This window comes from Pseudomonas sp. B6001 (assembly GCF_013386015.1).
GTDB lineage: Bacteria > Pseudomonadota > Gammaproteobacteria > Pseudomonadales > Pseudomonadaceae > Aquipseudomonas.
In genome coordinates this window covers 1-56,585 of sequence record NZ_JACAOX010000024.1, presented here as the reverse complement: position 1 = coordinate 56,585, position 56,585 = coordinate 1, and the positions used below count along the sequence as shown (strand labels likewise).

The window sequence follows — 56,585 nt, the reverse complement described above, 5'->3', positions numbered from 1 at the left end:
GATGTTGCGCGGGCAGTGCCTGGAGCGCGAGAAGCTGTTTGTCGATGCGGCGCAAACCTATCAGTTCATCATCAGCCAGTACCCGGCGAGCGAGTACGCATTCCGTGCCCGTGCCCGTTTGGATACCCTGCAGCAACTGGGGCATTACCCCGGCGCGAGCGTTGCCCAGCCGCGGCCGGCGTCGTTGTGATGATATTTGTCATGCCATAGCTGGCTCGTTGCCAGTCTTGGGCTAATCTTTGAATGTCAGTTTGTATAGGTTTCTATTCAAACGGATGGCGTTCCCGGATTTGGCAGCTGTAAAAGTGGCAACCCGTTTGCGGTTGTCGCACCGATATCCGGGGAGAGCGGGCCTTCAGGCTCGTTTCGAATCACTGGAGCGGCCACATATATGGCCATTGGATGGCGACCTCATCATGTTTACTCACCGACGGATCGAGCGGCATCAGTTACCTTGCTTCCTTCAAGTGTTCAACCGCCTGACGGACAAGCCAATCGGCTATCTGGGCAATGTTTCCGAGCAGGGCCTGATGTTGATCAGCCAGTTACCCATGATGGTCGATGTGGAGTTCGAGCTGCGCTTGAAGATCCCCGGGCCTGAGGGTGAGGTGCAGGCGGTAGACCTCACGGCCACCTGCCTGTGGTGTCATGAGGATATAAACCCCCAGCATTACGATTCCGGGTTCAGCATATCCCAGGCCCCTGCCGAATATGGGGAGGTGATCAGCGCGCTGCTGGATTACTTCAGCTTTGATCCGTTGCAGGCCTCTGCCTAGGTGCTGCATCCGGCGTTCATAGCGCGCCGGCTTTTTTCCAGCCCAGGTAGCGGGTCACCAGGGCGGCACCCAGGTCCGAAGGCAGTGTGTCCAGTACCGACAGCCCGTGGGCGTTCAAGCGGTCGTGGAGTTCGTCCCGGGTATTGAGATAGTTGATCGTGCCGCAGTAGGCCAGGGCTTCGGGCAGGGTTTGCACGGGAGCCTGGCGTAACTGGTCAAGGACCTCCTCCCGCAGGCTTGCGACCATTACCCGGTGCTGGCGGCTGATGCGCTTTACGGCGCTGAGTAACTCTTCATCTTCCTCATCCCGCAAATTGGTCACTACGATCACCAGCGAGCGACGTTTCTGCCGGGCCAGCAGTTGGCTGGCGGCCGCCTGGTAATCGGCCGTACGCCGGGACGTGTCCAGGTCATACACCGCATTCAGCAACAGGTTGAGCTGGCCACCGCCCTTGACCGGCGCCAGGTAGCGCGGCTGGTCGCAGGCAAATGTGCACAGCCCTACGGCATCGCCCTGGCGCAAGGCTACATAACTGAGCAGCAGGCAGGCGTTGAGCGCGTGGTCGAAGTGCGACAGTTCGGCGTCCTGGCTGCGCATACGGCGGCCACAATCGAGCATGAACATGATCTGCTGGTCGCGCTCGTCCTGGTACTCCCTGGCAATGGGCGTGCGTTGCCGGGCGGTGGCTTTCCAGTCGATCTGGCGCAGGCTGTCACCTTCGCGAAACTCACGCAGCTGGTGAAACTCCAGGCCCAGCCCACGCCGTTGCCGCTGGCGTACGCCCAGCTGGTTGAGCCAGTTGTCCACCGCCAGCAACTGCGCGCCATACAGGCGTGCGAAGTCCGGGTAGACCCGGGTGGCGTCGCTGACGTCGATCAGGCGCCGGGCCGACCATAGCCCCAGGGCGCTGGGCAGATGCACTTCACAGCGGGTAAAGCTGAAATGCCCGCGCCTTTGGGGCCTTAGCCGATAACCCAGTTCACTGTGCTCGCCGGGCCGCAGTTCGATGGACTGCGGCAGGTCCTCCACCGCCAGGCCGTCAGGCACATGATCGAATACCTGGACCGCCAACGGCTGGGGATAATCGTGCTCCAGGCTTAGCCGCACTTCCCCCCAGCGCCCCAGTGCCAGGCTGCCGGGCATCTGCCGTCGCACGCGCGGGGACGGCCGGCGGCGCAGGCGGCTGGCATCCAGCAAGGCCAGCAGCAACAGGGCCAGCAGCAGGCCCCACGTCACTGAGTGCAGGGCGTCTGGCACCTTGACCTGTAGCGCCACCAGTGCGCCGAGCAGGATACTCAGGCCCAGCAGTACACCGAGCCAGGTCAACAGCAGGCGGGTTGGTCTCATGGGCGTCTCATTGGCGTGGCGCCGGGACCTGGTCCAGCAATTGCCGGAGCACCTGGTCGACTTCCAACCCGTCGATATCCAGCTCCGGGGCAATACGCACCCGATGGCGCAACACTGCCAGGGCGCAGCCCTTGATGTCGTCCGGGGTCACGAACTCGCCCCCGCGCAGCAAGGCCCGCGCCCGTGCACCGCGAACCAGGGCGATGGAGGCCCGGGGCCCGGCGCCGATGGTCAGGCCCGGCCAACTGCGCGTAGTGCGGGCCAGGCGCACGGCGTAGTCGAGCACCTGCTCATCCAGCGCCAACTCGCTGGCAATCTGTTGCAACAGCAGCACGTCTTCGGCTTGCAGCACCGTGCGCAGCGGCTGTACGTCGAGCATGTCGGCTCGGGACGAGCGGGTGACTTCGCGCACCATGTCCAGTTCCTGCCGTGCCTCGGGATAGTCCATGCGCACCTTGAGCATGAAACGGTCCAGTTCGGCTTCGGGCAACGGGTAAGTACCTTCCTGCTCGATGGGGTTCTGGGTGGCCAGTACCATGAACGGCTGGCCGATGGGCAGCGCCTCGCCTTCAAGGGTTACCTGGCGTTCCTGCATGGCTTCCAGCAACGCTGCCTGGGTTTTCGCCGGGGCACGGTTGATCTCGTCAGCCAACAGCAGGTTGGTGAACAACGGTCCCTTGCGCAGCTTGAACTGTTCGGTATGCAGGTCGTATACGGCATGGCCGGTCACGTCGCTGGGCATCAGGTCCGGGGTGAACTGGATGCGCGCGAACTCGCCTCCAAAACAGCGTGCCAGCGCGCGTACCAGCAAGGTCTTGCCCAGGCCGGGAACCCCTTCAAGCAACACATGGCCGCCCGCGATCAACGCCGTGAGCACGTCATCGATCACCGGGTCCTGACCGATAACCGCCTTGCGCAGTTCGACGCGCAAGGCCTGGGCCAGTTGGCTGGCGCGCTGAATCGGGTCAGTGGCGGGAAATTCGCTCATAGGGCATTCCTGAGGGTTTGCAGGCAGGCCACCTGGCGGCTGAAATCGGCGCTGGAGAGCCGTTTCGTCGCAGGTGGGCCAAGGGCCTGGCTGATAACAAGGGAGGGTTGGCGGGTCAGGCGTTCAAGCACCCGCAATTGTTCGGCTGTATCGAGGTGTTCGAACCCGGGATGACGGCGCCGAGCGGTGCGCTGGATGTCGCGCTGCAAGGCTTGCAGCAAGCTGTCTTGCCCGCTGCGGCGCAACAGGAAGTCGGCACTGGCGTTCAAGTGTTCCTGCAATTGCCGCCGTGCCTTGGGCGCCGGTTGCCGGATCGGACCCTGGCGCAGGCTGGCGTGCCAGAGGCCCAGGGCGATCAGTGCGGCAAGTGCCACCAGTGCCTGGGGGAAGTAGCGCAACAACAGGCTGAACAGGTCCTCGACATCAGTGTTGAACAGCAGTGTGACCTGGGTGCCCTGGCTCAGGTACCAGAGCAGCCACGCGTTATCGTGCAGGCCGATGCCGGGGTTTTTCCACAGGTCGCTGTCGGTGACCACGGTCACACGCCCTTGCCCGAGGTTGACCTGCATCAGGTGCGTCGACCGGGCGCTGTTGGCCGAGAATTGTGCCAGGTGCCTGGGGTCGGTGAGGTTGAAGTCGGTGTCGAAGCTGAAATAGGCCGGCGCTGTTTCGTTGTCCACATAGAGTTTGGTCAGGTCCGGCGTTTTCTTTTTACGCGCGGGTGCCGGAGCGTCGAATTCTTCACTGAAGGATTGGTGTATCTGCACACGATCCAGCAACAGGTCGCCACTTTCACCGGTGTCCTCATCCCACAGCGCTTCGGCTACCAGCAGCAGATGGCCGCCAGCCCGGGTCCACTGCAGCAGTTGATCAACCTGGGGCGGGCTCATGTTGCTGCGCTCGCCCAGCAACAGCAGGCTGTTGCCCTTGGGCGAAAGGCTGGCCAGCCGTTCGAGGCTGTTGGCATGTTCCACCACCAGGCCCTGCTGGCGCAGAAAGTGTTCAGCTGCCAGGTAGGGGTTGACCAGGGCTTCGGGTGAAGGGCCGCGATCGACCACTTCCTGATAAGGAATCGCCTTGTGCCAGGCATAAAAACCGCCTGCTGCCAGCAAGCCCGCGACCAGCAGCCCGACCCACAGCAACGGCCGGTTCATTGCGCCGCTCCCGAACCGAACAGGGTTCGCCAATCGCTGCATAGCTGTTGTTGCACCAAGGCAGGCGGCAGGCGATGGCCATAGGCAAGGTTTTGCCAGTAACGGGTCAGCTCACCGCTGAATGCCAGCAGCTGCGGTTGTTGCAGTTGGCGGATACGTTCCAGGACTTCACCTTCCGTGTCGGCACTTTTCAGCGGCAGGTTGAAGTCGTGCAGCAAGCGGCTGAGCAACCCACGGTAGAGCAGGCCGAGGGCTTCCCGGGGCTGTGTTGCCCACAGCTGTTCGGCGGCGCCTGCGATGTCTTCGGGCAAGGTGTCAGCCCCCAGTTCAAGGCCGAACAACTGCGAAGGCACGGGTTTGGCAGCCTTGGGTTTGCGCGGGCTGCGGCGGCTGACAAAGGCATGCAGCCAGTCGCGGTAGCGCCAGATCACCAGTGCCAGGCCACCTGCCAGCAATCCCCAGAGCAGTACTTCAAGGCCCTTGGCGATGTGCTTGAACGAATCACTGTTGAGGTTTTTCAGCAATGCTTCCAGCCAGGCTGGCAGCTTGGCATCACCTGCCGCTTTGTTTTTGTCGGCTGCTTTATCCTCGCCGAAGCGGTAGCGAGTGAGCGTTTCCGGGTTCTTGAACGGTGGCTGCTCCAACAGCGTCTTGATCGAGTGACTGGCCGATTGTGTAGTCAGCGGCGTTTGGGGAACCGGTTCATCAGCCCATGCCGATGGGATCGGCGGAATCAGCGTCAGCCCGGCCACCAGCAACAGCAGCGACGCCACACCGCTCAGGCGCTGGCGCATTCGGCGGAACACCAGTTCCAGGTCCCAGGCTTCCAGCACCGTGCGGCGGTTCAGGTAAAGGCTGAAGCCACAGGCGACATAGATCGGCTCCCAGAACACCAGGATCAAGGCGTAGAACATGTTGGTCAGGTGCTCCAGCCAACGCCAGTCGTGGCCGGCGGTGAGCACCAGTTGCTGCCAATCCCAGTCGCGTTCGACCTCTTGCGGCAGGAAGAAATAGAACACGGCCATCAACCCGAACCACAGGGCGATTTCCAGGTGCACCCCGATCAGGGTCAGCCAGCGCGCGGCGCCTGCGTTGCGCTGCTGCAACACCCCGAGACGTTGTTGGCGCGCCTGGCCTTGCAGCCCTTCGAGCTGGACCACCGGCATCTCGAAGCTACGGCTGAGGCTGAAGCGCCGCCAGGTCAGGCTGGCCAGCAGTTGGCCCTTGAGCAGCCGCGGCGATTGGCGCAGCGCTTGTTTCAGGCTGGGTGTTTCGCCGAACAGGGCCTTGGACAGGATATACAGTGGCAGGCGGTCGAAGGCGGGTTTCAACCACCAGAACAGCAACAGCGCCGTGGTGGGGTGATTCCACAGCAGCACGCTGAACAGGGCGAAGACCGGCAAGGTCACGATGGCCCAACTGCTCATCAACAGCAGTCGATGTTCCCGGGCCAGCAGGATGCCGAGGTCCATGGCCTCCCAGGAGGTACGCGGGCGGATCACGACGCTGGCATCACTCAGGCGCATGGCGATTCCGTCCGGCAAACAGCAGGTAGGCCGCCATCAGCAACCACAGGGCGGTGCCGACCAGGTACTTGACCCACGGCGCCACGGCATTGGTGGACGACCAGTACGCCTCGATAAACGCGGCGATCAGCAGGAACACCATCACACCACAAATCATTTGCACACTTTTGCGCGCGGCCAGGCGCAGGGATTCGCCTCTGGTGAGGGGCCCCGGTGCAATCAGCGCCCAGCCCAGTTGCAGGCCAGCCGCGCCAGCCAGGGCAATTGCGCTGAGCTCGAAGGCGCCATGGCCGATGACAAATGACCAGAACGTTTGCCCGTAGCCGATTTGCGTCAGGTGCCCGGCAACGGCGCCAATGATCAGGCCATTGAAGAACAGGAAAAATACGCTGCCCAGGCCGAACAGCAGCCCGGCGGCAAAGGTCTGGAAGGCGATACCGATGTTGTGCATCACGTAGTAGCCGAACATCATCCAGTCTTCGCTGGAAGCGCGTTCGGCTGCCCGGCCCAGGCGGCTGGCATCGGGGTTGTACATGGCCTGCATCTCGGCCACCTGCCGAGGGCTGACGATGCTGTAGATCAAGTCCGGAAACAGGTACACCAGCAAAGCAATGCCGAGCAGGCTGCCAAAGAATAGCAGGCCGGCAGCCAGCACAAATGGCCATTGCGCGCGAACCAGCCTGGGGAAATCGGCCAGCAGGAAGCTCAGCACGTTTGCCCCCATCCGGCTGCGATGACGATACAACTGTTGATGGCCGCGCAAGGCAAGCTGCTGCAACGGGTCCACCAGGTAGCTGCTGTAGCCGCGCTCCTGGGCCAGGGCCAGGTGCTGGCACAACTGCCGGTATTGATGAGGGAAGTCGACGAAGTCGGCGCCTTTGGCTTTGCCTTTCTCCAACTGCGTCAACTGCTCGGCAAAGGCTTGCCATTGTGGCTGATGACGGCTTTCGAAAAGACTCTGTTTCATGCTGGCCCCAACAATCCGCGGGCCACACCGTTGAGTTCTGCCACGGCGCGGGCAGGGGAGACCTGCAGGGGCGTGGCCAGGATAGCGGCCAGTTCGTTGACCCGTTCGGCCGACAGTTCGCCCTGGCGTTCGGCGAAGCTGAGAATCGCCCGTTGTTCGTTCAGCTCAAGGGCGAACGGCAGGCGCAGCGCCGGGGCCTGGGGCACTTGCGGGCGGGAAAGCGGTTGTTCGCGGTAGATCACCAGGGTCCCGGCCGCCAGGTCGCCCAGGCGCTTGAAGTTGGGGTGTTGCAGGCAACTGATGGCGCCGAGGAAATAGCCGAAGGGCAGCATGTCGACAAAACGCAGCAGGTTACGGATCAGCGAGGCGGACCAGCCGATGGGCGTGCCGTCGTCCTGTACCACCCGCAGGCCCATGACCTGCTTGCCGGGCGAGCAGCCCTGGTTGAGCACTTCGAAAAGCACCATGTACCACCAACTGACGAGGAACAGCAGCAGCGAACCCAGGCCAATGCCCAGGTTGCCGAGAAAGGCCAATGCGATAAACAGGATGCCGAGAATCAGGCCGCGCAAACCCAGGTCGAAGGCAAAGGCCAGTGAGCGTACCAGCAGGCCGGCCGGGCGCAGGGGCAGGTCGATACCCTCCGGGGTCTCGATCTGGTAGCGGGTATCCAGTGGCGCAGGTGGCATCGCGGTCCTTGGCAGTGCGGCGCTGGCGCCTGGGCGGCAGCGGCGGGGTTGGAAAGACCGATGCTAGCAGTGTCGACGGTGGAAGCAACCACTCAACGATTTACTGAATATTTGTACAGGGAACACAGCGCTGGCCCCCGATGCCTGCAAGCGCCTAGACTTTGCCGGTCTTCAGCACAGGAATAGCCCGTGACCACCATTTTCTGGTACGACTATGAAACCACCGGCATCAATCCGCGTACCGACCGCCCGCTGCAGGTAGCCGGTATTCGCACCGACCTCGAGCTTAACGAGGTCGGGCCGCCGGTCAATCTCTACTGCCACCCCAGCGACGATATCCTGCCGCATCCGGCAGCGTGCGCGATCACTGGCATCACTCCCGGCGTGCTGGCGGAAAAAGGCCTGGCCGAAGCCGACTTCATGACCCGGGTGCACGCCGAGCTGGCCACCCCGGGCACCTGCGGGGCCGGCTACAACACCTTGCGTTTTGACGATGAGATGACGCGCTACAGCTTGTACCGCAATTTCTTCGATCCCTATGCCCGGGAATGGCAAGGCGGCAACAGCCGCTGGGACCTGATCGACGTGGTGCGCACTGCCTACGCGCTGCGCCCTGACGGGATCGTCTGGCCGGAACAGGACGGGCGCGTCACCCTCAAGCTTGAGCGGTTGACGGCCGCCAACGGCATCGACCACGGCCAGGCCCACGACGCCTTGTCCGATGTGCGCGCCACCATCGCCCTGGCCCGGTTGATCCGCGAGAAGCAACCCAAGCTCTATGACTGGCTGTTTCAACTGCGTAGCAAACAACGGGTCATGGACCAGGTGCGGTTGTTGCAGCCGATGGTGCATATTTCCGGTCGTTTTTCTGCCGAGCGTCATTACCTGGGGGTGGTGCTGCCGCTGGCGTGGCACCCGCGCAATCGCAATGCATTGATCGTCTGCGACCTGGGGCTCGATCCGCAAGGGCTGTTGGACGAGGACGCCGATACCTTGCGCCGGCGCTTATATACCCGCCGCGACGAACTGGCCGAAGGTGAATTGCCGGTACCGCTCAAGTTGCTGCACATCAATCGTTGCCCGGTGGTCGCACCGTTGAGCGTGCTTCGGCCGCAAGACCGCGAGCGTTTGCAGCTGGATATGGATGAGTGTGATGCGCGGGCCCTGCGGCTAAGCGACGCACAGGAACTATGGCGCGATAAACTGGCGGCGATTTACGCCGAGGAAGATTTTGCGCCAAGCGCCGATCCCGAGCAGCAGCTATACGATGGTTTTATCGGGGATCGTGATCGACGTTTATGTGAGCAAGTGAGAGTCGCCGAGCCTGCGCAACTAGCGCGCCAGCAATGGCCTTTCGATGATGAACGTTTGCCTGAATTATTATTTCGCTATCGTGCACGCAACTTTCCAGACACCTTGAATAGTGAAGAGCAACAACGCTGGAGAGTTTTCTGTCAGCAACGTTTGTCAGACCCTCAATGGGGCGCGCCAAACACCCTTGAGGGTTTTAAGCAGGCGTGTCTTGAGTTGGCTGTTAGTGCCACACCGTTTCAGCGCCAGGTGCTTGATGAATGGCAGGAGTATGTTGATGCCTTAGCGACTCGAATGAGTCTGTAATCAGCTTCCCGGTAAAATACGGACAATAAAAAACGCCAGCAAGCTGGCGTTTTTTATTGCGTTGCGTATCACGCAGCGTCCTGGCGAGGCTTAGCCCAGCAGGGTAGCCCAGCCTTCAACCACGTCGCCGCCCCACTTGGCTTTCCACTCTTTCAGAGTCTTGTGGTTGCCACCTTTGGTTTCAATCACTTCGCCGTTGTGCGGGTTTTTGTATTGTTTAACCTTGCGTGCACGCTTGGTGCCGGTAGCTTTTACGGCGCCACGTGGAGCCTTAACTTTCGAATCCGGATCCAGCAGCGCGATGATGTCACGCAGGGATTTGGAGTATTCGCCCATCAGGGTGCGCAATTTGCCTTCGAATTCCAGCTCGGTTTGCAGTTTGTCGTCTTGGGACAGGTTCTTCAAACGGGCTTGCAGCTCTTTGATAGCTTCTTCGGTGGCGCGATATTCGTTGATCAGGGACATGGGGACTACCTTATGCAGGGCGCTGGGTGAAAGGGGATAGTGGCTCAATAATAGTCAGACAGTTTGCCCAAGTAAACATTTAAGGCCGCATTTATGTAATTTACTTTGGTTGTTTGTGGCAAAAGCGTGGAATTGAGTTAATTAGTAAGGGGGATGGCCTAAAGATACTCTGGTTAAGTCTTGGCTTACTGCCGGAGTCCACGCGTTTGCACACATAGTGGGGAAAAACCTTACGCTATTAAGGGGCAGGGTTGACGCAGCCGATCAGAATAAGCGTTGAGGAATACTGCAGTTTTTCTGCGCAATCGCTAGAATGGCGGCCTTTGCGAAGTTCTGGAGTTTCCCCCTAATGCGCACTTTTCGGCTGGTGATTGCTTGCCCGGACCGGGTTGGCATCGTTGCCAAGGTCAGTAACTTTCTGGCTTCCCACAACGGTTGGATCACCGAAGCGAGCCATCACTCGGACAATCTCAGCGGCTGGTTTTTCATGCGTCACGAAATTCGTGCCGATACGCTGCCCTTTGGTCTAGAGGCATTTCGCGAGGCATTTGCGCCGATCGCTGAAGAGTTCTCGATGACCTGGCGCATCACCGACACGGAACAGAAAAAACGCGTGGTCCTGATGGCCAGTCGTGAGTCCCACTGCCTGGCAGACCTGCTGCACCGCTGGCACAGCGATGAACTGGACTGCGAAATCTCCTGCGTGATTTCCAACCATGACGACCTGCGCAGCATGGTCGAGTGGCATGGCATTCCGTACTACCACGTCCCGGTCAACCCGCAGGACAAGGAGCCGGCCTTTGCCGAGGTCTCGCGCCTGGTCAAGCAGCACGATGCGGACGTCGTGGTACTGGCGCGCTACATGCAGATTCTGCCGCCGGAGTTGTGCAGTGAATACGCTGGCAAGGTGATCAATATTCACCACAGTTTCCTGCCATCGTTTGTGGGTGCCAAGCCGTATCACCAGGCATCCCTGCGTGGCGTGAAGCTGATCGGTGCAACGTGCCACTACGTCACCGAAGAGTTGGACGCCGGTCCCATCATCGAGCAGGACGTGGTGCGTGTCAGCCATAGCGACAGCATCGAAGACATGGTCCGTTTTGGCCGTGACGTCGAGAAGATGGTGCTGGCTCGCGGCCTGCGCTATCACCTGGAAGACCGGGTGCTGGTGCACGGCAACAAGACTGTCGTGTTCTGATTGAAGTGTTTTGATTGAAGAATGAAGGGCCTGGGCGTTAAATCGCTACAGGCCCTTTTTTTGAGCGCGGGTGAGGACTGGAGCATGAGCGATCCACTGGACAAGGCGACGTCCAAAGCCCCCGCGACGCTGGGAGAGGGTTGTTTGAGTCGATATGACCCGGATGACCTGAGCAGTGAGGACGGCACCGAGTTTCCAGGCGCCGCCGAGTTGTGGGAACAATTGCAGGACACATCCGAATTGCCTGAAGAAAAGGCGTCAGCGGCTGTGCAAGGCAGCCGCTGACCCGGCGGGATCAAATCCGGAAACTACCCACCAGTTGTTTCAAGCGCGCCGCTTGCTGTTCCAGGTCGGAACAGGCCCGCAAGGTTGATTGCAGGTTTTCCACACCTTCCTGATTGAGGGTGTTGATCTCGGTGATGTCCATGTTGATTGACTCCACCACCGAGGTCTGTTCCTCGGTAGCGGTGGCTACCGACTGGTTCATCCCGTCAATTTCGCCGATACGCTGGGTCACGCTGTTCAGACGCTCGCCCGCCAGGTTGGCGATTTCCACACTGTCCTGGCTGTGCCGCTGGCTTTCGCTCATGGTGCTGACCGAATCTCGGGCGCCGACTTGCAGCTCCTCGATCATCATCTGCACCTGCTGCGCTGACTCCTGGGTGCGGTGCGCCAGGTTGCGCACTTCATCGGCCACCACCGCAAAGCCGCGCCCGGCTTCCCCGGCCCGTGCGGCTTCAATCGCCGCGTTGAGGGCCAGCAGGTTGGTTTGCTGGGAAATGCTGGTGATCACTTCCAGAATCTGCCCGATGTTCACTGTCTTGCTGTTAAGCGCTTCGATATTGGTGCTGGAGGCGCTGATCATCTGCGACAACTGGTTCATCGCCTTGATATTGCGTTCCACCACTTGCTGACCGTCTTCGGCCAAGTGCCGGGCATCGCTGGCCTGGTTGGAGGCCTGTGCGGCGTTGCGGGCGATTTCCTGGGCGGCGGCCCCCAGCTCGTTGATCGCGGCCGCGACGCTGTTGGTCCGGTTGGCCTGCTCGTCGGAATTGACCATCGAGGAATTGGAGGCGCTGACCACCCGCAGGGCCACTTCATTGACCTGCTCGGTGGCCGAGGAAACTTCGCGAATCGAGGTGTGAATCCGCTCCACGAAACGATTGAAAGCGCTGCCAAGCACGCCGAATTCGTCGTGGTTCTGGATGGTCAGGCGGCGGGTCAGGTCGCCTTCACCGTCGGCGATGTCTTCCATGGCGCGGGTCATGACGTGCAGTGGCTGCAGGAGGATGCGAATCAGCATGCCCAGCAGGGCGATGATGATGACCACGGCGATGATCGTGGCGATGATCGCCGAGGTGCGGAATTCGCTGAGCATGGCGAAGGATTTATCTTTATCCACCGACAGGCCGAGGTACCAGTTCACCGAGGGCAGGCCCTTGATCGGGGTAAAGGTGACGATACGTGTCTTGCCGTTTACCTCGACTTCACTGAAGTCGCTGCTGATCCTGGGGGTGTTGTTCGGATAGACGTCGGCCAGGGTTTTTATCACTAGGCCCTTGTCCGGGTGTACCAGCACTTTGCCGTCGGCACTGACCAGGAAGGCATAACCCATGCCGCCGAAGTTCAGGGCACCGATGTTGTCTACCAGGGTTTGCAGGCTCAGGTCGCCGCCCACCACGCCGACACTCTGGCCGGCCTTGGTGCTGGGGGTGGCGATGGAGATGATCAACTGGCCGGTGGCCGCGTCAATGTAGGGTTCGGTCAGGGTTGAGCCGTTGCTGCCCTGCGCGCCCTTGTACCAGGGGCGTACCCGTGGGTCGAAGCCGTCGGGCATCTTGGTATCGGGGCGGATGACGAAGCCGCCCTTGCTGTCGCCAAGGTACGTGGCCATGAACGAGGACGTCAGGGCCTTCTGTTCCAGGAGGCTGGCGACGCTGGTTGAATCCGGGTTGATGGCGATGTTCTGTGCGGCGCTTTCTATCAGCACAATGCGCCCGGTAAGCCAGGTCTGGATGTTGCTGGCAGTGACATCGCCCATTTCATGCAGGTAGTTGTTCAGGTCGTCGCGAATCGCATTACGCTGCAAGTAGTCGTTGTAGAGGGTAAACAACGCAAAGGCGGCAATGACGACAAGAGCGGCGGCAAGCAGGATTTTATGGCTGAAACGCAGATTTTTATTCATGGCTTGTGGGGTCCGCTATGGTCTTAATATCCGATGCACGTCCTTCTGGGGCGCGCGGAATGGCTGCGTCAAAAAAAGTGTGATATTTCCATCTGCTCCTGCAGGAATTATCCGGCCTGTTTTTCCAAGACTTTTTGGGTCTCTCGCTTTATCTGTATCGACCATTCAGCGCCAAAGATTAACCATGGGTGACAAAATGCCTGACTCCTCGCAACTCATTATTGGTGCAGATCTTCAGGGCCAGCCGATTGCCCAGTCGATGCGCCTGGCCAACCGCCACGGCCTGATCGCAGGCGCCACCGGCACCGGCAAGACCGTGACCTTGCAGCGCCTGGCGGAAGCTTTCAGCGACGCCGGGGTCGCGGTATTTGCCGCCGATATCAAGGGTGACCTGTGTGGCCTGGGCGCTGCGGCCAACCCTCAGGGCAAGGTCGCCGAGCGCATAGCCGGCATGCCTTTCCTTAATTACACGCCCAAGGCGTATCCGGTGACGTTGTGGGATATCCACGGCCAGTCCGGTCATCCGTTGCGCACCACCATGAGTGAAATGGGCCCGCTGTTGCTCGGCAGCCTGTTGGAGCTCACCGACAGCCAGCAATCGGCCCTCTACGCAGCCTTCAAGGTGGCCGATCGTGAAGGCCTGTTGTTGCTGGACCTCAAGGACCTCAAGGCGCTGCTGAACCATTTGCGCTATCACCCGGAGTTGCTCGGGGAAGACGCGGCCTTGATGACCACCGGTTCCAGCCAGGCGCTGTTGCGGCGCCTGGCGGTGCTGGAGCAGCAGGGTGCCGAAGCGTTGTTCGGCGAGCCGGCGCTGCAACTCGAAGACATCCTGCAACCGGCCAGTGACGGCCGCGGGCGTATTCATCTATTGGACGCCAGCCGGCTGGTGCATGAGGCGCCGAAGGTCTACGCGACCTTCCTGCTTTGGCTGTTGGCCGAACTGTTCGAGCAACTGCCGGAACGTGGCGATGCCGACAAGCCGCTGCTGGCGCTGTTTTTCGATGAGGCGCATCTGTTGTTTGCCGACACCCCCAAGGCCCTGCAGGATCGCCTGGAGCAAGTGGTGCGGCTGATTCGCTCGAAAGGCGTCGGTGTGTATTTCGTCACCCAGTCTCCCGGGGACTTGCCGGACACCGTGCTGGCGCAACTCGGCTTGCGCATCCAGCACGGGCTGCGGGCGTTCACCACCAAGGAGCAGAAGTCCCTGCGGGCGGTGGCCGATGGTTTCCGGCCCAATCCGGCATTTGATGCGCTGGCGGTGCTGACCGAGTTGGGTACAGGTGAGGCATTGGTGGGAACCTTGCAGGAAAAGGGGACGCCTGAAGTAGTCCAACGCGTACTGGTAGCACCGCCGCAATCGCGGATCGGGCCACTGAGCGAAGCTGAGCGGGCAGCACTGATTGCCAGTTCGCCATTGCAGGGGCGTTATGACAAGCCGATTGACCGTGAGTCGGCGTACGAAGTGCTGATGGCGCGCAAGGACTTGGGCCCGCAAGAGGATTCGACGCCCGCCGCTGAAGAGCCAAGCTTTACCGACAAGGCCGGTGCGTTCCTCGGTACTACGGCAGGCAAGGCACTGAAATCGGCGATGCAACAGGCGGCCAATCAGATGGGCCGGCAGTTGGTGCGCGGGTTACTGGGGTCTTTGTTAGGCGGCAGCAAACGTAAATAACGATGGGATCAAATGTGGGAGCGGGCTTGCTCGCGAAAGCGGTGGATCAGTCAATATATCCAGTGACTGACACGCCACCTTCGCGAGCAAGCCCGCTCCCACACTTGGTTCTACGCCGGTCTCAGGTTTTGGGTTTGGCGTGAGCGGCCAGCCGCTCCAGCGCAGCGCGTAAGTTCGGATCGGTAATCCCGTCTGCCGTGGCCTGAATGGTTTCGGCGGCGATTTCCGACAAATCCATCGTGTGCCCCACCGCACCTTGCGGCACGGTCGGCGGTTGTACTTTGAATTGGATGCGCGTCAGGCTGGTGAACTCATCGAAGGCCATCAATTGGCGCTGCAAACGTTTCTGCTGGTAGCGCAGGCGCGTCGCCCAATGGCCGTCGGTGACGATCAGCAGCAGATTGCCTTCGCGCCACGAGGCCACATGGCAGTGTTCGCGAGCGGCGGGCTGCAGTTGGCTTTCTACCAGGCGTTGCAGATGACCAAGGCGTTGCGCATGGCCGAAGATGGCTTTTAAAGGCTTGGCTTCGCGAAGCAACACGGCGGGAGCTCGGGCCGTAAGAGGGCGAAATGCCATGACTAGACACCTTAAGTAACAGAGAGGCCATGGTAGCAGAAAGCGTCTGCGACACCGCCGCCATTGCATTAGCGGCAGTTTATCCATTAAATCAACGAGTAACTTATTACCCGAATGGGTTGAAGTTCAGCAAAAAGCCCTTATTTTAAACAAGCCCTCCAAGAGCGCCGTGCCAGCATCGTGGAATAACGCCACTTTCCTCACCCACGTTTCCGGGTAGAATGCTCGTTCGCATGCGGCCGTGAGGGCTGCTCGGGCGACTCACGGGGCGCCCTCCATCCCTATGTGTGGAAGAACCTGCCGATATGTTTGCGCCTTTGTTAAAGAAACTTTTTGGAAGCAAGAATGAGCGCGAAGTCAAACGCATGCTCAAGACGGTGCAGCTGGTCAATGCCTTCGAAGAGCAGATGGTTGCCCTTTCGGACGAGCAATTGCGCGCCAAGACCGAAGAGTTCAAGGCCCGCATAGCCAAAGGTGAAACCCTCGACAAGCTGCTTCCCGAAGCCTTTGCGGTCGCCCGCGAAGCCGGTAAGCGTGTCATGGGCATGCGCCACTTCGACGTCCAGTTGATCGGCGGCATGACCTTGCATGAAGGCATGATTGCCGAAATGCGTACCGGTGAAGGCAAGACCCTGGTAGCTACCCTGGGCGTTTACCTCAACGCATTGTCCGGCAAGGGCGTGCACGTTGTGACGGTGAACGACTACCTCGCCCGCCGGGATGCCAACTGGATGCGTCCGCTGTACGAATTCCTCGGCCTGACGGTCGGCGTTGTCACGCCGTTCCAGCCGCCGGAAGAGAAGCGCGCCGCCTACGCTGCCGACATCACCTACGGTACCAACAACGAATTCGGTTTCGACTACCTGCGCGACAACATGGCGTTCAGCATGGAAGAAAAATTCCAGCGCGAACTCAATTTTGCCGTGATCGACGAAGTCGACTCCATCCTGATCGACGAAGCCCGTACCCCGCTGATCATCTCCGGTCAGGCCGAGGACAGCTCGCGCCTGTACACCGAGATCAACAAGCTGATCCCGCGCCTTGAGCAACACATCGAGGAAGTGGAAGGCGTGGTGACCAAAGAAGGTCACTTCACCATCGACGAGAAGACCCGCCAGGTCGAACTCAACGAAGCCGGTCACCAGTTCGTCGAAGACATGCTGACCCAGATCGGCCTGCTGGCCGAAGGCGAGAGCCTGTACTCGGCGCACAACCTGGGCCTGTTGACCCACGTGTATGCCGGTCTGCGTGCCCACAAGCTGTTCCATCGCAACGTTGAATACATCGTGCAGGACGGCCAGGTCGTACTGGTCGACGAACACACCGGTCGTACCATGCCGGGTCGCCGTTTGTCGGAAGGCCTGCACCAGGCGATCGAAGCCAAGGAAGCCCTGAACATCCAGGCTGAAAGCCAGACCCTGGCGTCGACCACCTTCCAGAACTACTTCCGTCTGTACAACAAACTGTCCGGCATGACCGGTACAGCCGACACCGAAGCGTTCGAATTCCACCAGATCTACGGTCTGTCGGTGATGGTTATCCCGCCGAACAAGCCGCTGGCGCGTAAAGACTTCAACGACCTGGTGTTCCTGACCGCCGACGAGAAATACGCTGCAATCGTCGCCGACATCAAGGAATGTATGGCCCAGGGCCGTCCAGTGCTGGTGGGTACTGCCACCATCGAAACTTCCGAGCACATGTCCAGCTTGCTGGCCAAGGAAGGCATCGAGCACAAGGTCCTCAACGCCAAGTTCCACGAAAAAGAAGCCGAGATCATTGCCCAGGCCGGTCGCCCGGGCGCACTGACCATCGCCACCAACATGGCCGGTCGTGGTACCGACATCCTGTTGGGCGGTAACTGGGAAGTGGAAGTTGCGTCCCTGGACAACCCGACCCCTGAGCAGATCGCGCAGATCAAGGCCGACTGGCAGAAGCGCCACCAGCAAGTGCTGGAGTCCGGCGGCTTGCAGGTGATCGCGTCCGAGCGTCACGAATCGCGCCGTATCGACAACCAGCTGCGTGGTCGTGCCGGTCGTCAGGGTGACGCCGGTTCCAGCCGTTTCTACCTGTCCCTGGAAGACAGCCTGATGCGCATCTTCGCCTCGGATCGGGTGAAGAACTTCATGAAAGCCCTGGGCATGCAGTCCGGTGAAGCGATTGAACACCGCATGGTGACCAACGCCATCGAGAAGGCCCAGCGCAAGGTAGAAGGCCGTAACTTCGACATTCGTAAGCAACTGCTCGAGTTCGATGACGTCAACAACGAACAGCGTAAAGTGATTTATCACATGCGTAACAGTTTGTTGGCTGCCACCAACATCGGCGAGACCATTGCCGATTTCCGCCAGGACGTGCTCAACGCCACCGTCAGCGCCCATATCCCGCCACAGTCCCTGCCTGAGCAGTGGGATGTTGCCGGCCTGGAAGCTGCGTTGAAGAGCGACTTCGGTGTCGACTTGCCGGTCCAGCAATGGCTCGACGAAGACGACCACCTGTACGAAGAAACCCTGCGCGAGAAGCTCATGACCGAGCTGCTGGCCGCGTACAACGAGAAAGAAGAGCAGGCGAGTGCCGAAGCACTGCGCACCTTCGAGAAGCAAATCGTACTGCGCGTGCTGGACGACCTGTGGAAAGACCACCTGTCGACCATGGACCACCTGCGTCACGGCATCCACTTGCGTGGCTACGCCCAGAAGAACCCGAAGCAGGAGTACAAGCGCGAGTCGTTCACGCTGTTCTCCGAACTGCTGGATTCGATCAAGCGCGATTCGATTCGTGTGCTGTCCCACGTTCAGGTGCGTCGCGAAGACCCGATCGAGGAAGAAGCCCGCCTGCGTCAGGAAGCCGAGGCACTGGCTGCGCGTATGCAGTTCCAGCACGACGAAGCGCCTGGTCTTGAGGCTCCGGAAGTATTGGGCGAAGAGGTCGATGTGGCCCTGGCCCAGGCCCCGGTGCGCAACGAACAGAAGCTGGGCCGCAACGAACTGTGCTGGTGCGGTTCGGGCAAGAAGTTCAAACACTGCCACGGCGAAATCAACTAAGATTTTCGCCTGACGCTGCAACACCCCCGCGCCGCGACCGGCATCAGCCGTCGCGGCGTTTTGCCATTTCGTCACCGTCGATAGCGACGGGGTACACACCCAATATTTTTAGGAGCGCATTCATGGCTGTTGGTCTTGGTCCTTTGCCCACGTTGCACCCGGTTGCCGGTTTTGAACTCGGTATCGCTTCGGCGGGCATCAAGCGCCCGGGGCGCAAGGATGTGGTGGTGATGCGCTGTGCCGAAGGCTCGACCGTCGCGGGTGTGTTCACCCTGAACGCGTTTTGCGCCGCGCCCGTGATTCTGGCCAAGCAGCGTGTCGAAGGCCCGGTGCGTTACCTGTTGACCAACACCGGCAATGCCAACGCCGGGACCGGCGAGCCTGGCCTGGCCGCCGCTGCCCGCACCTGCGCCAAGCTGGCGGAGCTGACCGGCGTAGACGCCAGCCAGGTGCTGCCGTACTCCACCGGTGTGATCGGTGAGCCGCTGCCGGTAGAGAAAATCGAAGGCGCGTTGCAAGCAGCGCTGGATGACCTGTCGGTGGATAACTGGGCGGCTGCGGCTACCGGGATCATGACCACCGATACTCTGCCAAAAGGCGCCAGCCGTCAGTTTGTGCACGAAGGCGTGACCGTTACCGTCACGGGCATCAGCAAAGGCGCCGGCATGATTCGCCCGAACATGGCGACCATGCTGGGCTATATCGCCACCGACGCCAAAGTCTCCCGTGACGTGCTGCAAAACCTGATGCTCGACGGCGCCAACAAGTCCTTCAACCGCATCACCATCGACGGCGACACCTCGACCAACGATTGCTGCATGTTGATCGCCACCGGCCAGGCTGACCTGCCGGAAATCACCTCGTCCAACGGCGCGTATTTCGCCGCGTTGAAGCAGGCGGTGTTCGAAGTGTGCATGGACGTGGCCCAGGCCATCGTGCGCGACGGCGAAGGCGCCACCAAGTTTGTGACGGTTGAAGTCAACGGCGGCGGTAACCACCAGGAATGCCTGGATGTCGGTTACACCGTGGCTCACTCGCCGCTGATCAAGACCGCGCTGTTTGCCTCCGACCCGAACTGGGGCCGTATCCTGGCCGCTGTGGGCCGTGCCGGCGTGCCGAACCTGGACGTGAGCAAGATCGACGTGTTCCTCGGCGAAGTGTGCATCGCCAGCCGTGGCGCCCGGGCCGAGACGTACACCGAAGCCCAGGGTTCGGCGGTGATGCAGCAGGAAGAAATCACCATCCGGATCGAATTGGGTCGCGGTGAGTGCAGCGAAACCATCTGGACCACTGACCTGTCCCACGAGTACGTGAAGATCAATGCGGAATACCGCACCTGATACCAGGCAGGTCTTCAAACCGATTCAGAGGAAATAGTGCGGTGAAACGAGTTCATGTAGCAGCAGCGGTCATCCGGGGTGTCGACGGCAGGATTCTGCTGGCGCGCCGCGCCGATACCCAGCATCAGGGCGGCCTCTGGGAGTTTCCCGGTGGCAAGGTGGAGGCCGATGAGTCGGTCGCTACCGCGCTGTCCCGTGAATTGCAGGAGGAGCTGGGCATCCAGGTCACGGCGGCTCGCCCGTTGATCAAGGTGCAGCATGATTACCCGGACAAGCAGGTGTTGCTGGATGTCTGGGAAGTCTCGGCCTTTACCGGCGAGCCCCACGGTGCCGAAGGCCAACCCCTTGAGTGGGTGGCCCAGCGGGACCTGCCGAACTATGAGTTTCCGGCAGCCAATGCGCCGATCGTTGCGGCGGCGCGTTTGCCGGCTGACTACTTGATCACTCCGGGCGAGCTGGAGACACCCGTCCTGCTGCGCGGTATTCAAAAAGCCATCGCTGGTGGCATCAAGCTGGTTCAGCTGCGTGCCCCCAATGGTTACGACCCCAAGTACCGTGACCTGGCGGTGGACGCCGTGGGCCTGTGTGCGGGCAAGGCTCAGCTTATGCTCAAGGGGCCGTTTGAATGGCTGGGGGATTTTCCCGCGGCCGGCTGGCATATGACCTCGGCGCAACTGCGCAAGTACGCCAGCAAGGGACGTCCTTTGCCGAAGGATCGCTGGTTGGCGGCGTCTTGCCACAATGCTGAGGAATTAGCCTTGGCGGAGTTGATGGACGTGGATTTCGTCACCTTGTCGCCGGTGCAGCCGACCCAGACTCATCCTGATGCCGAGCCGTTGGGCTGGGAGCAGGCACAGCAGTTGATCAGTGGGTTCAGCAAACCGGTGTTCTTGCTCGGTGGGGTGGGTCCTGCTGAGCGGGAAAAGGCCTGGGAGGCTGGTGCTCAAGGTGTGGCGGGGATTCGGGCGTTCTGGCCTGAGGTTTAGGCATAACCCTGGCGAGTGGCCAAGGGAGCTGTTGTGGCGAGGGAGCTTGCTCCCGTTGGGCTGCGTAGCAGACCCAAAATATTGGGAGCGCTGCGCACTCCAGCGGGAGCAAGCTCCCTCGCCACAGGTTGCAATCGGTCAGTAAGCGTCAGTGCGGCTTTGCCGCCGCCTGCCACAAGATCTCTGCAACGCCCTGGCGCTTGGCAATCACCCTGGCTGCCACAAAGAGCAAGTCCGACAGCCGGTTGATGTACGCCAACCCGACGCCTTCCAGCGGTTCCTCTGCATTCAGGTGCTGACACCGGCGCTCCGCACTGCGAGCCAGGCTTCGGCATACATGGGCCTGGGCAATCAACGCCGAACCACCCGGCAGAATGAAGTTCTCCAGCGGCCCGACCTCTTCATTCCAGCGATCGATCGCCGCCTCAAGGCGGTCGACTTCCGCCGCGTTCAGCGCCTTGTACACCGGCATCGCCAATTCGCCGCCCAGGTCAAACAGACGATGCTGGCAAGGTGTCAGCACCTCGATCACATCCTTCAACGCTGGATGCTGCCCGCTTTGTTCCTCCAATCCCGCCAGCAACAAACCCAACTGGCTGTTCAGCGCATCCACCTCGCCAATCGCCTCCACCCGTGGATGGTCCTTGGGCACGCGGCGGCCGTCGCCCAGGCCGGTTTCGCCCTTGTCGCCGGTACGGGTGTAAATTTTCGACAGGCGAAAGCCCATGGTTAGCGCTCCAGTTGAGTGAGTTCGTTGGGTGGCAATTGGCTGCCCGCCAGGGGCAGGCGCAAGGTGAAGCAGGTACCCTGGCCAAGGGTCGAATGCACTTCCATCTGCCCCTTGTGATTGTTGGTGATGATGAAATACGAAACCGACAACCCAAGCCCGGTGCCCTGGCCGATTTCCTTGGTGGTGAAGAATGGCTCAAACGTGCGTTTGCGCACGTTCTCGCTCATGCCGATGCCGTTGTCTTCCACCTGGATTTCTGCCCACGGCGGGTTGAGCCGGGTGCGCAGGATGATCCGGCCGGGCTCGCTGCCGTCTTCGCGCTGATGAATGGCCTGGGCGGCGTTTTTCAGCAGGTTGAGCAGTACTTGCTCCAGTTCGTTGGCGGTGCCGGGGACCGGGCCCAGTTGCGGGTCGAACTGGCGGATGATCGCCTGGCCCTTGAAGTCGAAGCCGACGGTGAGGTCGAAGTCGTTGCCGGCAATTTCCACCGCCTGGTCGATCAAGGCCGGCAAGTCGCACGGCGCCATCTGCCGGTTGCTGCGGCGGCTGAAACTGAGCATGTGGGTGACGATTTTCGCCGCCCGGGCGCCAGCCTGCTGGATGCCGTCGAGCAACTGTGGCACTTCGCGGCTTTGCAGGTAGCGGTTGACCGAGTCCAGGTCGATGCCCGCCTGTTCGGCGTGCTCGAGGTTTTTCGGCAGTTCGTTGGACAACCGGCGGCGAATGTTCTGCACGTTATGCAGGATCGCTCCCAGCGGGTTGTTGATTTCGTGCGCCATGCCGGCGGCCAGGCCGCCGACCGAGAGCATTTTCTCTGACTGCACCATCATTTCTTCCAGGGACAGGCGCTGGGTGATGTCGTCGATCCGGATCACCACGCCGCGCCCGGCACCGCCCATCAACGGGTAGAAGGTCAGGGCGTAGTGCTTGGGTTCGTCATCCTTGACCCAGGTAACGCGCTCGATCCGCTCCACGGTGTGTTGCTCTACCGTGGCCTTGATCTGCGGCAGGAACGGCTTGAGCGGCTGGAAGGCGAGGAAAATCGGCTGGTTCAGTGCCTCGTCCAGGCGGGTCCCGGAAAGTGCGCTGGCTTCCTGGTTCCATTGGGTGACGTAGAGCTGTTCGTCGAGGGCGATCAGCGCCGAGGGCATCGAGTCGATGATGCTGTTGAGGTAGTTCTGGAAGCCGGTGAGCTTTTTCTCGATCTTGCTGCGCACCTGCACTTCCAGTTCCAGCTTGCGGTTGGTGTGGCGGGTTTCTTCCGCCAGGCCCTGGGCTTGATCGTAGGCGGCCTGGGAATCGTCCCGCGCGCGCTTGAGTTGCTGCTCACGGGCTTCAATGCGCGAAAGCATGGTGTTGAAAGCTTCGGCGAGGCTGCCGATTTCATCATGGTTGCCGCGACCGGCGCGCAGGGCGTAGTTCTCTTCCCGGGTGACCTGGCGCGACAATTCTTCCAGTTCATGGATCGGCCGGGTAATCAGGCGCTTGATCTGCCGGGCGATCACCAGCCACAACAGCACGCTGAAGATCAGGATACCCAGGCTGGCGGTGAAGGTCCCGGTATAGAAAGCCACCGGCAGTTCGCTGCTGGCCACCAGCAGCAAGTGCCCGGACGGTTTGCCGGCACGGGGCAGGGTGATCACCTGGTTGCTGCGAAATTCGGTGGTACGCCAGGTTTCAATGTCCCGGAAATTATCTGGCAGGTGCAGGCGATTGGCATGTTGCAGCTGGGCCAGGCGCGTGCCGTCTCCGTCGTATAAGGCCGCGGCCCGCAATGGCGAGTAGCTGGTCAGTTCATCCAGCAGGGTTTGCGCCTTGAGCGGTGAGTCCAGTGACTCGGCGGCGAGCGACGGGTTGGACACCAGCCGACCGATGGCCTGCAAGGCCTGGGGCGCCATGCTTTCCTGGGAGATCCAGTAGGCGGCGCTGATAAAGGTCAGGTTGGCCACCAGCAAGACGGTGGTCAACAAAACCAGCAGGGCCGCCAGCAGTTTCTGCCCAACCGGTAGATTTTCGAGACGCTGGCGCAGTGGCATCAAGGTTTTCGCTGCAAAGGAACAAGCAGGCAGGGTAGCGCGTGCTTCAGTCGCTGGGCAATCCGCGTGCAGACAGTTGCCGTACCAGGCGCGCCTGGAGTTGTTGCAGGTGCGGCAAGCTCAGTTGGTGGCGGGCGGCCGCCTGGCAGGCATAGCCCAGCAAATAGCTGATTTCGGTGCGTCGGGCACTGGCCACGTCCTGGTACATCGAGGAGTAATTGGCCGCCGTGGCCTGGATTACCCGTTCCACTTCGCTGTGCAAATCCTCTGCGGCAGCGGGTTGGCCGCAGCATTCCAGCAGGTCGGCGAGTTCGGCGCACAGGGTGGCCACTTCGCACTGATGGGCTTGCAGCTCGCCATTGCGACACTGGTAAAGCACGGTCAGCGGGTTGATGGCGCAGTTCAGGGCCAGTTTGCGCCACAGGCGGGTGAGGATGTCGGTGCTCCACTCATGGGGAATGCCGGCGGCTTGCAGGTCATCCAGCCACAGCGGCGGAGTAGGGTGCCGAGCATCCCCCAGCCAGGTGTAGCCATGGCCGGCAAACACTACTCGCCAGTCACTCTCGCGAAACGCGCCTTCGGTGCTGGAGGCGAAGATGCAGCGTGCCTGGGGCAGTTGGGCGGCGACTGCGTCCTGGCTGCCCAGCCCGTTTTGCAACAGGATCAGTTCGGCGTCCGGCACCAGTCGATGTTCCAGCTGTGCGACGGCTTCCTGGGCGTCGTAGGCCTTGCACGCCACCAGCAGGCGATGAATTGGCCCAGGGCTGTCGGAGGTTTCGCCGACGACCGGGTAGGTGTGAGCCACGCCTTGCTCGACCAGGGTCAGGCCATTGGCCGTCTGATAACTCGCCAACCGCCCGGGATCCCGCAGGATCAGGCGCACGGGCAGACCGGCGCGGGCCAGGCGGGCGGCCCACAGTGTTCCGAGGCTGCCGGCGCCGAGGACGTGCCAGGTGGTCGACATCAGTTTTTACTCCGTAAGGCTGCCCGCAGTGAACGAGGCGAAAGAACCGCTATAATGCCCGGGCATTTTAGCCCGGGCGTGCTCCATCTCTACTGAGCCGCGCCCCTTTTTTATTGGAGAAATTACATGCCGTCGTTCGACGTGGTATCCGAACTGGACAAACATGAAGTCACCAACGCCGTCGAGAACGCCGTCAAGGAGCTGGATCGCCGCTATGACTTGAAGGGCAAGGGCAGCTTCGAGTTCAAGGAAAAAGAGCTGACCGTCAACCTGACCGCGGAAGCCGACTTCCAGCTGGAAGCGATGATTGAGATCCTCAAGCTGTCTCTGGTCAAGCGCAAGATCGACGCGCAATGCCTCGAAATCAAGGATGCCTATGCGTCCGGCAAGCTGATGAAGCAGGAAGCCGTGCTCAAGGAAGGCATCGACAAGGAGCTGGCGAAGAAAATCGTTGCTCACGTCAAGGACGCCAAGCTCAAGGTCCAGGCCGCCATCCAGGGCGAGCAGGTGCGTATCACCGGCAAGAAGCGTGACGATTTGCAGGAGGCCATTGCTGCCCTGCGCGCCAAGACCTTCGACATGCCGCTGCAGTTCAATAACTTCCGCGACTGAGTGGACCCCTCGGGAACCTGTGGACGTTTTTGACGTCCCACGCCCAGAACCTGCAGAAACGATTGAGCCCTTCGGGGCTCATTTGTTATGTGGGGATTGATAAGGCCGCACATCCGGCAAACAGGAGAATGTAGATGGATTTGAACGCTGAAGTGGATCACTTGATCAAGACCTCGGAGTCGTGGTTACCGATGATCATGGAATACGGCAGCCGATTTTTGCTGGCAGTGGTCACCCTGGCCATCGGTTGGTGGCTGATCAACGTCTTGACCCACCGGGTAGGGCGTTTGCTGGCATTGCGTAATGCTGACCTGGCGCTGCAACACTTCATTACCAGCCTTGCGAACATTGCGCTCAAGGTCATGCTGGTGGTCAACGTGGCCTCGATGATCGGCGTCGCAACCACCTCGTTCGTTGCCGCGATCGGCGCCGCCACCCTGGCCATCGGCCTGGCATTGCAAGGCAGCCTGGCGAACTTCGCCGGCGGCGTGCTGATTCTGTTGTTCCGTCCGTTCCGCATTGGTGACTGGATCGAAGCCCAGGGCACTTCCGGTACCGTCGACAGCATCCAGATCTTTCACACCGTGTTGCGCACCGGCGACAACAAGACGGTGATCATCCCGAACGGCAGCCTGTCCAACGGCCTCATCACCAACACCAACCGTCAGCCGACCCGCAAGGTGGTGTTTGACGTGGGGGTCGACTATGAAGCCGACCTGCAGAAAGCACGTGAAGTGCTGCTGGAACTGGCCAAGGATCCACGTGTATTGGCTGATCCTGCGCCGGCAGCGGTAGTTTCGACCTTGGGCGACAGTTCGATCACGGTATCCCTGCGAGTCTGGACCAAGACTTCGGATTACTGGGATGTGATGTTCATGTTCAATGAACTGGCACGTGACCGTTTGAAAGCGGCGGGGATTGATATTCCGTTTCCACAACGGGTTATTCGCGTCATGCAGGAAAGTGCTGGGAAGTAATAGTGTGACTGGATGATTAAACCTGGCCGATGTGTCAGGTTTGTTACGCAGGATTAAACTAGATAGTTAGCTTGCTAGTTATCCGGTTGTTGAGATTAAGTTGCAATAAAAAAGCCGCTCACTTGCGAACAAGTGAGCGGCTTTTTAGTTAGGGCCGAAACCCTAAGTCATCGTTGTAATCAAACTGCCAATTACAAGATGTTCAGCGGGTATTGCGCGATCAGACGCAGTTCGTCGATGGACGCCGAACCGTAGTACACACCATCGCTGGAGCGATAAGTGGCTTGACGCACGCGCAGGCTCAGGTCTTTTGCCGGGCCGCTCTGGATCACGTACTTGGCTTCGATGTCACGTTCCCACTCTTTGCCGTTCGAGGTGTCGGCGGTGTTGGCGCCGGTACCTTTGACGTAGCGAGTCATGAAGCTCAGGCCTGGTACGCCGAAAGTCGCCATGTTCAGGTCGTAGCGAGCCTGGAACGACTTCTCGTCTTCAGCGTTGAAGTCGGAACGAGCGATGGAGTTGGCAAGGAAGATCGTGCCGCCGCCGTCTACGCCGTAGCCGTAGTCACCGTCACCGCTGACCTTCTGGTAGGCCAGGGTAAAGGTGTGAGCCTGGATGGTGTACGCGCCTTGCAAGCTGTAGGCACGGTTGTCCAGTTTGGTGGTGCCGTCTTTCTCAGCCCGTTGCAGGCCAGCGCCATCACTTTTGGTGCTGTAGATGTTGAAGTCGACCGCCAGGGACTGCTCATTGCTGAGCGCATGGGTCCAGTTCAGGTTGGCGTAGGTTTTCTTCCAGTAGTCTTCGGTCTTCGCGTAGTAGAGGCTGGCGCTGACTTCTGGAGTCAGGGCGTAGACACCACCGATGAAGTCGGTTTTTGTCAGGCCCAGGCTGTCGCGGTAGGTCTGGGCTTGTGCCACGCTCGAAGTGAAGTGACCGCCTTCAAGTTTCAGGCCTTTGATCTCGTTGCTGGTCAGCGAGATACCCTGTGGCAATTCAGGCAGCAGACGGCTGTCATCGGAAGCGAATACAGGCGCGGTGGTGTACTGGTCGCCGATTTTCAGGACCGTATCGGAGATACGGAACTTAACTGCGCCGCCGCCCTTGGAGTAATCATCCTGAGCGCGACCGTCGGAGCCAGTTGGAAACAGGCCAGTGCCGGAACGACCCTTGCCGCTGTCCAGTTTGACGCCCAACAGACCGATGACGTCGACACCCACACCGATGGTGCCTTGGGTGAAGCCCGACTGGTACAGGCCGTTGAAGCCCAGACCGGTTTCGTCGACGCGGCTCTTGCCGGTGTCATTGTTACGGAAGTCGCGGCTAAAGTTCAGGAGGCGAGTGTTGATGCTGAAAGTGCTGTCTTCAACAAAGCCCTTGGAATCGTCCTGGGAGGACGCCATTGCGAACTGCGAGGTGCCTGCTGAAACAGCCAGGGCGATCATGCTCCACTTCATCACGCGCATCGTGATTTGCTCCTTTGGTTTTAGGAAGAGTACTGCCGTCCCACCTATATTTTTGTCTGGGCGGCTCTTTCTTTTTTGTGTCGGCGCAAAGTTATATCACGCAGACATTATTGACGATACTTGCACATCTATCCTTTCAGCTTCTTTACGGGCCTGTCGTAAATTGCTAGCTCCATGTCGCAAATTCACAGTCCACTTGTAACCGGACTGACAACTTCAATGCTGTTTTAAAACCTTGGAAGCGGGGTGGAAAAGTCACCCCTGAAAGTTTCAACTCATCCCTGTCAGGCATTGAACCGCTGTTATTTTCCGTCGCGAAACACCTGCTTCCCGCCGGTGCCGTTGTCGACGATATGGGTGTGAATGCAACAAGCGTGCACAAACCCGTAACCGAATGTGATTTTTTCGTGAAAAGTGTCAACGGCCTGTAAAAACCGCATAAGCACGGGCTTTTTACGCCGTTTGGTTTGGCCTTGACGCGCGTGCCGTACTCCGGTTTGGTGGCGCATAAAACCTGTACCAGAGCAAAACGTTACCGGTTCACCCCGTTCGGTGGGTAGTTGGCGGATCCCTTTGAAGCACAAATGGGTCATTTTGGTGCAGTGCTTCACTGACTGCGTTTCTGCTCCCGTTCACCCTTGGCCTTTTGAAAGCCGTCTGGCTCAAGGTCTTGAAGCATGTTCTGCGTCCCGACTTTGACCAGAGTTGGATACATTGGTCATTTAGCGTAGCTGAAATATTGGCCTGTCTCGAAATGGTGCGCTTTTTTTCGTGGCGTCCTGTTTGGGCGCGTATTCGGCCACGCGCATTCGCCGTGAAGCGACCGGCATTCGCAGGTATGCTGGGCGCCTGAAACCTGACCCGCCGAACGGGAGTGACTGCTGTGTTCGCCTTAGATCCACGCCTTCAACAAGACACCTTGCCTATCGGGGATTTCCCCCTGTGTCGGCTGCTGCTTTCCAATGACTCGAATTACCCCTGGTTCATCCTGGTGCCGCGCATCGACGGTATCAGCGAAGTGTTTCAACTGGATGTCGCCGACCAGCAGCGGGTGTGGCAGGAAAGCACGGCACTGGCACAGTGGCTGAACGAAGGGTTCGGCGCCGACAAAATGAATATCGGTGCCTTGGGTAATGTGGTCAGCCAACTGCACGTGCATGTGATCGTACGCAAGCGCGACGACGCGGCCTGGCCTGCGCCGGTCTGGGGCAAGCACCCGGCGAAGCCCTACAGTGACGAGCAAGTGGTGGCAATTCGTGCGCGCCTGCGCGAGATCCTGCCGGCCGACTTCACGTTCCTGGAGGCTTGAGCCATGGATCTTCAAGCCCGCGTGACCGACCTGGAAAGCCGCCTGGCCTTTCAGGACGACACCATCGAGACCCTGAATGACATCCTGGTCACCCAGCAGCGTGCCGTGGAACGCCTGCAGTTGCAGATGACTGCGTTGCTCAAGCGCCAGGAAGAAATGGGCGGCCAGTTCGAGTCGTCCGAGGAAGAGGCGCCGCCGCCTCATTATTAATAAGGCAGGGGTTGAACCCCCGGGCATAAAAAAACCGCGATGCAGCCAGGCTGCATCGCGGTTTCTTTTTTTCGGGGTGCTGGAATCAGCGACGCGGCAATGCGGCGATCACATCTTCAGCTTGCAGCCCCTTGTCACGGTTCATGACGGAGAACTCCACGCGCTGGCCTTCCACCAGTACGCGATGGCCTTCGCCGCGAATCGCCCGGAAGTGGACGAAGATATCGTCGCCCGAATCCCGGGAAATAAAGCCGAAGCCCTTGGAGGTGTTGAACCACTTGACGGTCCCGGTATCCCGGTTGGTCATGTCGTAGCTTTGCGACGCAGCGGCCGGGGAGGAGCGGTAAAAACTGATAGCCAGATGAAGAACGATGGCGACCAGTGCTATTGCCAGGCTGAGCAGGACGGCCGGGTGGCCACCCACTTCAGGCATAGGCGCCAGCAGGGTGAGGGTTTGCACGACAACAGCCAGGACCAGCAGGGCGCTGACCAGGTTTTGCAGTTGATGACGCGGGCCTTTGTTCCAGTATGGAATGACTGGAGCCAGTGTCAGGTTAAGAAGACCAAAGAAGGTCAGGTAGAGAGCGTCAGGTTGCTGCAGGTAAGGCAGGGTCTCTGATCGCAGGCTGGGGATAAAGGACAGCAGCAAAGCTGCAGCGCCCGTTAGCAGGTGGACGATTTTCAACATTTTGATTAACTCACGTTAAGACGGATCACAAGGAAGAGCTGACGGGCACGGTTCGCTTCTGAACAATGGGAGGCGTTGGGCACGTGCACGGGTATCAGCCTATGCCGCTTGCCGCGAAAAATATCGGCGGCGACACGCTGCCTATTTAACAGCAAAGCCTGTGCCTACTCAAATCAAGCATTTCAGGCTGTTACAAGGGGCACGGCATTTCTGCGTCAAACACTTGTCCTAGACAGGTGCAGGCTTTTTCGCAGGCGCTGGGTAATTTTTCCGGTAGCTGTTGAAGCCTTGCCTGTCGGGCAAGCCCGCTCTGCAAGGGGCGATTTGCCGCACCTCGAAAGGGTCAGCCAGGCTGCGCACGGCCGGCACTCTTGCTAGAGTGGTCCTGCACCTGATCAATGAATTTTTATCAATTGAAGGGGAAACACATGGCAATCGATATTGGTATCAGTGAAGAAGACCGTAAATCAATCGTTGATGGACTTTCGCGACTGCTTTCCGATACCTATGTACTTTACCTGAAGACCCACAACTTCCATTGGAACGTAACGGGGCCCATGTTTCGTACACTGCACTTGATGTTTGAAGAACAGTACAACGAACTGGCGCTGGCGGTGGATTCAATCGCAGAGCGTATTCGTGCCCTGGGCTTTCCCGCACCGGGTGCCTACTCGGTGTATGCGCGACTTTCTTCGATCAAGGAAGAAGAGGGTGTGCCGAGCGCTGAAGACATGATCAAGCAACTGGTCGAAGGCCAGGAAGCGGTGACTCGCACAGCCCGGGGGATCTTCCCGTTGTTGGATAAAGTCAGTGATGAACCGACGGCGGACTTGCTGACCCAGCGTATGCAAGTGCATGAAAAGACCGCATGGATGTTGCGTTCCCTGCTCGAAAACAAATAACACCGGTGGCGGGAGGGCGTCGAGCTGACGCCCCTCGCATGCCTGCTTTCCGGCGATTTCCGCGATTCCGCGAGCTTCCTGATACGCGCGTTGGCTTGTCCTACGGTGATCGGCTCCCTGTCTTCTGGCTGCACTTGTCGTCTTGATGTTTTATAGCTCAACGGCCAACGAGAACATGAGTGGCCGTCAGGCAATGGAGTGTCAAGTGTATGTCACGCGGAGCAGGTAATGGAGTTATGGAAACGTGCGGATTGCACAAGATAAAGGTAGATCCCTTTGCCAAGGGGTTCGATATGAACTTGGCCAGGCCATTGTCCCGATCGGTTCGGCTTAATGGTTTTTCGACGTGTTTGCGGCTCGAAGAGGTGTATTGGAATATCCTCGCGGAGATCGCCAGGATCAATACGTGTTCGGTCAGTGCGCTGCTGTCTTACGTGGACCGGGAAGTGCACTTGCGTTATGGCGGTGTAAAGAACTTCAGCGGTCTGGTCAGGGTGGTTTGCGTGGTGCATGTATTGAAAGGGCGGCTTGTCGCGCCCAGTGTCCAGCCGGACCCTGCATGAACCTTGTGCCGGGCGCCCGTCCCGGGATTGCCCCGGGTCGGGCGCCCGGCAGAAGCCTGCTGCAGTCATCTATATAAAGAGCAGCGCGCCGCTACGGCTGCACAGCCTCGATTTACCAGATATAATCCCGGGCTTTGCTGCGCATGCCGGGACTTTCCCACAGGATAGAGCCAGGGCAGGGCGTGGCGCAGTAATGATCTGATCGCCGAGACATCTCCATGCCCATGTACGACTATCAATGCGCTTCCTGTGGTCATCAGTTGGAAGCCATTCAAAAGATCAGCGCAGCGCCGCTGGTCGATTGCCCTGCCTGCCAGGCACCGGAGCTCAAGAAGATGTTGTCCATGCCGGGCTTTCGCCTGAGTGGCAACGGTTGGTACGAGACCGACTTCAAGACCGGTTCGAAGAAGAATCTGGCCGGCGGCGACAAAGCAGACTGAGTTGAACTCTACGCGCAGGCTCCTGCATTATCCGTCACCTGACTTAGCTGTACGGTGATGAGGCGGGCCTCCACCGAATTTCGAATTACGAGAAGCGAAACCACTATCATGATGCGCAGCCACTATTGCGGCCAACTGAACGAGACCCTGGAAGGTCAGGAAATCACCCTTTGCGGATGGGTTCACCGTCGCCGCGACCACGGCGGGGTGATCTTCCTCGATATCCGTGATCGTGATGGTCTGGCCCAGGTGGTGTTCGATCCGGACCGCGCCGAGAGCTTCGCCGCCGCCGATCGCGTGCGCAGCGAGTACGTCGTGAAGATCACCGGCAAGGTTCGCCTGCGTCCGGCCGGTGCCACCAACGCCAACATGGCGTCGGGCATGATCGAAGTGCTGGGTTACGAACTGGAAGTGCTGAACGAGTCGGAAACTCCGCCGTTCCCGCTGAACGAGTTCTCTGACGTTGGCGAAGAAACCCGCCTGCGTTATCGCTTCCTGGACCTGCGTCGCCCGGAAATGGCCGAGAAGCTGCGCCTGCGTTCGCGCATGACCACCAGCATCCGTCGCTTCCTCGACGAGAACGGCTTCCTCGACGTCGAGACGCCGATCCTGACCCGTGCTACCCCGGAAGGCGCCCGCGACTACCTGGTGCCGAGCCGTACCCACGCCGGTTCCTTCTTCGCCCTGCCGCAATCGCCACAGCTGTTCAAGCAACTGCTGATGGTCGCCGGCTTCGACCGTTACTACCAGATCGCCAAGTGCTTCCGTGACGAAGACCTGCGGGCCGACCGCCAGCCGGAATTCACTCAGATCGACATCGAGACCAGTTTCCTCGATGAAAAAGAGATCATGGGCATCACCGAGCAGATGATCCGCAACCTGTTCAAGGAAGTGCTGAACCTGGAGTTCGGCGAATTCCCGCACATGACCTTCGAAGAAGCCATGCGCCGCTACGGTTCCGACAAGCCAGACCTGCGTAACCCGCTGGAACTGGTTGACGTTGAAGATCAACTGAAAGATGTCGACTTCAAGGTGTTCAGCGGCCCGGCCAACGACCCGAAATGCCGTATCGCCGCACTGCGCGTGCCTGGCGCTGCGAGCATGCCGCGCAAGCAGATCGACGACTACACCAAGTTCGTCGGCATCTACGGTGCCAAGGGCCTGGCGTACATCAAGGTCAACGAGCGCGCCAAGGGCGTCGAAGGCCTGCAGTCGCCAATCGTCAAGAACATCCCTGAAGCCAACCTCAATGTGATCCTGGATCGTGTTGGCGCAGTTGACGGCGACATCGTGTTCTTCGGTGCCGACAAGTCGAAGATCGTCAGCGAAGCGCTGGGTGCACTGCGGATCAAGGTCGGCAACGACCTGAACCTGCTGACCTGCCAGTGGGCGCCGATGTGGGTTGTCGACTTCCCGATGTTCGAAGAAAACGACGACGGCAGCTTCAGCGCACTGCACCACCCGTTCACCGCGCCGAAGTGCACGCCGCAAGAGCTGGAAGCCAACCCGGCTGGCGCTCTGTCCCGTGCCTACGACATGGTGCTCAACGGCACCGAGCTGGGTGGCGGTTCGATCCGTATCCACCGCAAGGAAATGCAGCAATCGGTCTTCCGCCTGCTGGGCATCAACGAAGATGAGCAGCAAGAGAAGTTCGGCTTCCTGCTCGACGCCCTGAAATACGGCGCGCCACCCCATGGCGGCCTGGCCTTCGGCCTGGACCGTCTGGTGATGCTGATGACCGGTGCCCAGTCGATCCGTGAAGTGATTGCCTTCCCGAAAACCCAAAGTGCTGCCGACGTCATGACGCAAGCGCCGGGTGTGGTGGATGCCAAGGCACTGCGCGAGCTGCATATCCGTCTGCGCGAGACACCAAAGGCTGAGTAAGGCCGCAGCGTGAAAGCGCGATAAGGTTTTACATTGTCAGCTAAGGGCGCATCTTCGGATGCGCCTTTGCGTTACAAGGGCTGCACGTTAAAGAGGGAAGTCCCGCCTGGGGCGGGATCGACAGGTTTCTACAGAATTTCGGAGTTGTGTTATGGCTGGCCATTCCAAGTGGGCGAACATCAAGCACCGCAAAGAGCGTCAGGATGCCAAGAAAGGTAAGATCTTCACCAAGTGGATTCGCGAGCTGACCGTTGCCGCGCGCCAGGGTGGCGGTGACCCGGGTTCCAACCCGCGCCTGCGCCTGGCCCTGGACAAAGCCCTCGGCGCCAACATGAGCCGCGACATCATCGACCGCGCCGTGGCCCGTGGTGCCGGTGCGGCCGATACCGACGACATGGTCGAGTTGAGCTACGAAGGCTACGGCCCGGGTGGCGTGGCGGTGATGGTCGAGTGCATGACCGACAACCGCAACCGTACCGCGGCTGCCGTGCGCCATGCGTTCAGCAAATGTGGCGGCAACCTCGGCACTGACGGTTCGGTGGCCTACCTGTTTGAGCGCAAGGGGCAGATTTCCTTCGCGCCTGGCGTGGATGAAGATGCGCTGATTGAGGCGGCAATGGAGGCCGATGCCGACGACGTGGTGACCAACGAAGACGGTTCCATCGACGTGTTCACCTCGTTCGCGGGCTTCTATTCGGTGCGTAACGCCCTGGAAGCGGCTGGTTTCAAAGGCACCGACGCGGAAATCGTGATGCTGCCGACCACCAGCGCCGAGCTGGACCTGGACGGGGCGCAGAAGGTACTCAAGATGCTCGACATGCTTGAAGACCTGGATGACGTGCAGAACGTCTATTCCAATGCCGATATTCCGGAATCGGTGGCTGAACAGCTAGGCTGAAGGATGATGCAGATCTAATGTGGGAGCGAGCAAGCCCGCTCCCACATTTTGATCTTGGCTATATCAAGAATTTTTTATCCAACTGCAGGCGTTATGACTCTAATCCTAGGTATCGACCCCGGTTCGCGAATCACCGGCTTTGGCGTGGTCCAACAGACCCCGCGAGGCTGCGTGTATGTGGCGTCGGGCTGTATCCGTACCGGCGCCGGCGAGTTGGCCGAGCGCTTGCAGATCGTGTATCGCGGCGTGCGTGAAGTGATCCAGACCTATGGGCCAGTGACCATGGGCATCGAAAAAGTGTTCATGGCGAAAAACGCCGACTCCGCCCTGAAGCTCGGCCAGGCCCGCGGTGCGGCCATCGTGGCCGGAGCCGAGGAGGGCATGGAGATCGCTGAATACACCGCGACCCAGGTCAAGCAAGCCGTGGTCGGTACCGGTGCTGCCAATAAAGAGCAGGTGATGATGATGGTCATGCACATGCTCAAACTCACCGCCAAACCGCAAATCGATGCCTCCGACGCCCTGGCCATTGCCATTTGCCATGCCCATACCCGTTCCAGCCTGATGCCCCATGGCTTGGGGACCGCACGCAGTCGTGGCGGCCGGCTGCGTCTCTGATAGCATCAGCGCATTCATTCTGCGTGGGGTGCATGAACGGCCTGTGCTGTCGGCCGGCATGCCCGCGTTATTACCGGCCAGGCCTTGATTTGAGCCGATTCTTAAGGATTCGAACGTGATTGGACGCTTGCGCGGCACCCTGGCTGAGAAACAGCCACCGCACCTGATTCTGGATGTAAACGGGCTGGGTTATGAGCTTGAAGTGCCCATGACCACCCTCTACCGCTTACCGTCGGTCGGTGAACCGCTGACCCTGCACACTCACCTGGTGGTGCGCGAAGACGCGCAATTGCTCTATGGGTTCGTTGGCAAGCGTGACCGGGATTTTTTCCGTGAGCTGATCCGCCTCAACGGCGTGGGGCCGAAGCTGGCGCTGGCGCTGATGTCGAGCCTGGAAGTGGATGAATTGGTGCGCTGTGTGTCGGCCCAGGACACGTCCGCGCTGACCAAGGTACCGGGCGTTGGCAAGAAAACCGCCGAGCGCCTGCTGGTGGAGCTCAAAGACCGCTTCAAGGCCTGGGAGGTTGTGCCGAGCATGTTTGCCCTGGTGCCCAACCAGCCTGATGCGCCGGGTGTGCCGGTGGCCAGCGCTGAAAGCGATGCGGTCAGCGCGCTGATCTCCCTGGGCTACAAGCCGCAAGAGGCGAGCAAGGCCGTGTCAGCCATCAAGGACAAGAACCTGAGCAGCGAAGACATGATCCGCCGCGCCCTGAAGGGAATGATTTAAGTGATTGAAGCTGATCGTCTGATCGCGGCCACCGGGCCTCGTGATCGTGAAGAAATCCAGGACCGGGCGATTCGCCCCCTGAGCCTTGCCGAATACATCGGCCAGCCCGCCGTGCGCGAGCAGATGGAGCTGTTCATCCAGGCCGCGCGCGGGCGCAGCGAGTCCCTGGACCATACGTTGATCTTCGGCCCGCCCGGGCTCGGCAAGACCACCCTGGCCAACATCATCGCCCAGGAAATGGGCGTGTCGATCAAGTCCACCTCCGGCCCCGTGCTGGAGCGCCCGGGCGACCTGGCGGCGCTGCTGACCAACCTGGAGCCCCACGACGTACTGTTTATCGACGAGATCCACCGGCTTTCGCCCATCGTCGAGGAAGTACTGTACCCGGCCATGGAAGACTTCCAGCTGGACATCATGATCGGTGAAGGCCCGGCGGCGCGCTCGATCAAGCTCGACCTGCCACCGTTCACGCTGGTGGGTGCGACCACCCGTGCGGGCATGCTGACCAACCCGCTGCGAGACCGTTTCGGGATTGTTCAACGTCTAGAGTTCTATAGCACGGCGGATCTGGCCACCATCGTCAGCCGTTCGGCGAGCATCCTTGGCTTGCCCCTGGACCCGGAAGGCGCCTTTGAAATCGCCCGCCGCGCCCGTGGTACCCCGCGGATTGCCAACCGTCTGCTGCGCCGGGTGCGCGACTTTGCCGAAGTGCGGGCCAAGGGGCATATCACCAAGCCCGTGGCAGACCTGGCGCTGAACCTGCTGGATGTGGATGAGCATGGCTTTGATCACCAGGACCGGCGCCTGCTGTTGACCATGATCGAGAAGTTCGACGGCGGCCCGGTGGGCGTGGACAGCCTCGCCGCCGCCATCAGCGAAGAGCGGCATACGATTGAGGATGTACTGGAGCCGTATCTGATTCAGCAGGGCTACATCATGCGCACGCCAAGGGGGCGTGTGGTCACCCGGCATGCGTATCTGCACTTTGGGTTAAACATTCCGTCACGATTGGGCGAGATGCCCGTAGTAGACGAATTCCTCGATGCAGTAGACGATTAAAAACGCTTGGCGATTCGATTTATTCGGAGTTTGTGCTGTCCTAGTGGCTGGCGTCGTCATTCTTTCGTTAGAAATGTGCCACAGAATGAAAAACAGTTGCCTGGCCGGATTGGCAACCTGAGGAGTAAGCACTAGAGTATGCGCGCGCAAAACGGGGATCAGTCGTTCGCACATCGCTGTCGCGTTTATTACGAGGACACCGATGCTGGCGGCATCGTTTATTACGTCAATTACCTAAAGTTCATGGAGCGGGCTCGAACCGAGCGGCTACGGGAGCTGGGCTTTGCCCAATCCCAGCTGGCAGGGGAGGACCTGTTGTTTGTCGTGCATTCCAGCGAGGCGCGTTACCACGCGCCGGCGCGACTGGACGACGAGCTGCTGGTCAGCGCAGAAATAACCGAATTGAACCGTGCCAGCCTGCGCTTTAAACAGCAGGTCAGGCGGGCTACGGATGCAACGCTGCTCTGTGAGGGGCAGTTCCTGGTGGCCTGTGTTCGCACCAATAGTTTGAAACCCCGGGCCATTCCCGAAACTCTACGCGCGGCCTTTGCCGGCGTGAGCGGCGCGGGTAAACATTCAGAGCAGGAGATTTAGCGTGGAACCTACCGTCGTCGACCATTCCTCCATGTGGAGCCTGGTCAGCAATGCCAGTGTCGTGGTTCAACTGGTGATGCTGGTCCTGGTAGCCGCATCGGTTACCTCTTGGGTCATGATTTTTCAGCGCAGCAACCTGCTGCGTGCTGGTCGACGTGCCCTGGAGAGCTTCGAAGAGCGCTTCTGGTCGGGTATCGACCTGTCCAAGCTGTACCGCCAGGCGGGCAGCAACCCGGACCCGGATTCGGGCGTCGAGCAGATCTTCCGCGCCGGCTTCAAGGAATTCTCCCGTCTGCGTCAGCAGCCAGGCGTTGACCCGGAAGCGGTCATGGAAGGCGTGGCCCGTGCCATGCGCGTCGCCATCTCCCGGGAAGAAGAAAAGCTTGAGCAAAGCCTGCCGTTCCTCGCCACCGTAGGTTCCGTCAGCCCGTATATCGGCCTGTTCGGTACCGTATGGGGGATCATGAACTCCTTCCGCGGCCTGGCCCAGGCCCAGCAAGCGACCCTGGCCACCGTGGCCCCGGGTATCGCCGAAGCGCTGATCGCCACCGCCATCGGCCTGTTCGCAGCTATTCCCGCAGTAATCGCCTACAACCGTTTTGCCGCTCGTGGCGAAACCTTGATCAGCCGTTACTACACCTTCGCCGATGAATTCCAGGCGATCCTGCACCGTAAAGTGCACACCAGCGAAGAATAAGCAGGTAATTCCCAATGGCTTTAATCGCTCGAGCTCGCAAAAAGCGCAAGCCGGTCGCCGAGATGAACGTAGTGCCTTACATCGACGTGATGCTGGTGCTGCTGGTTATCTTCATGGTGACTGCGCCGATGCTCAATCAGGGCGTGAAGGTTGATCTGCCCAAGGTTTCCAGCGAAGCCTTGCCGCAGGACAACAACACCCAGGTCCTGACCATTTCGATCAAGGCTGACAAGACCTATTACTGGAACCTTGGCAGCGAAGTTGACACTCAGAAACAGCAGGACAAGGCCATGACCTTGCCGCAGATGACTGATGCCGTGACCAAGATCATTCGCGCCGGCAACGAAGGTGGCAAGCACACCCAGGTGTTCATTCGCGGCGACAAGGTCGTCGACTACGGCTCCGTCATGGGCGCCATGGGCGGGCTGCAGAAGGCCGGGGTCGGTAATGTTGGCTTGATTACCGAGGCGCCCTGATGCACCAACAGCGAGAGCCGTCCGCCTCGGAAAGCTACTTCTGGCCTAGCGTCTGGGCAATTGCCCTGCACGTCCTGGTGTTTGGCATGCTGTTCGTCAGCTTTGCCATGACCCCGGACCTGCCGCCAGCCAAGCCGATCGTGCAGGCGACCCTGTATCAGCTGAAATCGAAAAGCCAGGCCACCACCCAGACCAATCAGAAGATTGCGGGTGAGGCCCAGAAGTCGGCTGCGCGCCAGACTGAAGTCGAGCAGATGGAACAGAAGAAGGTCGAGCAGGAAGCGGTGAAGGCTGCTGCGGAACAAAAGAAAGAAGAGGCGGCTCAAAAGGCCGAGGAATCGAAAAAGGCTGACGAGGCGAAGAAAGCTGCAGAGGCGCAAAAGGCTGATGAAGCCAAGAAAGCCGATAAAGCTGCCGAAGCCAAGAAGGCTGAAGAGAAACAATTGGCTGATATAGCCAAGAAGAAATCTGAAGAAGAAGCCAAGAAGGCTGCCGAAGAAGAGGCCAAGAAAAAGGCCGCTGAAGACGCGAAGAAAAAGATAGTCGAAGACGCGAAGAAGAAAGCCGCGGACGACGCCAAGAAGAAAGCTGAAGCTGACGAGGCGAAGAAGAAGATCGCCGACGATGCGAAGAAGAAAGCTGCCGCCGATGCCTCCAAGAAAAAGGCCCAGGAAGCAGCGCGTAAATCGACCGAAGACAAAAAGGCCCAGGCCTTGGCCGATTTGCTTTCCGACACGCCGCAGCGCCAGCAAGCCTTGGCCGATGAACGTGGTGATGAAGTCGCGGGCAGTTTCGACGACCTGATTCGTTCACGGGCAGCGGAAGGGTGGACCCGTCCTCCTTCGGCACGTAAAGGCATGACAGTAGTGCTGCAGATCGGCATGTTGCCGGACGGTACGGTGACTTCGGTCAGCGTGGCCAAGTCCAGTGGCGACGGTTCGTTCGACAGTTCGGCGGTAGCAGCGGTCAAGAACATTGGCCGGTTGACCGAGATGCAGGGAATGAAACCAAGCGACTTCGCTCCCTACCGTTCATTCAAGATGACATTCACACCTGAGGATCTAGCCTTGTGAGAAACCTTCTTCGAGGAATGCTTGTCGTTATTTGCTGCATGGCAGGGATAGCGGCGGCGGATGAAAAGAACATCCTGGTCACCAGCGGTAGCGATCGGGCCACCCCGATCGCCGTTGTGCCGTTTGGCTGGCAGGGCGGCAGCGTGCTGCCGGACGACATGTCGCAGATCATCAGCGATGACCTGCGCAACTCCGGCTACTACGCACCGATCGACAAAGGCAACATGATCAGCCAGCCAACCCAGGCCAGCGAAGTCATCTTCCGTGACTGGAAAGCGCTGAACGCCCAGTACCTGATGGTGGGCAGCATCACGCCCGCCGGCGGTCGCCTGCAGATCCAGTACACCCTGTTCAACGTCGCGACCGAGCAGCAAGTGCTGACCGGCAGCGTGTCGGGCACCACGGATCAGCTGCGGGACATGGCGCACTACATCTCCGACCAGTCGTTTGAAAAACTGACCGGGATCAAGGGTGCCTTCTCCACGCGCTTGCTCTATGTAACGGCCGAGCGTTTTTCGGTAGACAACACTCGTTACACTTTGCAGCGTTCCGACTATGACGGCGCGCGTGCAGTGACGTTGCTGCAATCCCGTGAGCCGATCCTGTCGCCGCGTTTCGCGCCAGATGGCAAGCGTATCGCCTACGTGTCCTTTGAACAGAAGCGTCCACGGATCTTCGTCCAGCACATCGATACCGGTCGCCGTGAGCAGATCACCAACTTCGAAGGCCTGAATGGCGCGCCAGCCTGGTCGCCGGATGGTTCACGCCTGGCATTCGTATTGTCCAAGGATGGCAACCCGGACATCTACGTGATGAACATGGCTTCGCGCCAACTGAGCCGTGTTACCAGCGGCCCGGGCATCAACACCGAACCGTTCTGGGGCAAGGATGGCTCGACCATCTACTTCACCTCCGACCGTGGCGGCAAGCCGCAAGTCTACAAAACCAGCGTCAACGGCGGCGGCGCGGAACGAGTGACCTTTATTGGTAACTACAACGCTGCACCTAAGCTTTCGGCTGATGAAAAGACGTTGGTGATGATTCACCGTCAGGATGGTTTCACTAATTTCCGGGTTGCGGCCCAGGATTTGCAGCGTGGAACCGTAAAAATCCTTACAGATACCAACCTTGATGAGTCAGCTACTGTTGCGCCCAACGGCACCATGGTAATCTACGCCACCCGCCAGCAGGGCCGGGGAGTCTTGATGCTCGTGTCCATTAATGGACGCGTAAGGCTCCCGCTTCCTACCGCTCAAGGCGAAGTCAGAGAACCGTCCTGGTCCCCTTACCTGAACTGACGCGGCGCTACAAAAAGAAGTACTTAACACACTGGGGTTCATTAGGAGTTTCACGATGGAAATGCTGAAGTTTGGTAAGTTTGCTGCTCTGGCTCTGGCTCTGTCCGTAGCCGTTGGTTGCTCGTCTAAAGGCGGCGACAATGCCGGTGAAGGCGCAGCTGTTGATCCAAACGCTGGTTACGGCGCTAACACTGGTGCAGTTGACGGCTCCCTGAGCGAAGAAGCTGCTCTGCGCGCTATCACCACTTTCTACTTCGAATACGACAGTTCGGACCTGAAACCAGAAGCCATGCGCGCTCTGGACGTTCACGCGAAGGACCTGAAAGCTAACGGCGCTCGCGTTGTTCTGGAAGGTAACACCGACGAACGTGGTACTCGTGAGTACAACATGGCACTGGGCGAGCGTCGTGCGAAAGCCGTTCAGCGCTACCTGGTTCTGCAAGGTGTTGCTCCAGGCCAACTGGAACTGGTTTCCTACGGTAAAGAGCGTCCAGTTGCTACTGGCCACGACGAGCAGTCCTGGGCTCAAAACCGTCGCGTCGAACTGCGTAAGTAATTCGTCATGCGAACGTGCCGTCGTGCTCTAACTGTATTGGCTCTCAGCCTGGCACCGCTTGCGGTGTGGGCTGCGGTTCCTGTGGAAGATAGCAACTCTGGCTATAACAATAGCGGGAGCAGTTATCCGCCAGCGGGTTATGGCACGAACGGCGCCTATGCCGGGGGCGCGGCAACTGCCGCGCCTTCGGCACAGGGCGAACTGTTCAACCAGCTGCAACGCATGCAGGATCAATTGTCGCAGCAACAAGGCACGATTGAGGTTCTGCAGAATCAAGTGAACCAGCTGAAGCAAGAAGGCCTGGAGCGTTACCAGGATCTTGATCGACGCATTGGAGCCGGCGTTACACCAGCCGCCACTCCTGATAATTCTTCTGCCGGTGGCGCCGCAAGCGCCGCCGGTGGTGCAGCGGCAGGGGCCGCGGCTGCGAGCCAAGCCCCTGCCGCCAGCAGCGAACCGGGTGATCCGGCGAAGGAAAAGCTGTATTACGATGCAGCCTTCGACCTGATCAAAGCCAAGGATTTCGATAAGGCCAGCCAGGCTTTTACCGCATTCCTGCGCAAATACCCGAACAGCCAGTACGCGGGCAACGCCCAGTACTGGTTGGGTGAGGTGAACCTGGCCAAGGGTGATCTGCAGGGCGCAGGCCAGGCATTTGCCAAGGTCAGCCAGCTGTACCCCAAGCACGCCAAGGTGCCGGATTCGCTGTACAAACTGGCTGACGTAGAACGCCGCCTGGGTCATACCGACAAGGTCAAAGGCATTCTGCAGCAGGTGGTGGCCCAGTATCCGGGTACCTCTGCGGCCCAGTTGGCTCAGCGGGATCTGCAACGCATGTAAGCGTCGCAACCCGTTCAGAAGAAACCCGCGCCCTGCGCGGGTTTTTTCGTTAGAATCCACGCCCTTTTATGAAACACGCTTCCTGGGGTTTACGCGTTGGCGGAATTCCTCGAAGTGCCTGACGGAGGCGGACAGCCTGTTTAGCTGTTACGCCCGTGGCGACTATGCAAGACACATTACGTATCACCGAAGTTTTTTACTCGTTGCAGGGTGAAACGCGCACTGCCGGGCTGCCCACTGTATTTGTGCGCCTCACCGGTTGCCCGCTGCGTTGCCAGTACTGCGACAGCGCCTACGCCTTCAGCGGCGGCACCGTGCGCACCCTTGAAGACATCCTTGAGCAGGTGGCCGGTTACCGGCCGCGTTATGTCTGCGTCACGGGTGGCGAGCCCCTGGCACAGCCCAATGCCATTCCCTTGCTCAAGCAGTTGTGCGATGCCGGTTACGAGGTGTCCCTGGAAACCAGCGGCGCCCTCGATATCTCTGCAGTCGACCCTCGGGTCAGCCGAGTCGTCGACCTCAAGACCCCAGGCTCCAAGGAAGTGCACCGCAACCGCTACGAGAACATCGAGCTGCTGACGGCCAACGACCAGGTCAAGTTCGTCATCTGTTCCCGTGAAGACTACGACTGGGCGACCTCCAAGCTGATCCAGTATGGCCTGGACCGCCGCGCCGGCGAAGTGCTGTTTTCCCCCAGCCATCATGACCTGAATGCTCGCGACCTGGCCGACTGGGTCGTTGCAGACAACCTTCCGGTGCGTCTGCAACTGCAACTGCACAAGTACCTGTGGAACGACGAGCCGGGGCGCTGAGATGACTGATCAAAAACGTGCGGTGATCCTGCTGTCCGGCGGCCTCGACTCCGCGACCGTGGTCGCCATGGCCCGTGCAGAAGGCTACAGCTGCTACACCATGAGCTTCGACTACGGCCAGCGTCACCGTGCCGAACTGAACGCTGCCGCCCGTGTCGCCCGAGACCTGGGCGCGGTTGAGCACAAGGTGATCGGCCTGAATCTCGACGGCATGGGTGGCTCGGCGCTGACCGACAGCTCCATAGACGTGCCGCAAGGCCCCAGCGAAGGCATTCCGGTGACCTACGTGCCGGCACGCAACACGGTCTTCCTGTCCCTGGCCCTCGGCTGGGCCGAGGTGCTCAATGCCCGCGACATCTTCATCGGCGTCAACGCCCTGGACTACGCCGGATACCCGGACTGCCGCCCCGAGTACATCGAGTCGTTCGAGCGCATGGCCAATCTGGCGACCAAGGCCGGTGTAGAAGGGCAGGGCTTTCGCATCCTGGCGCCGCTGCAGAACCGCAGCAAGGCCGATATCGTGAAGGCAGGCGTAGGACTTGGCGTCGATTACTCGCTGACTGTTTCCTGCTATCAGGCAGACACTGATGGTCGCGCTTGTGGGAAATGCGACAGCTGCAGACTGCGTGCAGAGGGCTTCCAAGCGGCCGGAATTACTGACCCAACGCGTTATTTCTGATTTATTTTAAATAAGGTGTTGAATAATCCTTAGAAATCAGTATTATACGCGCCACCACACAGCGGGTCGTTAGCTCAGTTGGTAGAGCAGTTGGCTTTTAACCAATTGGTCGTAGGTTCGAATCCCACACGACCCACCATTTTTGGCGGTTTAGAAAATCCGGAAGGCCCACGCAAGTGAGGATTTCCGGGTTTTTTTTTGCCCAGTAAAAAGCCGATCACTCTCGCGACAGAGAGTGATCGGCTTTTTTGTTAAAGCTAGCCAAACCGCCCGGTGATGTAGTCCTCGGTCTGTTTCATCTTCGGCTTGGTGAAGATCTCATCCGTATTGCCATGCTCAATCAGTTCGCCCATGAACATGAACGCCGTGCTGTCCGACACCCGGGCGGCCTGCTGCATGTTGTGGGTCACGATGATCACCGTGTATTGCTCTTTCAGCTCGGTGATCAACTGCTCGATGCGCCCGGTGGAAATCGGGTCGAGCGCCGAGGTCGGTTCATCCAGCAACAATACTTGCGGGCGCAGCGCAATGGTGCGGGCGATGCACAGCCGTTGCTGTTGTCCGCCTGAGAGACTCTGGGCGCTCTGCTTGAGTTTGTCCTTCACCTCATCCCACAGCGCGCCGCCGCGCAAGGCTTGCTCGACTCGATCATCCATTTCCCGGCGCGACAGCTTTTCGTGGTGACGCACGGCATAGGCGATGTTGTCGTAGATCGACATCGGGAACGGCACCGGCTTCTGGAAGACCATCCCGACGTGGCTGCGCAGGCGGTTCATCGAGTAGCCGGGGGCGAGGATGTTTTCGCCATTGAGCAGCACTTCACCGCGGGCTTCCTGCTTCGGGTACATCGAGTAGATACGGTTGAACACCCGCAGCAAGGTCGACTTGCCGCAGCCCGATGGGCCGATGATCGCGGTGATGCGTTTTTCCGGAATGTCGATGTCGATGGATTTCAGCGAACGTTGGTTGTTGTAGAAAAACTCCAACCCACGGACACGGATTTTGGTTTTTTCAGGATCAAGGCGGGTCGATTGCATCAGTGGGACCTATTGCGCAAAAGAATCAGGCGAGACAGCAAGCTCAGCACCAGCACGAACATCGTCAGTACCAAGGCGCCTGCCCATGCGAGGGAGTGCCAGTCATCGAAGGGGCTCATGGCGTACTGGAAAATAACCACCGGCACGCTGGCAATCGGCTTGAGCAGGTTGCTGCTCCAGAACTGGTTGCCGAAGGCGGTGAACAGCAGCGGCGCGGTTTCCCCGGTAATCCGCGCCAGCGCCAACAGGATGCCGGTCACCACGCCGGCCTTGGCCGCTCTCAACACGATCTGCAACGTCAGTTTCCACTGGGGTACGCCCAGGGCCAGGGCCGCCTCGCGCATGGTGGAAGGTTGCAGTTGGAGCATCTCGTCGGTCGTGCGCACCACCACCGGAATCACCAGCAAGGCCAGCGCCAGGGCACCGGCAATGGCGGAGAAACCTACCTGGTGATTGGTCAGCAGGTTCAGCGGCAGGATCACCCCGGTGTAGATGAACAGGCCCAGCACGATCGACGGCGCGGACAGCAGGATGTCGTTGATGAAACGCACCGTGGTACCCAGGCGCGAGTGCCGTGCGAATTCCGCCAGCCAGATACCGGCCATCAGCCCGATGGGCGTGCCAATCAGCAGCGCAATCCCGGACATCAGGGCGCTGCCATAAAACGCGTTGGCCAGGCCGCCGTCTGTTCCGGGTGGCGGCGTCATCTCGGTAAACAGGCGCAGGTTGAGCGCCTGAAAGCCGTTGATGATGGTGGTCAGCAGAATCCACGCCAGCCACAGCAGGCCAAAGACTGTCGCGCCACAACTGAGCAGCATGGCCACCCGGTTCTTCAAGGCACGCTTGCGGTACAGGCGTTCGTTGCTGCTCATAGGCCCTCCTTGCGGGACAGGCGCATGAGCATCAGCCGCGCCAGTGCCAGCACCACGAATGTCACGATAAACAGCAGGAAGCCCAGGGCGATCAGCGCCGAACGATGCAGGTCGGTGTACGCCTCGCTGAACTCGTTGGCGATGACGGACGCGATGGAACTGCTGGGCATCAGCAACGAGGCGGAGAACTGTGGCGCGTTGCCCAGCACGAAGGTCACGGCCATGGTTTCACCCAGGGCGCGGCCGAGGCCGAGAAAGATCCCGCCGACCACGGCCGAACGGGTGTAGGGCAGGACGATGTCCCACACCACTTCCCAGGTAGTACTGCCCAGCGCGTAGGCCGACTCCTTCAATTGAGTCGGCACACTGCGGAAAACCTCATGCATCACCGACGTGATGAACGGCGTGATCATGATCGCCAGCACGATGCCGGCGGTCAGCATCCCGATGCCCAGCGGTGGCCCCTGGAACAGCGAGCCAATAAACGGAAGCGCACCCAGGTAGTCATTGATCCAGGGTGACAAGTGTTCAGCCATAAAGGGCCCGAAAACAAACAGGCCCCACATGCCATAGATAATCGAGGGAATGCCCGCGAGCAATTCAACGGCGGAGGCGACCGGCATTCTGAGCCAGGGCGGCGCCACTTCGGTGAGGAAAATCGCGATGCCGAAACTCACCGGCACCGCAATCAGCAACGCCAGCAACGAGGTGACCAAGGTGCCGTAGATCGGTACCAGGGCGCCAAAGTGGTTGTTGACCGCATCCCACTCGGTGCTGGTGATGAAACCGAAACCGAAGGTCTTGAAGGCCAGGCCACCGCCCCACAGGGTGGAGGCGGCGATGCTTGCCAAGAGCAGCAGCACCAGCATCGCGGCCCCGAACATCGAGCGTTTGAACCACAGATCGTGGCGCTGATCGCGAGCGGCGCGGCTATCACCCGACACGTCGCTTGCGTGAGTAGTCATAACCAGGGGTTGCACGGTGTCGTTCATATCAGAAGTGCTCACCCGCCTCCATCAAGCATGCAGATGCTTGAGGAAGGGGGCTATAGAGGCGGATCAGTGGGCGAAGTCAGACTTCCAGTAACCTTCGATCCGGGTCACGAGGGAATCGGGCAACGCTACGTAGTCCAATGCCGCAGCCTGCTGCTGACCTTTCTCCAACGACCATTTGAAGAAGTTGAAAGCGGCCTGGCTTTGCTCGGCGTTTTTTGCCTGCTTGTACATGATGATCCAGGTGGTCGCCGTGATCGGCCACGCGTTCTCGCCCGGTGCGTTGGTCATGATCAGGTTGAAGTCATGGGCGTTGGCCCAATCGGCAGTATCAGCCGCTGCCTGGAAGGCCTTGGCGTTGGGCTCGACGAATTTGCCGGACGCGTTCTTCAGTGAGGCGTAGGTCATCTTGTTTTGCAGGGCGTAGGCGTATTCAACAAAGCCGATGGAGTTCTTGATCTGCTTCACGTAGGCCGAAACACCTTCGTTACCCTTGCCGCCCACACCGACCGGCCACGGCACGGTGGTGCCGAAACCGATTTTGGTTTTCCAGCCATCACTGACCTTGGAGAGGTAGTTGGTGAAGTTGTACGAGGTGCCCGAGCCGTCCGAGCGGTGGACCACGGTGATATTCGCGCCCGGCAGTTTCAAGCCGGGGTTGAGGGCGGCAATCGCCGGGTCGTTCCAGGCCTTGATGTCACCGAGGAAGATCTTCGCCAGCACATCACCATCGAGTTTCAGCTGGCCAGCTGCAACGCCCTCGACGTTCATCACCGGCACGATGCCGCCAATCACGCTTGGGAATTGGCCGAGGCCGCCGGCCTTCAGTTCATCCGCCGACAGCGGCGCGTCGGACGCACCGAAGTCCACCGTAGCCGCCTTGATCTGGGCGATACCACCACCGGAGCCGATGGACTGGTAGTTGATCCGGTCACTGGAGCTTTTGCTGTATTCCTGGGACCACTTGGACAGCACCGGGTAGACGAAACTGGAGCCTGCGCCCGTGACGTCAGTGGCGTGAGCGACACCACTCAGGCACAGGGCAGTGAACAACACTGACAGACTCTTTTTGGTCAGCAACATCACGACGACACCTCAAAGGAAGGGGGCAGGTGGAGGACTCCACCTGCCTGGGACGTGACGATTTAATTCCTGAAATGTGTCTGTTTAATGACGGTTTGGCTTTATGAAGAAACATTTAGAAATATCTGTGGGCGACCCCGGAAGGGATGCTCCGAGGTCGCTGCACTGATCAACCCTGGCTGCGCACCAGGATCGACTCATCGATCTGGGCGATCGACGTGACTCCGGTCAACGTCATGGCCACGCGCATTTCCTTGGCGAAGATATCCAGCAGGTTCTCCACGCCACGCTGCCCGTCGGCGGCCAGTGCGTAAGCCTGTGCACGGCCCAGCAGAACGCCCTTGGCGCCCAGCGCGAGCATGCGCACCACGTCCAGCCCCGAGCGTACGCCGGAGTCCACCAGCACCGTCAGATCGCTGCCCACGGCTTGTACGATAGGCGCCAGTGCCTTGGCTGTGGACAGCACGCCATCCAACTGGCGCCCGCCGTGGTTGGAGACGACGATGCCGTCGGCACCAAAGCTCACCGCGTCCTTGGCATCCTGTGGATCGAGGATGCCTTTGATGATCATCGGGCCTTTCCAGAATTCGCGGATCCACTCCAGGTCTTTCCAACTGATGGAAGGGTCGAAGTTGTTGGCCAGCCAGCCGATGTAGTCCTTCAGTTGGGTGGGCTTGCCCAGGTACTTGGAGATGTTGCCCAGGTCGTGGGGGCGACCCAGCAGGCCCACATCGAAGGCCCAGGCTGGTTTGGTCATGGCCTGCAGGATTTGGCGTTGCGGCCCGTAGGCACCGGACATACCCGAATGGGCATCGCGATAACGCGCGCCGGGGGTGGGCATGTCGACCGTGAACACGAGGTTTTTCACCCCGGCGGCCTGGGCGCGCTCCAGGGCGTTTTTCATGAAGCCGCGGTCTTTCAGCACATACAGCTGAAACCAGATCGATTGCGGGCTCTGGGACGCCACTTCCTCGATCGGGCACACGGAAACGGTCGACAGGCAAAACGGAATGCCCTTGTTCGCTGCCGCCTTCGCCGCCTGGACTTCACCACGCCGGGCAAACATGCCGGTCAGGCCCACCGGGCTGAGGACCACCGGCATCGCCAATGGCTGGTCGAACAACGTGGTTTCAAGGCTCAGGCTTTCGACGTTGCGCAGGATGCGCTGGCGCAGGCTGATATCCGACAGGTCGGAGCTGTTGGCCCTGAGGGTGTGTTCGGCGTAGGCGCCGCCGTCGATGTAGTCGAACAGGAAACGCGGCAGTTTGCGGCGGGCGGCTTCGCGGTAATCCGATGCAGACGAAATGATCATGAACAGTGATGCCCCGAGTGAAGAAAACGGTGGGGTGAGGATAGACAAAGGCCTTTCATGGTAAAAACAACTTTTCCAACTTGAATCAAGTCGCAAACGGAATACTCATGAACCTTCGTACGTTGCTGGCCTTTGTCGAAGTAGTTCGCCAGGGCAGCTTCTCACAAGCAGCCGAGGTGGTTTCGCTCACCCAGTCTACCGTCAGCAAGGCGGTCAAGACTCTGGAAGATGAATTGGGCACGCCGCTGTTCAATCGCATCGGCCACAAGAGCGAGCTCACGGCCGCCGGCGAAATTGCCTACCGCCGAGCGCTGGTGTTGCTGGCGGAGCGCAGTGACCTGGTGGCCGAGATCAACGACTTGCTGGGGCTCAAGCGCGGTGTATTGCGCATCGGCTTGCCGCCGGTGGGCAGTGGGGTGCTGTTTGCGGCGATGTTTGCCTTGTATCGACAGCGTTATCCGGAAATCGAGATCGAGCTGATCGAGCATGGCAGCAAGAAGTTGGGCGAATGCCTGGAGGCCGGGGAGGTGGACCTGGCCGCGTTGCTGGTACCGGTGGCGGGAGAATTTGAATATCAGGATGTGCGCGTCGAGCCACTGATGGTGGTGATGCCGATCGACCATCCTTTGGCCGGGCGTAAAAGCGTCGATTTTTCCGACCTGGCTGACTCGCCCTTTATTCTGTTCGAGGCCGGGTTTGCGCTTAACCGGATCATTCTCACAGCCTGCGAGCGCAGAGGCGTAGTCCCGCGTATCACCGCCCGCAGTGCCCAGATCGACTTTATCGTCGACCTGGTTGCCGCAGGCCTGGGTGTCGCGTTTCTACCGAGCATGCTGGCTTACAAACACCTGCACGCCGGCATCGCCCTGATCCAGCTGGACGAGCCCCAGACTGATTGGCACATCGCCCTGGCTTGGCGGCGACAGGCGCACTTGCCACCGGCGGCGCGGGCCTGGCTGGATCTGGCCCTGGAGATGGGCAATGTTCCGGACACGACCCGGCCTGCGGTCTAGCCTTGTGCGACCAGGGGCAGGCGGCTCTTGACGACTTTTTGCAGCAGCAGGGCCAGCACCTCGGTGGAATACGGCTTTTGCAGCAAGACAAAACGGCTGGCTTCTTCCTGGGCGATACGCGCGTATTCGTCGTTGTAGCCGGTGGTGAGCACCACCGGCAGCCATGGGTACAAGGCTTCGATTGCGTCCAGCAACTCCAGGCCACTCATGCCGGGCATGGAGATATCGGAGAACACCACCTGGAAGCTTTCCGGGTTGGGGGCCAGGGCTTCCAGCGCGCTGTTCGCATCCGGCACCCACAGCACGTGAAAGCCCATCTGTTCCAGGGTTTGCGAGGTGTACAGGCCCACATCGGCGTTGTCCTCGACCATCAGCACGCACAAGCCTGAGATGATGGGCGAAGCGCTGGTGTCTTGAGGTACCGGCATGGCACTTGGCTCGACCTTGGGCAGGTACAGCGTAAATTGGCTACCCCTGCCGCACTCGCTCTGTACCAGGATTTCCCCGCCTGATTGCTTGGCGAAGCCGTACACCTGGGACAAGCCCAGGCCGGTGCCCTGGCCGATACCCTTGGTGGTGTAGAAGGGCTCAAAGATCGCGTCGAGTTTTTCCGGCGGGATACCCGAGCCGGTGTCCGCCAGTTCGATGGTCACGTAATCGGCGACACGTACCGGGTGAGCGCGAACCGAGGGTAGCCAGCTTGCCGTCGAAACGGTGATGGTCAAATGCCCGTTGCCGGCCATGGCATCCCTGGCGTTCACCACCATGTTGACCAGCGCGGTATCGAACTGGCTTTCGTCGGCGTTGATAAAGCAGGCGTCGTCAGGCACCTGGATGCTTACCTTGACCCGCGAACCGGTCAGGCTGTCCATCATCTCGCCCACCCGCTTTACACTTTCGCCGACGTTGAACACCTCGGGTCGCAAAGCCTGGCGGCGGGCGAATGTGAGCAACTGGGCCGTGAGGCGGGCCGCGCGGTCGACCGTGCTGGCGATGGCTTCCACGTATTTCACGCGGCGTGCTTCGCTCAGGGCAGGTGGCTTGAGCAAGTCGGCACAGGACTTGATCACCGTCAGCAGGTTATTGAAATCATGTGCGACACCGCCAGTGAGCTGGCCGATGGCTTCCAGTTTCTGTGACTGACGCAGGGCGTCTTCCGACAGTCGCAGGGCTTCCTTGGCTTCTTCCTCAGCCTGGATGTCGCGGCCCACGGCGTGGATGTAGTCGCTGTCGGGCACGGCCGTCCAGGCGATCATGCGGTAGCTGCCGTCCTGGTGGCGGTAACGGTTCTTGAAATTGGGGAAGTTCTTGCCATCGCCCAAACGGCTGACCGCCGAGGATGAGACGGCCAGGTCGTCGGGGTGAACCAGGGCCAGCAACTGGCTGCCCACCAGGTCGTTTTCGGCGTGGCCGAGCATGCGTGTCCAGGCCGGGTTCACGGCGGAGATCACACCGTCGAGTTGTGCCACCAGCATCAGGTCCGGCGACAGGCGCCAGATACGGTCGCGATCGCGAGTGCGTTCGACCACCCGCTGTTCCAGGGACTCGTTGAGTTTGCGCAGGGACTCTTCGGCTTCGCGCAGGGGCGTGATGTCCCGGGACACGCAGAGGATTTTCTCCGGCAGGCCGTCACTGCCCATGATCGGGCTGACGTTCACGTGCCACCATTTAAGGTTGCCGGCCAGGGTGTGGGCAGCGCCGACAAAGCTGGCATTGCGACCGGCCTTGGCGGCCTCAACGGCAGCCTTGGCATCGAGATTGCCCTGGTCGTGCCAGAAGTCGGGCCAGGGGCAGCCGCGGATCGCATTGAAGTCGCTGACTTCCATGATCTGCTTGCCGCCTTCGCTCATGAAGGTCAGGCGGGCGTCGAGGTCCAGCACCTTGATGCAATCGTTGATGCTGGCAAGCACGCGTTCGGTGAAGGCTTCGCTGTGGTTGAGGCCCGCGGCGGACAAATCACTCTCGCCAGATTCAGGTGGGCTGTTTGTCTCAGGACCCGTCCCGATAGTGCTATTCATTTGAGTGCTGCCACACGTGTTAAATGGCCGTCATCATGTCATTGCGACACTTATATCACCAGCGCCTTCACGCATATTCGATGGCAGGCAATCCGGCCTGCTGCAAGCGTGACGGCGAGATTAAAACCCGTCAGTCATATTCAGGTTCCGGGGTCTGAATAAGTGCTGGAAAAACCGTCGAAGTCTTTGAAAGAAATAGGATTGTCGGACAATTTTGCGCATGAAAAACTCTTCATAATTTGCCCGCTCGAAGATTGGTAGCTTCCTATCGCTGCCCAATAATTCGAGTTCTAATAATGAATAAAAAACTCTTCAAGAGCGCTTTGGCGCTGTCGATTTCCCTTGCCTCCACTTCCTTGTTTGCCGGTGGTTTTGCCCTCAACGAACAAAGCATCAGTTCAATGGGGACCGGTTACGCCGGGCGTTCCTCCTCCGCGGATGACGCCAGCACGGTGTTCGGCAACCCGGCGGGCATGTCTCGCCTCAAGCAGAATGAAGTGAGCATCGGGGCGACCTACCTGGATGCCAAGTCGAACATCAAGGACGCCAGCTCCAGCCAAGGTGGCGTGGACAACCCCGGCACCAACAAAGGCGATATGGTCCCCGGCATCGCCGTACCGATGGGCTACCTGGTGACGCCGATTGATGAACACTGGGCGTTTGGCCTGGGAATCTACGCGCCGTTCGGCCTCGTGACCGACTATGAACACAGCTTCCAGGGCAATGGCTTTGGCAACAAAAGCAAGGTTCAAGTCATCACGGTGCAGCCAACCGTCAGCTATGCCTTCAACGACAAGGTTTCGGTGGGCTTCGGTCCGACCTTCAACCGTATCAGTGGCGAACTGGACTCCAAGGTCCCGGCATTTGGCCTCGGCACGGAAAGCGTAAAGGTCAAGGGCGACGACACTGCCACCGGTTTCAACGCCGGTATCCTGGTGCAGCCGATTGAAAGCACGCGCATTGGTGTGACCTACCACTCGCAGGTTGTGTATCACCTGTCGGGCAAAACCAACGCCTCGGGGGTGCTCACCGACCTGGTGGATGGCGGCCCGCAGCGGTATGACGCCAAGCTGGATGTCACCACGCCGTCGTCCGTGGACTTCTCGGTCACCCATAAACTCAACGATGACTGGACCCTGTACGTCGGCAGCACCTACACCCGCTGGAGCCAGTTGAAGAAGATTACGATCAACAACAGTGGCGTCTCTGACCTCGCCACCGAACTGGCCGGCCTGAACTCCATCACCGAAGAACAGCACTGGCATGACACCTGGTCTCACGCCATCGGCCTGTCGTACCAGTTGAACAAGCAACTGGTGCTGCGTACCGGCTTTTCGGTGGACCAGACGCCCACCAACAACACCGACCGGTCCGTACGTATTCCTACGGGCGATCGCACGGTGTTCAGCTTGGGCGCCGGCTGGACGCCAGTGGATAACCTGACCTTCGACGTCGCTTATTCCTACCTGAAAGAAGAGCCGATCAAGGTCCGCGACAATAATCCGCAACTGGCGCTGACCTACGACGCCAAGTATGAAAACAGCGCCAACGGTTTCGGCGGTTCGGTGACTTACCGCTTCTGATGCACCGGAAGAGGGCAAAGAGTCAGTTTTCTGACATGGCTCTTTGCTAGCAATTGTATCGGTCGCGCTACCAAACCTTCCCTGTCTTGGTTAAATTGGCTGCAATCCAGCTCAAGACAGGGATCGTCATGACTACGCTTTCGCCGATCAGCTCCGCCATCGCCCTTACCAATCGACCCGCCGTTACTCCGCCAGCTACGCAGGCGCCAGAAACGGACGCCGCTGCCGTGCGACCTTCCTCGGTGGTCAGCCTTGGCAATGTCACGGTGGACGTTCAAGCCGAGACGTATTCCCGCAACGGCCAATTGCCCGGCCATGGGCCGATCAATGCCTGGGAAAGTGACAGCGACGATGCGGTCACCAAAGCGATCAGCACGAATTTCCCTGCACTGCCCAGAGGCACAGGCTTCAGCGGCCTGGGCGCCACCCTGATTGAGCAATTTGCGAAGAGCGGTACCGACATTTCCCAGTCGGCGCTGAGCACCAGCTCTTCCAGGACCCAAAGCCCCGCCGAACTCAAGGTTCAACAGGCGCTGCTGCACAGCAGGGCCGACAACCTGGTCAGCCTGACCGTCAAGACGGCCAGCGGCAAGACCGTCACCTTCAGCCTGGCCAGCCAGTTGGGAGGCTTGGCCGCGCAGGCGAAGGTGGACGGTGGCGCCCTCAGCGCCGCCGAACTCAAGGAAGTCGCCAAGTTGGGCGAAGCCTTCCAGGACGCGATCGACGGCCTGGCCGCCCAGCCGCCGAAACTCGAGCTGAGCAAGCTGACGCAGTTTGATTCCAGCGTATTGGCTTCGGTGGACCTCAGCGGCAAATTGAAAGTGAGCAATACTGACGACCTCACGCTTGCATTCCATGCGGACAGCCAGGGCCGCACCACGCGCATGAGTAGCCCGGCGGGGGAAGTGAATCTCTCGGTCGACCTGAAGAACGCCGGCATCCTCGGCAACGCCAAGCAACAGGCAATCGCGCTGAAAAGCTACCTGGCCCAGTTCGACAAGGCCCAGGCGCGGGGCAAGGCCAATGCTGACCTGATGGCGATGTTCAAGGATGCGTTTAGCGCCATGAACAGCAACTACCCGCAGGGCGCCAAAGCGCCTGCGCCGCTGACCCGCAGCGCGGCAGATCAAGGCCTGCTGACGGGCCTGGCGGATTTCAAGGCCTCCATCAGCCAGGCGGCCAGCTCCCCCAACCCGGCGCGCCCAGGGGAAACCGATACGTTTGCCTATGGGATTTCCCAGAAAACGCGCATCGGCGGCAATGACCTCTCCAATCGCACGATCGATCAGGTCCAGCGATCAAGCCTCAAGGCCAGTTTCCATCAGGGCCTGGATGGCGGGAAGCCGCCGGCTTTCGATACCAGGCGCGAGTCGCAGAACTACCTCTATGTGCAGGTCGACGACAAGGCCAGCAGTGCGGCGAACATCACCTACAAGGATGGCTTCCTGACCAACGCCTCCGTGGACCAAAGCGCCAGCCAGAACACCCGCACCCAGCGATACGAGATGGCTCGACTGGTTAAAGACAGCGTGGTACCGAACGAGGCCACCAGCCATCGCGACTACCTGGTACTGCTGGAATATGCGGCGCGGGAAGGCAAGAGTGCCAAGGGCGCCGATGAAACCATCCTGAAGGATGCCCTGGCGAACATGCATCAGTGGGCGTTGCTGCAAGACGATCCGTCCGCTTTGCCCGGTTAAACCGGTCGTTGTAAAAAAGGGAAACCCCTGGCCGGGTTTCCCTTTTTCATGCCTGGCCGAATCCCAGATTAGGCTTTTGAAACCATTCGATATTCTGTAGCCTTGCGCAGCTTCACCGTGCTTGATGAACACAATCACTTCGTCCGGCGGCGCCCGAAAGGCTCCAGAGCCGGTGGTACACTCGACTTTCGCGCAACTGCGCCTGCAGGTCTTGCGAACATGACGCAAATTTCCGAACGCCTTCTGGTCCAAGCCCACCTCGACGCCAAGCAGCCCAAGGTGCTGAGCGCCGAAGAAGAGGCGGGCTACCGCGCCGCCATCGCCGCCGAGCTCAAGGCTCAGGACGCGGTGCTGGTGGCACACTTCTACTGCGACCCGGTGATTCAGGCCCTGGCCGAAGAAACCGGTGGTTGTGTGTCCGACTCCCTGGAAATGGCCCGCTTCGGCGCCGCGCACCCGGCCAAGACCGTATTGGTGGCGGGCGTGCGATTCATGGGGGAGACGGCCAAGATCCTCACGCCTGAAAAACGCATCCTGATGCCGACACTGGAAGCCACGTGCTCTCTGGACCTTGGCTGCCCGGTGGATGAGTTCTCGGCATTCTGTGATCAGCACCCTGAGCGCACGGTGGTGGTATATGCCAACACGTCGGCGGCGGTGAAAGCCCGTGCTGATTGGGTGGTGACTTCCAGTTGTGCGCTGGAGATTGTCGAAAGCCTGATGGATAACGGCGAGACGATTATCTGGGGGCCGGACAAGCACCTGGGCACCTATATCCAGCGTCAGACGGGTGCAGACATGTTGCTGTGGGATGGTGCGTGCATCGTGCACGAGGAGTTCAAGTCCAAGCAGTTGGAGGACATGAAAGCGCTGTATCCGGATGCAGCGATTCTGGTGCACCCGGAGTCGCCGACGTCGGTGATCGAGTTGGCGGATGCGGTGGGGTCTACCAGCCAGTTGATTGCGGCGGCGCAGCGGTTGCCGAACAAGACGTTTATCGTGGCCACCGACCGCGGCATTTTCTACAAGATGCAGCAGCTGTGCCCGGACAAGGTGTTTGTCGAGGCGCCGACGGCGGGGAATGGGGCGGCGTGTCGCAGTTGTGCGCATTGTCCCTGGATGGCGATGAATACTCTGGAGCGTACGCTGCAGTGTTTGCGTGAGGGGAGTAATGAGATTTTTGTTGAGCCTTCGGTGATTCCGCAGGCGGTTAGGCCGCTGAAGCGGATGTTGGATTTTACTCAGGCGGCTCGGTTGAGGTTGGCGGGGAATGCTTGATCTTGTTTGAGTACATATCCGTTATTTAGGTAACGGCCGCTTATGGTTCCGCTCTTACAG

The 56,585-nt window shown here is 59.9% G+C and carries 54 protein-coding genes, 1 tRNA gene and 1 pseudogene (1 of these 56 running past the window's edge); 35 read left to right on the top strand and 21 right to left on the bottom strand.

Translation table 11 applies throughout. The features are described 5' to 3' along the window. Both HX821_RS25245 and HX821_RS25240 read left to right on the top strand, forming a co-directional pair. Positions 1-190 carry the 3' portion of a tol-pal system YbgF family protein gene (locus HX821_RS25245; protein WP_003214151.1) on the top strand. It extends 185 nt beyond the left edge of the window, so 190 of the gene's 375 nt are visible here — the last part of the coding sequence; the start codon falls outside the window, past its left edge; its stop codon occupies positions 188-190. 226 nt (positions 191-416) lie between these two features. After that, complete coding sequence (locus HX821_RS25240; RefSeq protein WP_008432342.1) at positions 417-776, top strand: PilZ domain-containing protein; 360 nt, start codon at positions 417-419, stop codon at positions 774-776. 16 nt (positions 777-792) lie between these two features. On the opposite strand, the gene HX821_RS25235 is transcribed toward HX821_RS25240, so the two are convergent. Genes HX821_RS25235 through HX821_RS25210 form a run of 6 tightly spaced genes read right to left on the bottom strand, consistent with a single transcriptional unit; the run spans position 793 to position 7,448 of the window. Beyond that, the gene (locus tag HX821_RS25235) at positions 793-2,124 is read right to left on the bottom strand and encodes a DUF58 domain-containing protein (RefSeq protein ID WP_177036701.1); all 1,332 of its coding nucleotides are present in this window, start codon (positions 2,122-2,124) and stop codon (positions 793-795) included. Positions 2,125-2,131: 7 nt separating this feature from the next. After that, positions 2,132-3,112, bottom strand: coding sequence for a MoxR family ATPase (locus HX821_RS25230; protein WP_102369792.1), 981 nt, complete (start codon positions 3,110-3,112; stop codon positions 2,132-2,134). Further along, the gene (locus tag HX821_RS25225) at positions 3,109-4,266 is read right to left on the bottom strand and encodes a DUF4350 domain-containing protein (RefSeq protein ID WP_177036699.1); all 1,158 of its coding nucleotides are present in this window, start codon (positions 4,264-4,266) and stop codon (positions 3,109-3,111) included. The genes HX821_RS25230 and HX821_RS25225 overlap by 4 nt, the downstream gene beginning before the upstream one ends. Then, positions 4,263-5,792 (bottom strand): DUF4129 domain-containing protein, encoded by a 1,530-nt coding sequence (locus HX821_RS25220; RefSeq protein ID WP_177036698.1) that lies wholly within the window; start codon positions 5,790-5,792, stop codon positions 4,263-4,265. The genes HX821_RS25225 and HX821_RS25220 overlap by 4 nt, the downstream gene beginning before the upstream one ends. After that, positions 5,779-6,759: a stage II sporulation protein M gene (locus HX821_RS25215; RefSeq protein WP_003214164.1), complete on the bottom strand. Its 981-nt coding sequence runs from the start codon at positions 6,757-6,759 to the stop codon at positions 5,779-5,781. The genes HX821_RS25220 and HX821_RS25215 overlap by 14 nt, the downstream gene beginning before the upstream one ends. Beyond that, positions 6,756-7,448 carry an RDD family protein gene (locus tag HX821_RS25210; protein WP_003214165.1) on the bottom strand — a complete coding sequence of 231 codons (693 nt, stop codon included), beginning with the start codon at positions 7,446-7,448 and terminating at the stop codon, positions 6,756-6,758. The genes HX821_RS25215 and HX821_RS25210 overlap by 4 nt, the downstream gene beginning before the upstream one ends. A 189-nt stretch (positions 7,449-7,637) precedes the next feature. Here HX821_RS25210 and sbcB point away from each other — a divergent pair, with 189 nt between their 5' ends. Beyond that, positions 7,638-9,065: an exodeoxyribonuclease I gene (gene sbcB / locus HX821_RS25205; protein ID WP_003214166.1), complete on the top strand. Its 1,428-nt coding sequence runs from the start codon at positions 7,638-7,640 to the stop codon at positions 9,063-9,065. Positions 9,066-9,155: 90 nt separating this feature from the next. Here the strand turns inward: sbcB and mvaT are convergent, their stop codons facing one another. Continuing rightward, positions 9,156-9,530, bottom strand: coding sequence for a histone-like nucleoid-structuring protein MvaT (mvaT, locus tag HX821_RS25200; protein WP_003209760.1), 375 nt, complete (start codon positions 9,528-9,530; stop codon positions 9,156-9,158). A 349-nt stretch (positions 9,531-9,879) separates the two neighbouring features. On the opposite strand from mvaT, the gene purU reads away from it, so the two are divergent. Beyond that, a complete protein-coding gene (purU, locus tag HX821_RS25195) occupies positions 9,880-10,728 on the top strand; it encodes a formyltetrahydrofolate deformylase (RefSeq protein WP_003209762.1) in 849 nt (282 codons plus the stop codon). 84 nt (positions 10,729-10,812) lie between these two features. Beyond that, positions 10,813-11,013 (top strand): hypothetical protein, encoded by a 201-nt coding sequence (locus HX821_RS25190; protein WP_023659227.1) that lies wholly within the window; start codon positions 10,813-10,815, stop codon positions 11,011-11,013. Positions 11,014-11,023: 10 nt separating this feature from the next. On the opposite strand, the gene HX821_RS32090 is transcribed toward HX821_RS25190, so the two are convergent. Further along, the gene (locus HX821_RS32090; RefSeq protein WP_371316187.1) at positions 11,024-11,788 is read right to left on the bottom strand and encodes a methyl-accepting chemotaxis protein; all 765 of its coding nucleotides are present in this window, start codon (positions 11,786-11,788) and stop codon (positions 11,024-11,026) included. 93 nt (positions 11,789-11,881) lie between these two features. Continuing rightward, positions 11,882-12,913, bottom strand: a pseudogene (locus HX821_RS32085) (cache domain-containing protein); the annotation flags it as partial. 196 nt (positions 12,914-13,109) lie between these two features. Here HX821_RS32085 and HX821_RS25180 point away from each other — a divergent pair. Continuing rightward, entirely contained in the window at positions 13,110-14,588 is a 1,479-nt protein-coding gene (locus HX821_RS25180) for a helicase HerA-like domain-containing protein (RefSeq protein ID WP_008432355.1), read from the top strand. A 121-nt stretch (positions 14,589-14,709) separates the two neighbouring features. Here HX821_RS25180 and HX821_RS25175 read toward each other — a convergent pair whose 3' ends face one another. Beyond that, positions 14,710-15,165: a DUF721 domain-containing protein gene (locus tag HX821_RS25175; RefSeq protein ID WP_026077754.1), complete on the bottom strand. Its 456-nt coding sequence runs from the start codon at positions 15,163-15,165 to the stop codon at positions 14,710-14,712. Between the two features lie 305 nt (positions 15,166-15,470). Between HX821_RS25175 and secA the strand changes: the two genes are divergently transcribed. The 3 genes from secA (at position 15,471) to HX821_RS25160 (ending at position 20,532) form a co-directional block, all read left to right on the top strand. Beyond that, on the top strand, positions 15,471-18,206 hold the full coding sequence (gene secA / locus HX821_RS25170; protein WP_003209775.1) for a preprotein translocase subunit SecA: 2,736 nt from the start codon (positions 15,471-15,473) through the stop codon (positions 18,204-18,206). Positions 18,207-18,328: 122 nt separating this feature from the next. Next, positions 18,329-19,546, top strand: a complete 1,218-nt coding sequence (argJ, locus tag HX821_RS25165; protein WP_003209777.1) for a bifunctional glutamate N-acetyltransferase/amino-acid acetyltransferase ArgJ — start codon at positions 18,329-18,331, stop codon at positions 19,544-19,546. A gap of 41 nt (positions 19,547-19,587) precedes the next feature. After that, entirely contained in the window at positions 19,588-20,532 is a 945-nt protein-coding gene (locus HX821_RS25160; protein ID WP_102369787.1) for a Nudix family hydrolase, read from the top strand. Between the two features lie 148 nt (positions 20,533-20,680). On the opposite strand, the gene HX821_RS25155 is transcribed toward HX821_RS25160, so the two are convergent. The 3 genes from HX821_RS25155 to HX821_RS25145 are packed head-to-tail and all read right to left on the bottom strand — an operon-like array spanning position 20,681 to position 24,262. Then, positions 20,681-21,259 carry a cob(I)yrinic acid a,c-diamide adenosyltransferase gene (locus tag HX821_RS25155; RefSeq protein WP_008432363.1) on the bottom strand — a complete coding sequence of 193 codons (579 nt, stop codon included), beginning with the start codon at positions 21,257-21,259 and terminating at the stop codon, positions 20,681-20,683. 2 nt (positions 21,260-21,261) lie between these two features. Further along, positions 21,262-23,298: an ATP-binding protein gene (locus tag HX821_RS25150; protein WP_003209782.1), complete on the bottom strand. Its 2,037-nt coding sequence runs from the start codon at positions 23,296-23,298 to the stop codon at positions 21,262-21,264. Between the two features lie 46 nt (positions 23,299-23,344). After that, positions 23,345-24,262, bottom strand: a complete 918-nt coding sequence (locus HX821_RS25145; RefSeq protein ID WP_177028601.1) for a putative 2-dehydropantoate 2-reductase — start codon at positions 24,260-24,262, stop codon at positions 23,345-23,347. A 126-nt stretch (positions 24,263-24,388) separates the two neighbouring features. Between HX821_RS25145 and HX821_RS25140 the strand changes: the two genes are divergently transcribed. After that, positions 24,389-24,874, top strand: coding sequence for a YajQ family cyclic di-GMP-binding protein (locus tag HX821_RS25140; protein WP_003209785.1), 486 nt, complete (start codon positions 24,389-24,391; stop codon positions 24,872-24,874). A 134-nt stretch (positions 24,875-25,008) separates the two neighbouring features. Further along, entirely contained in the window at positions 25,009-25,851 is an 843-nt protein-coding gene (locus HX821_RS25135; RefSeq protein ID WP_003209787.1) for a mechanosensitive ion channel family protein, read from the top strand. Positions 25,852-26,042: 191 nt separating this feature from the next. Here the strand turns inward: HX821_RS25135 and HX821_RS25130 are convergent, their stop codons facing one another. Next, positions 26,043-27,314, bottom strand: coding sequence for an OprD family porin (locus tag HX821_RS25130; RefSeq protein WP_003209790.1), 1,272 nt, complete (start codon positions 27,312-27,314; stop codon positions 26,043-26,045). An 883-nt stretch (positions 27,315-28,197) separates the two neighbouring features. Between HX821_RS25130 and HX821_RS25125 the strand changes: the two genes are divergently transcribed. Both HX821_RS25125 and HX821_RS25120 read left to right on the top strand, forming a co-directional pair. Continuing rightward, complete coding sequence (locus tag HX821_RS25125) at positions 28,198-28,623, top strand: HIT domain-containing protein (protein ID WP_003209794.1); 426 nt, start codon at positions 28,198-28,200, stop codon at positions 28,621-28,623. A 3-nt stretch (positions 28,624-28,626) separates the two neighbouring features. Beyond that, positions 28,627-28,833, top strand: coding sequence for a SlyX family protein (locus HX821_RS25120; protein ID WP_003209796.1), 207 nt, complete (start codon positions 28,627-28,629; stop codon positions 28,831-28,833). Between the two features lie 85 nt (positions 28,834-28,918). Here HX821_RS25120 and HX821_RS31945 read toward each other — a convergent pair whose 3' ends face one another. Continuing rightward, on the bottom strand, positions 28,919-29,521 hold the full coding sequence (locus HX821_RS31945; RefSeq protein WP_003209798.1) for a cold-shock protein: 603 nt from the start codon (positions 29,519-29,521) through the stop codon (positions 28,919-28,921). A 428-nt stretch (positions 29,522-29,949) separates the two neighbouring features. On the opposite strand from HX821_RS31945, the gene HX821_RS25110 reads away from it, so the two are divergent. The 18 genes from HX821_RS25110 to HX821_RS25025 all read left to right on the top strand — a co-directional run bounded on the left by HX821_RS25110 (position 29,950) and on the right by HX821_RS25025 (position 43,776). Further along, a complete protein-coding gene (locus tag HX821_RS25110; protein ID WP_003209800.1) occupies positions 29,950-30,423 on the top strand; it encodes a Dps family protein in 474 nt (157 codons plus the stop codon). A gap of 209 nt (positions 30,424-30,632) precedes the next feature. Further along, positions 30,633-30,986, top strand: a complete 354-nt coding sequence (locus tag HX821_RS25105; RefSeq protein WP_043225921.1) for a ribbon-helix-helix domain-containing protein — start codon at positions 30,633-30,635, stop codon at positions 30,984-30,986. A gap of 218 nt (positions 30,987-31,204) precedes the next feature. Next, a complete protein-coding gene (locus HX821_RS25100; RefSeq protein ID WP_003209804.1) occupies positions 31,205-31,426 on the top strand; it encodes an FmdB family zinc ribbon protein in 222 nt (73 codons plus the stop codon). 108 nt (positions 31,427-31,534) lie between these two features. Next, the gene (gene aspS / locus HX821_RS25095; protein WP_003209808.1) at positions 31,535-33,310 is read left to right on the top strand and encodes an aspartate--tRNA ligase; all 1,776 of its coding nucleotides are present in this window, start codon (positions 31,535-31,537) and stop codon (positions 33,308-33,310) included. Positions 33,311-33,461: 151 nt separating this feature from the next. Beyond that, positions 33,462-34,208: a YebC/PmpR family DNA-binding transcriptional regulator gene (locus tag HX821_RS25090; RefSeq protein ID WP_003209810.1), complete on the top strand. Its 747-nt coding sequence runs from the start codon at positions 33,462-33,464 to the stop codon at positions 34,206-34,208. 93 nt (positions 34,209-34,301) lie between these two features. After that, positions 34,302-34,826 carry a crossover junction endodeoxyribonuclease RuvC gene (gene ruvC, locus HX821_RS25085; protein ID WP_003209812.1) on the top strand — a complete coding sequence of 175 codons (525 nt, stop codon included), beginning with the start codon at positions 34,302-34,304 and terminating at the stop codon, positions 34,824-34,826. A 115-nt stretch (positions 34,827-34,941) separates the two neighbouring features. Next, positions 34,942-35,553, top strand: a complete 612-nt coding sequence (gene ruvA, locus HX821_RS25080) for a Holliday junction branch migration protein RuvA (protein WP_003209814.1) — start codon at positions 34,942-34,944, stop codon at positions 35,551-35,553. Beyond that, positions 35,554-36,612 carry a Holliday junction branch migration DNA helicase RuvB gene (ruvB, locus tag HX821_RS25075; RefSeq protein ID WP_177036693.1) on the top strand — a complete coding sequence of 353 codons (1,059 nt, stop codon included), beginning with the start codon at positions 35,554-35,556 and terminating at the stop codon, positions 36,610-36,612. Between the two features lie 138 nt (positions 36,613-36,750). Then, the gene (gene ybgC, locus HX821_RS25070) at positions 36,751-37,206 is read left to right on the top strand and encodes a tol-pal system-associated acyl-CoA thioesterase (RefSeq protein WP_008432379.1); all 456 of its coding nucleotides are present in this window, start codon (positions 36,751-36,753) and stop codon (positions 37,204-37,206) included. Position 37,207: 1 nt separating this feature from the next. Next, positions 37,208-37,903 carry a protein TolQ gene (gene tolQ, locus HX821_RS25065; protein ID WP_003209819.1) on the top strand — a complete coding sequence of 232 codons (696 nt, stop codon included), beginning with the start codon at positions 37,208-37,210 and terminating at the stop codon, positions 37,901-37,903. A gap of 23 nt (positions 37,904-37,926) precedes the next feature. Continuing rightward, complete coding sequence (gene tolR, locus HX821_RS25060; protein ID WP_161635741.1) at positions 37,927-38,379, top strand: protein TolR; 453 nt, start codon at positions 37,927-37,929, stop codon at positions 38,377-38,379. Next, complete coding sequence (gene tolA, locus HX821_RS25055; protein WP_003209823.1) at positions 38,379-39,452, top strand: cell envelope integrity protein TolA; 1,074 nt, start codon at positions 38,379-38,381, stop codon at positions 39,450-39,452. Before tolR ends, tolA begins: the two co-directional genes overlap by 1 nt. A 17-nt stretch (positions 39,453-39,469) precedes the next feature. Further along, positions 39,470-40,750 (top strand): Tol-Pal system beta propeller repeat protein TolB, encoded by a 1,281-nt coding sequence (tolB, locus tag HX821_RS25050; RefSeq protein WP_032868196.1) that lies wholly within the window; start codon positions 39,470-39,472, stop codon positions 40,748-40,750. A 55-nt stretch (positions 40,751-40,805) separates the two neighbouring features. After that, positions 40,806-41,306: a peptidoglycan-associated lipoprotein Pal gene (pal, locus tag HX821_RS25045; RefSeq protein ID WP_003209827.1), complete on the top strand. Its 501-nt coding sequence runs from the start codon at positions 40,806-40,808 to the stop codon at positions 41,304-41,306. 6 nt (positions 41,307-41,312) lie between these two features. Next, positions 41,313-42,146, top strand: coding sequence for a tol-pal system protein YbgF (ybgF, locus tag HX821_RS25040; RefSeq protein WP_023659229.1), 834 nt, complete (start codon positions 41,313-41,315; stop codon positions 42,144-42,146). 164 nt (positions 42,147-42,310) lie between these two features. After that, positions 42,311-42,958 carry a 7-carboxy-7-deazaguanine synthase QueE gene (queE, locus tag HX821_RS25035; RefSeq protein WP_003209831.1) on the top strand — a complete coding sequence of 216 codons (648 nt, stop codon included), beginning with the start codon at positions 42,311-42,313 and terminating at the stop codon, positions 42,956-42,958. A 1-nt stretch (position 42,959) separates the two neighbouring features. Beyond that, positions 42,960-43,637, top strand: coding sequence for a 7-cyano-7-deazaguanine synthase QueC (queC, locus tag HX821_RS25030; protein WP_043225928.1), 678 nt, complete (start codon positions 42,960-42,962; stop codon positions 43,635-43,637). A gap of 63 nt (positions 43,638-43,700) precedes the next feature. Then, positions 43,701-43,776: transfer RNA gene (locus HX821_RS25025), tRNA-Lys, on the top strand. Positions 43,777-43,894: 118 nt separating this feature from the next. On the opposite strand, the gene pstB is transcribed toward HX821_RS25025, so the two are convergent. The 5 genes from pstB to lldD form a co-directional block, all read right to left on the bottom strand. Then, positions 43,895-44,674 (bottom strand): phosphate ABC transporter ATP-binding protein PstB, encoded by a 780-nt coding sequence (gene pstB, locus HX821_RS25020; RefSeq protein WP_003209835.1) that lies wholly within the window; start codon positions 44,672-44,674, stop codon positions 43,895-43,897. Then, the gene (gene pstA, locus HX821_RS25015) at positions 44,674-45,546 is read right to left on the bottom strand and encodes a phosphate ABC transporter permease PstA (RefSeq protein WP_003209837.1); all 873 of its coding nucleotides are present in this window, start codon (positions 45,544-45,546) and stop codon (positions 44,674-44,676) included. Before pstA ends, pstB begins: the two co-directional genes overlap by 1 nt. Further along, positions 45,543-46,538, bottom strand: coding sequence for a phosphate ABC transporter permease subunit PstC (pstC, locus tag HX821_RS25010; RefSeq protein WP_177036714.1), 996 nt, complete (start codon positions 46,536-46,538; stop codon positions 45,543-45,545). The genes pstA and pstC overlap by 4 nt, the downstream gene beginning before the upstream one ends. Positions 46,539-46,604: 66 nt before the next feature. Beyond that, positions 46,605-47,621, bottom strand: a complete 1,017-nt coding sequence (gene pstS, locus HX821_RS25005; protein ID WP_003209841.1) for a phosphate ABC transporter substrate-binding protein PstS — start codon at positions 47,619-47,621, stop codon at positions 46,605-46,607. Between the two features lie 169 nt (positions 47,622-47,790). After that, positions 47,791-48,933 carry an FMN-dependent L-lactate dehydrogenase LldD gene (gene lldD / locus HX821_RS25000; RefSeq protein ID WP_003209842.1) on the bottom strand — a complete coding sequence of 381 codons (1,143 nt, stop codon included), beginning with the start codon at positions 48,931-48,933 and terminating at the stop codon, positions 47,791-47,793. Positions 48,934-49,040: 107 nt separating this feature from the next. Here lldD and HX821_RS24995 point away from each other — a divergent pair, with 107 nt between their 5' ends. After that, a complete protein-coding gene (locus tag HX821_RS24995) occupies positions 49,041-49,946 on the top strand; it encodes a LysR family transcriptional regulator (RefSeq protein ID WP_003209844.1) in 906 nt (301 codons plus the stop codon). Here HX821_RS24995 and HX821_RS24990 read toward each other — a convergent pair. Next, positions 49,943-51,901 (bottom strand): PAS domain-containing sensor histidine kinase, encoded by a 1,959-nt coding sequence (locus tag HX821_RS24990; protein ID WP_087692901.1) that lies wholly within the window; start codon positions 51,899-51,901, stop codon positions 49,943-49,945. The genes HX821_RS24995 and HX821_RS24990 overlap by 4 nt on opposite strands. A gap of 359 nt (positions 51,902-52,260) precedes the next feature. On the opposite strand from HX821_RS24990, the gene HX821_RS24985 reads away from it, so the two are divergent. From HX821_RS24985 to nadA, 3 genes are all read left to right on the top strand, one after another. After that, positions 52,261-53,547 (top strand): OmpP1/FadL family transporter, encoded by a 1,287-nt coding sequence (locus tag HX821_RS24985; protein ID WP_008432395.1) that lies wholly within the window; start codon positions 52,261-52,263, stop codon positions 53,545-53,547. A gap of 128 nt (positions 53,548-53,675) precedes the next feature. After that, positions 53,676-55,247: a lactate dehydrogenase gene (locus tag HX821_RS24980; RefSeq protein WP_218168083.1), complete on the top strand. Its 1,572-nt coding sequence runs from the start codon at positions 53,676-53,678 to the stop codon at positions 55,245-55,247. 219 nt (positions 55,248-55,466) lie between these two features. Beyond that, the gene (gene nadA, locus HX821_RS24975; RefSeq protein WP_003209852.1) at positions 55,467-56,525 is read left to right on the top strand and encodes a quinolinate synthase NadA; all 1,059 of its coding nucleotides are present in this window, start codon (positions 55,467-55,469) and stop codon (positions 56,523-56,525) included. Positions 56,526-56,585: the final 60 nt, after the last annotated feature.

Coding starts and splice junctions, on each gene's coding strand:
- HX821_RS25240 (WP_008432342.1), top strand. CDS start 417: ATGTTTACTCACCGACGGATCGAGCGGCATCAGTTACCTTGCTTCCTT.
- HX821_RS25235 (WP_177036701.1), bottom strand. CDS start 2,124: ATGAGACCAACCCGCCTGCTGTTGACCTGGCTCGGTGTACTGCTGGGC.
- HX821_RS25230 (WP_102369792.1), bottom strand. CDS start 3,112: ATGAGCGAATTTCCCGCCACTGACCCGATTCAGCGCGCCAGCCAACTG.
- HX821_RS25225 (WP_177036699.1), bottom strand. CDS start 4,266: ATGAACCGGCCGTTGCTGTGGGTCGGGCTGCTGGTCGCGGGCTTGCTG.
- HX821_RS25220 (WP_177036698.1), bottom strand. CDS start 5,792: ATGCGCCTGAGTGATGCCAGCGTCGTGATCCGCCCGCGTACCTCCTGG.
- HX821_RS25215 (WP_003214164.1), bottom strand. CDS start 6,759: ATGAAACAGAGTCTTTTCGAAAGCCGTCATCAGCCACAATGGCAAGCC.
- HX821_RS25210 (WP_003214165.1), bottom strand. CDS start 7,448: ATGCCACCTGCGCCACTGGATACCCGCTACCAGATCGAGACCCCGGAG.
- mvaT (WP_003209760.1), bottom strand. CDS start 9,530: ATGTCCCTGATCAACGAATATCGCGCCACCGAAGAAGCTATCAAAGAG.
- purU (WP_003209762.1), top strand. CDS start 9,880: ATGCGCACTTTTCGGCTGGTGATTGCTTGCCCGGACCGGGTTGGCATC.
- HX821_RS25190 (WP_023659227.1), top strand. CDS start 10,813: ATGAGCGATCCACTGGACAAGGCGACGTCCAAAGCCCCCGCGACGCTG.
- HX821_RS32090 (WP_371316187.1), bottom strand. CDS start 11,788: ATGGTCAATTCCGACGAGCAGGCCAACCGGACCAACAGCGTCGCGGCC.
- HX821_RS25180 (WP_008432355.1), top strand. CDS start 13,110: ATGCCTGACTCCTCGCAACTCATTATTGGTGCAGATCTTCAGGGCCAG.
- HX821_RS25175 (WP_026077754.1), bottom strand. CDS start 15,165: ATGGCATTTCGCCCTCTTACGGCCCGAGCTCCCGCCGTGTTGCTTCGC.
- secA (WP_003209775.1), top strand. CDS start 15,471: ATGTTTGCGCCTTTGTTAAAGAAACTTTTTGGAAGCAAGAATGAGCGC.
- argJ (WP_003209777.1), top strand. CDS start 18,329: ATGGCTGTTGGTCTTGGTCCTTTGCCCACGTTGCACCCGGTTGCCGGT.
- HX821_RS25155 (WP_008432363.1), bottom strand. CDS start 21,259: ATGGGCTTTCGCCTGTCGAAAATTTACACCCGTACCGGCGACAAGGGC.
- HX821_RS25150 (WP_003209782.1), bottom strand. CDS start 23,298: ATGCCACTGCGCCAGCGTCTCGAAAATCTACCGGTTGGGCAGAAACTG.
- HX821_RS25145 (WP_177028601.1), bottom strand. CDS start 24,262: ATGTCGACCACCTGGCACGTCCTCGGCGCCGGCAGCCTCGGAACACTG.
- HX821_RS25140 (WP_003209785.1), top strand. CDS start 24,389: ATGCCGTCGTTCGACGTGGTATCCGAACTGGACAAACATGAAGTCACC.
- HX821_RS25135 (WP_003209787.1), top strand. CDS start 25,009: ATGGATTTGAACGCTGAAGTGGATCACTTGATCAAGACCTCGGAGTCG.
- HX821_RS25130 (WP_003209790.1), bottom strand. CDS start 27,314: ATGCGCGTGATGAAGTGGAGCATGATCGCCCTGGCTGTTTCAGCAGGC.
- HX821_RS25120 (WP_003209796.1), top strand. CDS start 28,627: ATGGATCTTCAAGCCCGCGTGACCGACCTGGAAAGCCGCCTGGCCTTT.
- HX821_RS31945 (WP_003209798.1), bottom strand. CDS start 29,521: ATGTTGAAAATCGTCCACCTGCTAACGGGCGCTGCAGCTTTGCTGCTG.
- HX821_RS25110 (WP_003209800.1), top strand. CDS start 29,950: ATGGCAATCGATATTGGTATCAGTGAAGAAGACCGTAAATCAATCGTT.
- HX821_RS25105 (WP_043225921.1), top strand. CDS start 30,633: ATGTCACGCGGAGCAGGTAATGGAGTTATGGAAACGTGCGGATTGCAC.
- HX821_RS25100 (WP_003209804.1), top strand. CDS start 31,205: ATGCCCATGTACGACTATCAATGCGCTTCCTGTGGTCATCAGTTGGAA.
- aspS (WP_003209808.1), top strand. CDS start 31,535: ATGATGCGCAGCCACTATTGCGGCCAACTGAACGAGACCCTGGAAGGT.
- HX821_RS25090 (WP_003209810.1), top strand. CDS start 33,462: ATGGCTGGCCATTCCAAGTGGGCGAACATCAAGCACCGCAAAGAGCGT.
- ruvC (WP_003209812.1), top strand. CDS start 34,302: ATGACTCTAATCCTAGGTATCGACCCCGGTTCGCGAATCACCGGCTTT.
- ybgC (WP_008432379.1), top strand. CDS start 36,751: ATGCGCGCGCAAAACGGGGATCAGTCGTTCGCACATCGCTGTCGCGTT.
- tolA (WP_003209823.1), top strand. CDS start 38,379: ATGCACCAACAGCGAGAGCCGTCCGCCTCGGAAAGCTACTTCTGGCCT.
- tolB (WP_032868196.1), top strand. CDS start 39,470: ATGCTTGTCGTTATTTGCTGCATGGCAGGGATAGCGGCGGCGGATGAA.
- pal (WP_003209827.1), top strand. CDS start 40,806: ATGGAAATGCTGAAGTTTGGTAAGTTTGCTGCTCTGGCTCTGGCTCTG.
- ybgF (WP_023659229.1), top strand. CDS start 41,313: ATGCGAACGTGCCGTCGTGCTCTAACTGTATTGGCTCTCAGCCTGGCA.
- queE (WP_003209831.1), top strand. CDS start 42,311: ATGCAAGACACATTACGTATCACCGAAGTTTTTTACTCGTTGCAGGGT.
- queC (WP_043225928.1), top strand. CDS start 42,960: ATGACTGATCAAAAACGTGCGGTGATCCTGCTGTCCGGCGGCCTCGAC.
- pstB (WP_003209835.1), bottom strand. CDS start 44,674: ATGCAATCGACCCGCCTTGATCCTGAAAAAACCAAAATCCGTGTCCGT.
- pstA (WP_003209837.1), bottom strand. CDS start 45,546: ATGAGCAGCAACGAACGCCTGTACCGCAAGCGTGCCTTGAAGAACCGG.
- pstC (WP_177036714.1), bottom strand. CDS start 46,538: ATGAACGACACCGTGCAACCCCTGGTTATGACTACTCACGCAAGCGAC.
- pstS (WP_003209841.1), bottom strand. CDS start 47,621: ATGTTGCTGACCAAAAAGAGTCTGTCAGTGTTGTTCACTGCCCTGTGC.
- lldD (WP_003209842.1), bottom strand. CDS start 48,933: ATGATCATTTCGTCTGCATCGGATTACCGCGAAGCCGCCCGCCGCAAA.
- HX821_RS24995 (WP_003209844.1), top strand. CDS start 49,041: ATGAACCTTCGTACGTTGCTGGCCTTTGTCGAAGTAGTTCGCCAGGGC.
- HX821_RS24985 (WP_008432395.1), top strand. CDS start 52,261: ATGAATAAAAAACTCTTCAAGAGCGCTTTGGCGCTGTCGATTTCCCTT.
- HX821_RS24980 (WP_218168083.1), top strand. CDS start 53,676: ATGACTACGCTTTCGCCGATCAGCTCCGCCATCGCCCTTACCAATCGA.
- nadA (WP_003209852.1), top strand. CDS start 55,467: ATGACGCAAATTTCCGAACGCCTTCTGGTCCAAGCCCACCTCGACGCC.